Origin of the sequence: Mariniflexile gromovii (assembly GCF_017814435.1) — a bacterium.
Classification (GTDB): Bacteria; Bacteroidota; Bacteroidia; order Flavobacteriales; family Flavobacteriaceae; genus Mariniflexile; species Mariniflexile gromovii.
The window spans coordinates 1-57,671 of sequence record NZ_JAGJCB010000014.1; the positions used below are offsets into that span (position 1 = coordinate 1).

Consider the following 57,671-nt stretch of genomic DNA (forward strand, 5'->3'; position numbering starts at 1 on the left):
CATAAGGCCAAATCGCTCTTTTGAACGAGATTCAGGAAAATACAGAACTAGAATCAAACCTAAAATAACTAAAAACCAAAAAGATAGCATATGACATTCTCTTAACTTAATGACATTGACCGCGAGCGTCCCGCTCGTGGCGTCAAATATTCTTTTTTAAGAAATGCTTAAGCAAGTTAAACAACAGCTTTCAAAATTCTTCATAATTTTTTCCTCAAAAAACCAATTTTATGAGAAACAGAGCCCCATTCCGTAAGCTTAATAATTTTAAATAGAATGCGCTCCAAAGTTCCTTTGCATAATATTTGTTCAGATAAAATGGCTATTTTATCATCCCGTAGCGCAGTGCATTGTGCTTCGTTAAAGTTTTCTTTTTCCAAAACCAATTCGTTTGCAAATTTCCATGCACCGTCCCTAGCTATACCCATGCTAAAATTTATCAAAAAATTATCTATCTTTTTTACACGTTTTAGTATCCAGACCAAAGGTCTCCAAATCATGGACAAATCATTTTTAACATCATCCACCAAAGAAGCCAGTAAATCATTAATTTTATAAAAGTCGGCTTGCAGATGTTGTATACTTGATGCATCAGACACCTCCGTTGCCGCGATGCCTAAATCTAAATTTATATGTGCATTCATACCAAGTATTAAATGCTGAAGCACTATCAAATCGTTATTTTTTGAAAGTTCAAAAGCAACTTCCCAAGATTTAGTGTTTTTTTTACCCAGTTTGTAATTATAATATGCTACAATGTAACGATTTGCGAATATGATATCCAATTGCTCCATACGCGCATCGTCATCAAAATAATTGGTGTTTAGTTTTTCCTTAACAGCTATGGTTACCTTTTGATACAAGGCAGCAAAATAACCAATTGTACTTTCCTCATCACAGGATGTTTGGATGATGTCTTCCAACAACACTATAACTTCGTCTATTGTTTTTGCTTCCATAGGTTTAAAATTAAAAATTTGTTTTGGTTATCAGATTCCTGCTTTCGCAGGAATTTTAGCCCAACCACCCTTCTCTATCCAAACTTCTGTATTGAATGGCCTCACTAATATGCGAACCATTTACTTCTTCAACACCTTCTAAATCTGCGATGGTTCTGGAAACTTTCAAAATTCTGTCGTAAGCACGTGCCGATAAATTCAAACGTTCCATAGCGGTTTTTAAGAGTTGTTTTGAAACCTCATCCAACACGCAATATTTTCTAATTTGTTTGGTGCTCATTTGGGCATTGTAATGCACCGTATCACTTTCTTTAAAACGTGCGGTTTGAATTTCCCTAGCTTTCGTTACCCGTTTTCTAATATCTACCGAGGTTTCGCCTTTTCTATCTTCCGAAAGCTTTTCAAAAGGCACTGGTGTTACTTCTATATGGATATCAATCCTATCCAATAATGGTCCAGAAATTTTACTTAAATACCGTTGCATTTCTGCAGGACTTGAGGTTACGGGCGCATTGGGATCGTTAAAATAGCCACCCGGACTTGGGTTCATACTCGCTACCAACATAAAACTACTTGGATAGGTAACGGTAAACTTTGCTCGCGAAATAGTGACTTCTCTATCTTCCAACGGTTGCCGCAAAACCTCCAATACATCGCGCTTAAATTCAGGCAATTCATCTAAAAACAAGACACCGTTATGTGATAAGGAAATCTCTCCCGGTTGCGGAAAACTACCTCCACCAACAAGCGCCACATTTGATATCGTATGGTGTGGGCTTCTAAAAGGCCGTTGCGCCATTAACCCTGTATCTTTTACACGTCCTACTACGGAGTGTATTTTGGTAGTTTCCAAAGCTTCATGAAGCGTCATGGGTGGTAAAATGCTTGGTAAACGTTTGGCTAACATGGTTTTTCCTGCTCCGGGTGGGCCAATTAAAATAATGTTATGCCCACCTGCTGCTGCAATTTCCATACAACGCTTGATACCTTCTTGCCCTTTGACATCGGAGAAATCGTGTTCGGGAAAATCTAGGTTTTTCTCGAATTCTTCACGGGTATTTACAATGGTTTGTTCTAAAGGTTCACCTTTATCAAAATAATCAATAACCTGCTTGATATTATCAATACCGTAAACTTCCAAATCGTTAACAATGGCGGCTTCTTTAGCTTTACTAAATGTATAGGCGACCTTTTTCGTAGTGTTTATAAGGGATTAAAGCAAATGTTAAAGTTTAAAGAAAATTATTATTAAGGTTGCAATACCTAAAACAATTGGAAAAATTATGTCTAAAATGAAAACAGAAACTTTAGAAACATTTGCTTTTAATTTAATCTTATCATTAAAATCTTGTAAAAGTCTATTTCTAGCTAATTGCACTTCTGTATTAAAACCAACTTCATATGGTGAAATTCTTTCATTTGAAATTATCTTAATTGTTTTTTCATATTCCTTTTTAAATGTATCATTACTATATCTAATAATTAAAGCAATAATGAAAAATATAATCAAATAACCAATATAATTTGGTAAAAAAGTAGCATCACCAATAGGTAATGAAAAACCCAAAAAATCAATAGTAGTATCTTCTTTTGAATACTTTACCAATTTGGCTAAAAATATACCAACTACTGATGCAACCAATAATGATTTTCTTAGTTTCTTAACATCATCAAACTCTAATTCTAAACTCATAATTAATTATATATTTTTAATTCACTTGATAAGGCATTATTAATATGAAAACTAAAAGGTGAATCACAATAAACTAATTTGAATTTCATTGTTATTGGATTTACTTCAAACTTTGCATTTATTTGATGAAAACCATTAATATTATAAGTTAAATAATCTTTTAACTTATCTTCAAAAGTGGCAATTACTTTATCAATATAATCTTGGTGTTCATCACTAAATTCTTGATGATGTTCAAGAACATTTTCAACTATTGTTTCTATTCTAACTAATACCCCCATTATTTTAATAACTTTTCATATATAATAAGAACAATAACTGATATTATAAAAATCCACAAAAATAGTTTACCAATCCCTGAATTGAATAAAGCAAACCTAGTATCATATTTTAATTTATTACTAGTGTAATTACTAGTGTAATCATTATTATAATTATATTCCTTTTTCTTCTTTTCGTACATAAAATAAAAATATAAAAAAACCCATCATTTTCAGATAGGTTTAATTATTAGTTATTAACGAATTTTTAGAAAATAGAATTGTTTTCAATTACACTAACTCTATTATTCACACTTGTTATTTCTTCAACTGATACAATTGGTGCTGGTAGGTTTGATACTGCCAATGCAATTTGATTGTAATCTATTAGGTTTGAAGCTGGTGATTTAATTGAACCAGCAATACCCCCATTTGCCATTAATGGAACACCACCACCTGCTTGATTCATTTGTGATAATAATGGTAAAAACATTGCTGTACTTCTTCTATTAATGATTGCTTCACCATCTTCTGCTTCAATAGGAATACCACCTTGTGAATGTCTTGCACCTCTTAATAAAGTACCCCTTTCTGCTTTAGGTGTCTTAACACCAGCAATTTTTTTAACCGATGCTAAACCACTTCCTAAAGTTACGGCTGTTCCGGCAACCTTAGTTGCTGTATTAAATGGTTCAGGTAATATACTTGGTGCTTTCCAAACTTCAGTAACACCTTGGTATGTATTTATGGTTGCTTGTGCAATACCAGCAGCTTTACCAGCAGCAGTATTTTCACCCAATAGTTGTGATACTTGACCAAGGGTATCACTAACTGTTGCAAGTCTTGCAGCTTCCAATTGTTCTTGAATAAGTTTTTGTTGTTGTGCATACTTTTCATTTATTAATGTAACATTTGCACCTGTTTTTTCAGCTTCTTCAACATCTCTTAATCTTTGTTGCTCTAATCTTTCACTTTCTAATTCAAATGCATTAGCAAAATTTTCTTCTTCAATTGCTAACCTATTTTCTAAATCAATTGCATCAGCTTCTTTTTGTGCTTCTTTTCTAGCTTTTACATTTTCTTCTTTAGCCTTATAGTTTTCATCATCGATTACTGCAATAGCTTCATCATATTGTTGTTTAGATATAACACCTTCATCAAGTTGGGTTTTGGCAAAGTCTTTTTGTTTTTGTGCTAAATCATCTAATCTTTTTTGTTCAATCTTTAATGATTCATCTGAAAAGAATTTATCGTTATCAAGTTTTGAATAATTATTTCTTATGTATTCGTTTAATTCAAACTGTGCTGCTTCAATTTTTTCTTCACTTAATTTTTTTAATCTTAAAGATTCTTTTTCAGCATTTTCTTTTTGTAAGGCTTCGGTTTTTGCAATGGCTGCATTTCTTGCTGAAGCAATTTCACCTAGAAATGAAAGTTCCCTTGAATTGGCTTCTTCTTGTGATTTATCCCTTGATGCAATTAATTCGTTTAAAGCTTTTTCATCTTCTCTTGAAGTATCATTTAAGGAATTTTCAATTTCTTTTCTTTTGATTTTCTTATCGATGATTGCTAATTCATCGGCACTTAATTTATTTGATATTTCAATTGCTTTTTGTGCTGCCTTATTTCTTTCAGCTATTGATTTACTTGCATCCTTTGCTGTTAATTCTTGTTCTTTGATTTGCTTTAATGCTTTGGCTCTAGTAAGTATTAAATCATTTTCTGATTTTTCAATACTCTTTGTTAAATCATCAATTTCTTTACCTTTTGCAGCAGCTTCTTTAAAGAACTTAGAAGTTTCTTTTCCGGCATTTTTTATTTTACCGGTTAAATCCACAACACCAGTACCAGCTTGCAAGAACCCCTCACCTACTTTTTTAAAATCCAAATTGATTATACCATCTAGGATTATACCAAATGCTTTTAAACGATTCATTAGGTTATTTTTAATACCATCTACTAAATCAGTTAAAGCTTGTTTGGGATTACTAAAGGCATTGAATAACTTTTCACCTACTGTTTGAAGAACACCTATTAATGATTGAAATATTGCTTGTAATGGTCTAGTAACAGATGTTACTTTATCAATTCCCGCTTGTGTTGTAGATAAATAAGATATTAATGAACCAAGTACAACCACGATTGCACCAATACCAGTTGATACTAAAGCTAGTTTAAATACCCTTAAAGCTTTTGAAGCACCACCGGTTGCAGTTTCCGAAGCTTTCATTGCAGCATTTTTTGCAATTAAACCATCCCTAACTGCTGTAAGGGTTGTACTCATTTGTGATAAAATTGGATTGGTTGCCACTAATCCTTTTCCATAATCACCTATTTGTTGTTTTTGTTTTTCAAGTACTGAACTATTGGTATTGATTACCTTATTATTTTCATCAATTTTTTTATTGATTGCGGTAATTTGTTTAGCACCTTCATCAGTAGTTGCATTAACTTGATTACGTATTTTGATTAAGGCTGCATTATTTGCTTTAGCTTCATCAACACCTTTGATTTCCTTATCAAGTTCAGAATTAAGATTCTTATTTGCACTAGTAACACTTTGTAAAACCTTTACTTGTGCATTATATTCTTGTTTTAATGATTTTAAACTAGCTTCATTCTGAATGAATGATTGTGATGTAGTATCATTATTATCTTTTAATGTTTTTTGTGTAGCAGATAATTCTTCAATACTTTTTTTTGTTGCTTGTAGTGATGATAATAATTGTTTATTATCAATTTTAAGTTCCGCAATGGCAATTTGTTTTGGCATTAGTCATAATAGTATTTGGGTATTGTGGTTAATCTTGTTAACCGTTATTAAAATGGTATTTCTACCAGTTCGGCTTCAGTAATTGGTGAAGCAACATTATATTTTAGTTTGTTTACGTAATAATATTTACCTGTTTGTTTTAGGTAAATCAATTTGTAAAAATCGAATAGGTGTATATCCAATAAGTTCAGATTGAAATTAACGGTAATAGCTTTATACCTGCCTAGTAAATTAATGAAACTTGAATAGTAGTTATCTAACATTTCACTAAATTCTAAAGGTCTTTGTGGATAAATGAAGTATTCATTAATTTCATTATCAACTAAAACTGGTGGGTTTTTGAAACCTAAATCATAATCTATTTTAAAATCAGATTTAAATAATCTACATAACATTAAAGCATTTTCATTAGCTTCATAATATGGTATATCTGCAATATTATCAACACCATCATCTATATATTCAATAGTTAATAATGGATAAGTAATGTGATAATTATAATCTATACCAAAATTATCTATAATGGTAGTAGATTTATTAAAGGTTTCAAATAGTGATGTATAAAAAGATACTTCTGATGTTGCTATTTTATTTGATAGGTTAAAATAATCATCAGCAAAACCACTATAATCAGTTTCTTCATTTGTTTTTAGATATTTCCATTCTAAAGTATTTCTTTGACCATAATTAATTGTAAAAGTTTCTTCTTTTACATTGATTAGTTTAGTTGAATAATCAATTGCAGTAGTTTTACTATTCAATAGATTATTAATGTTTTTAACCACAATCTTATTTTCATTTGGGTTTTTATTAATCAATAATCCATATCTATTTGCTACATCTTTTATAAAATCAAGTTGCTTTGTTTTACCAAGCTTTATTAGATTCCCATCAATTAAACTATCTAGATTTGTGTATGCTTCAAAATCACAATCAAAACCATAAGTGTATTCAATCTTTTCATTTAAACCACTTGTTTCACTTTCAGCATATATTGAAAATGATATTGTATCACCTGATGAAACATTTATTCTTTTTTTGAATGCACTTGTACCTGTATCAGTATCACCTAAAATAACCCTAAGCAAATATTCTACACCGTTTTGTGTATAGTTTATTTTTTTATTTTCTGCATATGAGAAATTAAAATCAGGTGAAATTGTCATTTCAAGTATTCCGGTAAAATGACAAGTAAAACCAGTATCGTTAAATGTTAATTCTGTATTACCACTACCAATTAAACCATCAATAACATCTTCCCTTGAAAATACAAAATTTTCTGTTTGATTAACTGATAAAACATCACTTGATTTACTGATAGTTGTGCTTGTATCACCAGTTGGTGTAATAATTATTTGACCAGTTGTAATTGGTGAGTATTCAGTTTTGAAATTATCATATAATAATGTATCATCAAATAAATCACCTTCAACAATATAACCAGCTTCTTCAAATATTTTATTGAAAATAAATTCGTGTTTCACCAATGGTTGCAACTCATTTAGATAGTAAACATCTGTAAACCCAGTTCCACCAAATGGTTCATAATTTTTATCATCAGGATTTCTATTAACCATATCCATTGGTATTGAATAGGTAAATGGTGATGAATCATCATTAATTACTTCTTGATACTTGTTTACAGTTAATGAATGTGATAATTCTGTAAAGTCTAAATCATTTAATAATTTATCTTTTAATATTTCAGCAAGTTCAATTACCCCATTATAAATTGTAATTTCAAAAGCATCCTGTGTAACCTTATCAATGATTGCATAACCATTTAAAAACACTGGTATTGAATTATATAAATAAGAACATACTAAACGTTCATAAGGTTTATTTGAAGTATTTCCATTGATACTTAAACCATCAAATATTTTTATATTATTTGCAGTCTTTGGTAATTTGATTGTATTACTATAACTTGATTGTTTTGCAGTAATACTACCTAATGAATTTAGGGTTAAGGTTCTTTGTATTTTACCTTCTCCATCTATATCAACCCTTTGGTTTTCAATTAATAATTCTTCTTGTATCATTCATTAATATGTCATAGTATATTGAATTGGTAATTCAATATTTATTATAACTTCATTGATGTTCTTCTTAGTTTTTTCATCAATTGTACCTTCAACATTTACAGTTATCCATTGACCAGTAACAAACGGTGTTTGACTAGTATATAATTGTATTGATGGTGATGCAAGCATATCTTTTATATAAAATATTTCATCATTACTTACATTTGCTTTTAGTCTTAAATCTTTGGTAACTTCTTTACCTATTGAATATGAAAATGAATTTGGTGTTTCATTTACATTCTTAAACTCATTTCTAGTTACTTCACCAATACTTTTAGATTTTATTGTTTCTTTATAATATTCATCGAATAAATAAAAATTATAGCCACCATCATTATTAAACCATTTAAGATATACACCACATTTTGATGGTACTTTCTTTAAAATTAAATTGGTTTTAAATGCTCCATTATTATAAATAGTTAATTTATTTACTGTATCAGTTAATGGTAATAAGTTTGATGATGTTGTATTCTCATTTGTTTTATCAATCCATATTCTTGAAGTACCACTTGTTGAAGCTGTAAATGAAACATCATCACCAGTTGATTTATTTTTAATATTAATTACTTCATCAGCATCAACTTTTTGTATTTCAAAAAAGAATGGAAAACCTTCAAAATGTGTTAAACTATAATCTATACCATTATTAGATTTAGAAAGTATTTGTGTATCATTTGAAAATAATGGTTCACCTACTTGTTTTACCGATTTTATAAATTCATAATTCTTTGAAATCGATTCTGATTCTGTTGAAGATGATACAGTTATATTTATTGGTAGTTGAATTATTCTATCATTTAAAATTTGAAAATATCCTATTGGAATTTCATTAGTATCTTCAAACCCGTTTTGATTAATATTAACCTTTGCCAATTCTTTTAAATTGAATTGATAATTACCATCCAAATCTGGAAATATTTTAAATGGAAATGAAAATGGTTCAACCTCTATTTCAGCACTAATTGTATTTGATAAACTTGATGTGAAATTGATATATGAATCATTAAAAGCTGGATATATACCATTTATTTCTTTTGAAAATGTTATTGCCATTTGTTACTTGTTTTTTGCTAGTATTTCTAATGAAGCTTCTATTTCATTTACAAATTGATTTGCATTGAAAACAGATACTTTATTTATTATTTCATTTATTCTTTCAGGTGTAATTACTTCTTCATATATCTTTAAATGATTTTCCTTATTTGTACCGCTTTTAGCTATCTTTTTTGCTATTGCCCACGCTAAACCGGAAACACTCATTTTATCACTTAATGGTTTGATTCCTTTTTGTTCAATCCATTTCTTTATGGCTTCTACTGGTGGTTGTTTTCCAGCTTGTCTACCATCTAAATAAACATAACCTAAAAGTGTTGCTTTATTATCCCCATAAACAGCTTCTAAACCATTTTCAAACTCACCTAAAGTTCTTTTGCCACTATCATTATAAACCTTTATTATATCGCTTATAATAGCTTCAATTTCAGTTTTAATTACATCATTATATGTTTGATTATTTTTAGTCATTAGATGATATAGAATAATTAACAATAACACCTGAAAAATTATAATCAAGTACATTTATTACTTCAATTGTTGACCAAGAATCAATACTGAAATCTGTATCACATTTAATATAATCTGCAATAATATCGGTTGAAGTATTTATGATTGGTTTGATATAGTTTTGATAATGTGTATTATAATCTTCATCAATATCTGATGATTTCACTAACATAAAAGAACCTGAATAATCTGTACTTTCTTTTGAACCATATTCATCAAAATTGGTTACTATTTTAATTGGGTCAACCATTAAATGAATTTTTGTCAATTCATCTGAATCATAAAGATTTTGGAAATCGTGTCTTGAATAATCAAATTCCCAATCATTAATTGTTGCAATATTTTTAAATGTTTCATACATAGTTTTTATTAGTTATTAATCGGCTTCATTTTATTTATTTCGTGTTGTATGTCTGCAATTGTTGTATCGAGATACATTTTCACAAATACTTCATTATATGGTAAATCTAGTATTGAATTAAATTTTAATATATCACCATTTGCAAGTGAATTAACAGCATTATACACACCAAATTTTTCTAATCTTTTTGAACCATCAATCATTTCAAATCTTGCATCTGAATGCTTTGGTGATAAATGATTTATTTCTTTATTCACTAGTGATTCTAATTGAATTTGAACATCTTTTATTAATGGAAAAAATGTAATTATATCCAGTTCTAATACCTCTTCAATTGTGATACCTTGAACAATTGAAATAATATTGATTAATTCATTTTCATCATTGATTGTTTTCTTTATTGTTTCAACTTGTCTAAGTGTTAAATCGGTTAATCTTACATTAGTAGATATTGGTTTAAGGTGTTGCAATAGATTTACATAATCTTCTATCAATTGTAAATCTTGATTGAAAAAATCTTTTAATTTATAATTGGTTATTGTTTCCATTTATGAAACCCATTTTAAAGTATTGTAATTATTATTTTTTGTTGATAATCTATCCATTGCAAAGTACCTAACAGCATCTAACAAGTGATTATGTTTATCAATAGGTGTATTTAACTTTTCACCATTATTATCTTTTTCCCACGTATAATTATTTAATTCAAAAATTAAATTCTCACTTCTTTTGGTTACATAAAGATTAAATTCTTGAAGAATTGAAATACCATCTAAAATTGAACCAGCACCTTTTTTAACCGCTTTTGCCGGAATAGTTTTATTACGTAATTCAGCTATAATTTCAGGTCTTGCAGAATCACAAACAATAATGTTTTGCTTTAGTTCATCATCTGATTTAATATGATTTACAATTTGATTGTTTAACAATCCACTTTTATAAAGTGATTCATCAATAATTAAATCTTTTAAACCTTTTTGGTAAACTTTCACTAATGCGTTTGGGTCATTAAACCCAAAATCTAAACCAGCACCTATATATTTACAATCATCAGGTATATCTTCAATTAAATTATATGAATAAATTGTACCATCAACTTGACCTTCTTCACCATAAACATAAACAGCTACAAAGTTTTTCCAATAACTTGAACCACTTTCAGCTTTTATTATAGCATCTTTATATTCTTGAATTACATTCTTTGATAAATATTCATTATCTAAATATGTAAGCTTAACAAAGTTTGATTTATCTTCTTTTATATACTCCCTAATCCAAGATAAATGTGATGGATTATAATCAAGAAAAATGAACTGTTTAGTTCTGATTGATAATTGTGTAAAAGCTTCACGATTAATATTATTTGCTTCATTAACAAATAAAATATCCCTTCTTGCACCTCTTAATTTACCACCATCTTCAACACCAAACCATTCAATTGTACAACCATTTAGTTTATAACTATTATTGGTTTTATTATGGCTTTTTTCATCGTATAAATCATTTTCAATAAGTATATCTATCAAATCTTTTGCTGCACCCCTTCTTAGATGTGGAAATGATTCACTTACAATTGATATTGTTAATGGTTTCTTTGATTTAGTACATAGAATTATAAGATATTGAAGTATTGAATAAGTTTTACTTGAACCACCAGCACCTTGTATAATTCTTGTTCTAGCCTTTATTTTAGCTATTTTATTAAATGCTGCTGTTAGTTTCACTTATATCATCATCTTTACCTTTTTTCGTTATTAATAGTTTTTCTTCTTGTACTTCTTCATAATCAATATCAACTAAATCAATAATGTTTTTATCAGAACCTTCAATTTGAAGTGTGATATTTCCATTACCAATTGACAAATGATTTTGTTTTAATTGAAGATGTGAATTTTTACGCTCTAATGCCCATAAATATGGGTATGCATTCTTTTTATCATCATCGAATGCCTTTGCTGTTAAGTTCATTTTCTGCTTAACACGTCCAACATTGAGAGTATTTATAAAATCTTCTTTTTCTTCATCGGTCAAATATTGAAGATTTGAAATTGACCTTTTATTATCTTGATTTGGTGATTTTAAGAATTCAAAATAACTCATTGATATTCTAAAGTTTTTACCAACCAAATCATTAACTAAATAGAATATATCTTTATCACTTAAAAGTGTAGTATTTTCATCTTGAAGTACTTCTTTCATCTTCAACATCCATACCCTTACTTTTTCATTTTTACTAAATTTTAGTTCCTTTTCTTCACTCATTAATTTATTAGTTAAACATTCCGTTATTCAATCGGTAAAACATATAAATACGCTTCTTCATTTCTTCTTTTGATTAATCCTTTTAATACTACTTTCTTACCTTTAACCGTTCCCTTATTCCATCTTTTAAATTCATATTCAATAGCTTCAAAATCATTTTGATTATTATTAACTTTCTTTAAAAGGGTGCTAATTTTAAAATTATCTATACCTACGTTATAAGTAAATGAAACAAGTGCTGAAAATTGATTTTGATTAATATCACTTGTAACATATTTTTTCACTTCATTTTCAGTCTTTCTTAGAATGTAATTAAATAATTCATCACCTCTTTTTCTTGTTATTGGTGGGTCTTGCATTGTTACTTTTGAACCATCTTCATAATATGTATTACCCCAGCCTATTGTAGGTTTTCCAGCCGGGCATATATAAGGGTGGTTTCTGAACTGTTCATATTTATGGATTAATGAAATACCGTTATCTGAAGTCTTCATTTTACATTTTTGTTAACTCTTTCATTGTGTACCATCAATTAGTACCTAATTATTTTTTGATATAATCTTTTAATTAAAGTTTAATCATTTTATTACTATAACTCAACTCTGGATTTTTAGCATTTTTATCAAAAGCTTCAGCAACGTGTATATTACCCGTTGGTGTTAAATGACTTAAATCATTTGGTTCTTGGTCAGTGTACCCAACCCAATTTCTTGCAACATCAACAAATTTTAAACTGTCTTTATATTCCGAAAAACAACCAACTGCTTCTTTTGTACCTAACCACATTTTATAAATTGTTTCTGAATTTCTTGAATAATTATTACCACAAACAGAACCAATTAGTAAAGTTTTGTTTTTTAGATTAATACTATCTTTTTCAACAAATCCAAAAGCAAGAAACCTAACAACTTTAGTTCCTGTACTAATTTGATTAACCCTTATTATTGCATTTGGAGGTAAATTTTCAACCCAAATAACAAAAGGATAATAATCATCACTATAACCATTCGCACCAGTGAATTGTGATGTGTAAGTTCCGTAAACAGTACCGTTAACAAGTACTTCAAATTCACCACCATTAATTGATGTTTCAAAAAATAAACCACAAGCCCTTTTATTACTTAAAGTGAATTGACAAAAGTTCCCATCATTTAATTTGGTGTAATACCTTGCGCTTAAACTAGACACATCAGTATATCTAAAAGGGACGAATTCTGAAGTTAATGTTGCTATTGCACTATCTTCATTACCGTTTGCACCGTTTGTTGACCAAGAGTGAGCACCTGTTTCTGAAACCGAATTCCACCCAACAAAAGCTACACCACCGTAGTCGTCAATTAAAAGTCTAGCTATACAAGCCATTTGTGCACTTTTCATAACTTCAAAAAAAGCAGCCTTTTCTGTTTCATCAGTGTATGTATGACCTATATTATTCCACCCCAACATTGTCACCACTATGCCCGACCAATTTGGTAATAAATTACCCATTTTATTAAAGTGGGATTGTTCTTCGTGTGAAAGCCTTGACGGATTGTTACCAGCCCACGAAATTCTACTACCACCAACTGCCCTGTTTAAATAAGATAGATTTTTATTGTAACTGTTTGCAAACAAATAAATCCACTTGTATTCTTCGAGCAAATAACTACCCGATGTGTATGCGTTTCCAGAAAAATTAAAACCTTCTGTTTGCGAATCACCATAAGCAATCATTGAACCTTTTTTGTAAAATAAATTAGGTTTTAAATCACCTTCTTCTGAAACTGTTTTTAAAATCACATCTTTTGTGGTTCTAAATTGCACCGAACCTTCGTCTTTTTTGTAGAAAAATGCAGAAACGGTTTTAATTGTTGTGTCAGAATCAAATATACCACCATCAGTAATTAATTGATAAAAAGCTGAATAAGTGTAATCTAACACATCAACAACCCTTTCAAAAAGAAAGCTAATTCTATTACTAGACAATTTCACAACTTTGGTAGCTGCAATCGTTACAAAAGTTGTATCTTCTTTTATCGCTCTTAAACCACTCGTGAAGTTGGTGAGATTAATTTCGTTGTTTGATTCAATTACAAATTCCAATACAACTGTTTCACCTTCACTTAAAATATTTGGTTGAAATTCGTTAATACTAAAACAATAGGCTGGATTTCCAGCTGAACCTGATAAAACTTTTATTGCAGTACCTTCAGAATAAGGGTTGTTTGAAATTTCCTCAGTACCTCCCAAAATGTTCGCTAAAGGAAAATAATTTTCAAGAATATTTTCTTTTAACGGAATGTTATTATTTTTTAAAAGTTCTTTTTCGGTGTAATTTGCAACAGCTGAACCAGTAACACCTTTTGATATTGAATCAGATAAAACTTCATTTTCGTATAAATCGGAATTTTTTATCCAACCTGATTCAGTAAAACCGTAATAACCATTATTGGTAGCTGTTGAATCATTTGCAACTATCGCTGAATCATTAACAGTAGCACCAATTGATGATGTTAAACCTGTTAAAGTTTGATATGTTTTAACACCTTCAAAATTTATTGAATCAATACTATTTTTTAAATCTTGTGCTGTTCCATTATAACTTCCTTTATTTAGTTTTAAAGAATTTATATTATCAATATTTGATTCAATTTCTGAAAATTGTGTTGATACTGATGATGGAATAACAAAATCAAATATTACATTTAATAATGCTTCAATTGTATCTTCTTGTGTATCATAGGTAGCACCATCAATAATAAATTCATCATAAGCTGTACCACTTAATAATTGTTGTTTGGTGTCATTTATATTATATATACCAATAGCAGTATTACCTTGTTTTAAAGGTTGGTATATTCTAGCATATTGAATGCTGTTTAATGTAAAATATTTGTCATTTACTGTATTTATTGTAATCATTTAAGTTCATACTCTTTTTACTTTACTATTATTACACCAATTCACCGTATTTATCAACGTATTTTTGAATTGTCTTTTTTTGCTTTTCTATTAATGTATTAAGCTGATTGTTAACCTCTTTTAAATTGTTTAATTCCGATTGCAACCTTCCAAAACTTTCATCAAATTCAGCTTGTAAACGTTCTATTCTAGTTTTATATCTAGCATCCAAATCATCAACCAATTCTTGATACAAGTCCATATTTTGTTGAAGATTATTCAATGAAGTTTTTTCTACCTCGTTTTCTTCTTTCTTTATTCCAAGTTTGGCTAAAATCAAATCTTTGTACCATATTGTTATTGCAGCTATACAATAGCCTATATATTTTATTATCTCATAAATTTCAGATACATTATCTGTTATTTTTTCAATCATTTTTTAATAAGTGTGTTAGTGGTTATTGTTATTTGATTACTGTGAATCTTTGACTGCCAGTATTAATGTTTTCATTATTTCCGGTTGAATATCTTGGAAATCTTGAACTATTATTTTTAAGATATTTATCAATCATTTGAAACTTGATTGAAGCATCAATTTGAGTTTGTTTGCTGATGTCTTTTAATAGATTCCTATCAATAGGTTGTGAATCATTTGAAAGCTTTGTAACAGCCCCAAATGGGGTTAAATTGGTATTAACTGAATACATATATCTGTTATATGTATAATCAGCTAATAAGCTATTTAAACCAGCTTGAATATATGATTGACCCTTAACTGTAAATGTTGAACCACTTAATAAATCAGCATATTCTTCATTATCTATATTTTCAATTAAATCAAAATAAAAATCATTCAAAACATCATATAAATCAATCGTTTGTGCTTGCTTAATGCATTCATCAATTTTATTGGTATCTAATTTTTTACCTACATCTCTATAAGTTGCAAATTCTTGTGCTGTGATTATATTACTCATTTAAAATAGGTTTAGATTCAGTTGTTATTTGTTCAAATGGTGATATTATCTTTAAATCACTATCTATTGGTTTATGGAATTTCTTCATCAAGTTTTGAAAAACTTCTTCTAATTGGTCACGTTCTTCTTCCCTAGATTCCCATAGTTGAAGTTTACCTTGTTTTATTAATTCACCTGAATTACCAAACAAACCATTATCACTAGAATTGACTAACATTAAAGGCACTCCAAAAGCCTTACAAATGTTCTTTTCAGACTGTGCTTCACTATATTCAAATAATGTATCATTGAATTCACTTGTCAAATCATCCAATTTAATTTGACTACCTAAATCATCAGTCATATTTGATGATTCTAACAGTAAAATATTACCACTATTTTCAGCACCTTCTAAGTCCTTTAATTTGTTTAAGAACCCTCTTCTATCATCATCATTCGCAAAAGGCTGTACAACTATTAATTTTGTGTTTTGAAACCCCTTTTCACCACCATTAACACGAAATAATTGATAATTATTTTCTGATAATGCTTCATTAAGTACTGTGTTCAAATCAGTAAGTGAATAAACAGAATTTGAATACTTTGAAAGATGTAGAATTTGTCCTTTATAATTTCTAATATCACCAGCGTTTTCAATCTGTGATTGAATTACTGATTCAATAGGATTATATCTATTATAAATTTTAAATGAATCTGCTTTTGGTTTGTTTTCCCAATCTGCAATAATGTATTTACCACTATAACCTAAATCATCTTGCTTACCTATTCTTACTTGTGTAAAAGGAATTACTTTAATTGAAGTAATTTCAAATAATAAATTATAACCAACGTGGATAAATAAATTATTATGCTTTGCATATTCCCTTGAAGCAATTCTTAAAACTTCATTAAGTGTTTGACCATCTTTATTAACAATAGTTTTACCAATTTTACCAAAAGATTTACCATATATACTTTTAGCTACTTTATCAACACATATTTTTGAAGTAACTGAAATATTAATTAAAGTTTCAACAAGATTTGGAAATAAATTATCTATTCCGGCAGTATAAACATCATTTCTTTTATCAACTTTTACAGATAATATATTATGTTTAATTTCATTATATAGTTTCATTTAAGGTTCTTACTTTTTGGTAGAACCTCTTTTTTTGTAGGTTCTTTTTGGTGTAGCATTTTTTGCTTCACTTATTTTTTTGTCCTTACAAGTAGCACAAGGTTTTTTAGAAGTTTCTTTAACAACTTCATTAACTTTTTCATCAACATTATCTTCATTGTTATCTTCACCAAGTAATTCAATCCAGTTTTCCGGATATTTTGAAAACAAATCAATTCTTTCATTTTTAATCTTTAAGAATCTTAAAGCTAATTCATCAGTCATTTTATCATTTGATATTGTTTCTGAACCACCCTTTTCTAACTTGTAGATAACGTGAGGTTTTCTTAATTGAAAATTTGTCATTTTATATTTTTTTTTAAGTCGATTAATCATAAATTGTATATCACTAGGACAATTCAAACAAACAGTACCTTTTAATTTTTCTTTATAATCTTTTGCCAATATTTTTATATTAGCCTTTAAAATTTTTGAATCATTTGATGAAAGAACTTCTTGTATTGTCATTTTTAATATTAGAATCAAATAAAGGCTGAATTGGTGTTACCCTATCAGCCAATTATTATTGTTTTTAAATTATGTGTTAATCTTATTTTATGCTTCTGCAAATAAAGCATCATAACTAGCTTTACTTGTTGCATAATCAGTTTCAAGAAATGTATAGTATGGATATTGCTCAACCGCACCTTCTTCAGTACTTAAAGTGAATGCAAAACCAGCACTATTTTCATTTGTGTTATGTGTCATTTCTGAAAGTCTTAAACCGTTTTCAAAACCATAGATTTTAAATTCGTCTAAACCATCATTACCAACATATTTGGTTCTTACAACCATCACGAATAAACCGTTTTTAATCTCGTTTGCACGCTCTGAATTTTCAGTTGAATTGGTTGTTAATCTTGAGGCAAATGATGCTGTAAAACCATCTATATCTTCACTATTTGGTGCATAAACAGCACCTGCGTTACCAAGTTCTTTGAACCACTCTAATTTGTAACCAGTTTTTCCTGATTGAAGTGTTAAAGATGATACAGTTGCACCTGATGAAGTAGTTGATGTAAAATCAATATCATCATAGTTTATGATTACAGCACTAGAACCTTTTAAACCTTTTCTAGGTAAATCATCACAACTTTGAAGTATATCATCTGTTAATTTATTATTACAAGCCATTTTAATTTTTATATTTTCTTTTATATGGGGGTGAATTGCTTCACCCCATATATTTATTATTTGTTATCAGTTAATAGTTATTAAGCTGATAATGTAAATTCTACTATTTCGTCTGCATTTTGGATTTGAACACCAGCTTTACCTTTAGTTCTCAACATTACTTTATCTAATGTTTTATCATAGAAAACTTCAATAGTTTCAGTTTCAGAAATTACATCTGAACCTACTATAAAGTTTGAACCTACTGATGCAAACATTCTATCAGTACCGTTTAATCCATAAACTCTAATTAATTTACCGTGACCACCACCGATTTCGTAAACACCGTTATCGTGTTCAGGTTTGTAATGATATAAATTATCTGCTTTTTCTTTTGATATGTACATATCAAATACATCATCACCTACTAAGGTTACGTACTCTTTACTTCTTTTTACTTTTGCTGGTGCAGCAGTTCTCATATCTTCTATAAGTTCTTTTACAATAGTTTTAGTAATTGCAGTTGCACTTGAAGTATTACCATCTATTACATTTGATTCTGCATCAATTTTTTTGATGAAACCATCAAATAATTGGTAAGTTGCACCACTTGCAGTATCACCTTGCCAGTAAGTTAATTCTAATGTTTCAGCAATTGAAGCTACTTTAGTCTTAACTATTTCTTCTTCAAATGGTAAAATATCACCATTATTTGAACCCGGTGCTAATACAGTATTAGGTAATTTTGTTTGTAAATCATCTGAACAAAATGATTCAAAAACCGTGAATGGTTTCACAGTTAATACAACTTCATCAATAACAGCATCACCTGAAGGTGAAGCACAGTTACCAGCTTGAAGTGTTGCTGCACCGCTAACGTGTGGTACAGAAGTTGAACCTTTTACATTCGCCATATGTAAAGCGAATTTTCCAGTGTCACCACCAGTAAATAAGGTCTTTGTTAATGCTTTATTTTCTCTTGAAATAAAGTCTGAAAAGTTTGATACATCGTATGCCATTTTAAATTAATATTTAACTCTTTTTTTAGCCTCTTAAATAATTTGAAGCTTTATTATTATTTGTATTATTACTATTATGTAATTGTGCTATAACAGTAGCTTCTTCACTACCTACCAATTTTTTTAATGCTTTGATTTCACTTTTTAAAGCATCATTTTCTTTTGTGAATTTTGCAGTAATTGAAGTTTCTAACATTTTTAATAATGCTTCAAAATCAATTTCTTCTTCAACCTCTTCAGTTGCTTCAGCACTTGCTTCAACTTCTTCTTCAATGGTTTCTTCAACCTCTTCTTCAACTGGTTTTATTTCTACTAATTCACCAGCTTCAAAAACCCACGTTGAACCATCGGTTTGAACTCTTTCACCTTCTATTGGTTTATTATCTGCATCAACCGCTTTACTTCCAGCTTCTTCTTCAGTCCTTACTTTTGGTTGTTCATCTTCAGATAATTCTGTAAAATTGATTTCTTCACCATTTGCATCTTGTATTACTAATGCTACAATTGTATTTTCTTCACCATTTACATCTGAATCAATACCAAAAATTGCTTCCATCGCATTGATAAATTTTTGTGTTTTTGTCATTTCGTTTTTATTTTCTTCTTCATTATTATGATAATATGCAACTGCCTTTATTGAAGATTTTTTTGCTGTTGCAAAACCCATTTCAACCGCTTCATCAGCACTTAAAAATGTTTCGTTTTTTAAAAGTTGTGCAATTGAATTTTCATCAATTGATGTATATGAAGAATAGAATTTTATAAAATCGTTTTCGATTTGTTTTAACTCCTTTGCAACCATTACTAAATCATCTGAACCACCCTGAACACTTGCCCAAGGGAAATGTATCATTACTCTATCAGCACCTTCTTCAACTAATCTTATATCACCAGCCATAAAAATTGATGCTGCAATTGAATAAGCCTGTTTAGCTACTGTTGTAATTTGTATGTTTAAATTTCTTAGATAATTGAAAATAGATTGACCAGCTTCAACTGAACCACCCACAGAATCAATAATAACTTCAAGTTCAGTTAATCCTTTGTAACCTTTTACTTGTCTTATTACGTCTGTAAATGAATCATTTTCAATTACCCCATTGATGTAGATTGTTCCCTTCATATAATGTTATATGTGAACAAATGGGGGTAAATCGGTAAAATGCAACGTCAGAATGTTGTAAACAAGAAAACCACCCTTTTGAGGTGGTTTAAAATCAATTATGTCACTAATTAATCAGGTAAATATGTTAGTTTATAGCTTGGTTTGGATTTAAATAAAATACCGGTTTAAATTCATATAAATTATTACCATTACTTGCTGTATGTTTTGGACAATTTTCAAATTTAATATTATCCATTTTGGTGTTATTTAAATCAAAAAGTAAATCTTTATCGGTATATCTCACTAAATAATATGCTCTTATATCTTTATTTATATTTTCTTCTTTGTTCTTGCATTTAGCAACGGTATTAATTAAGGCCTGGAACTTGTCCAATTGAATCAAAACACCACCAGCGTAATAATCTGAAGAAACATTTCGTGTTTTAACCTCACATATACCATTTATTTTAAATGGTGAATTGGTGTTACCGGAAATAAAAGTAAAATCAAATTTTGAATAACCTTCATTATATATTTTCTCAATTTCTATTTCTTCATTAGTTTGGCAAAATCCCGTAATTGTTTCTGTTTCTAAATTGATGTAATCATTAAAATTCATTTGTAAATTGGTTAATACTATTCTTTATATATTTATAAATAGTATGTAAAATGAAAAAAGACCAAAAAAGGTCTTTTATTTTTTAAATTTCTTCAACAAATGTTTTTTCAAGATATTTTTTGATTTGAATTATGTTTGATGTATCAAAACCTTTATCAAAAATTATAAGCATTTCAATTTGAATCATTGCACAATCATAAAAAGTCCTTTTATCTTTATAATCTTCAATTTCAATATTAACTATCACATCATCCAAATCATCATAATAACTAGTTAAATCACCTATAATTTGATTTTCAATATTATTTGATGTTACATCATTCTTAAACAATTTAACACCTTTTAAAGTACCTGAAATGGCTATCATTCTATTCTGTAATTCTGTTATTTTCATCTTGCATTTTTATTAAGCCTTGTTATTATTCTTTGAATTGAATTAGGATGTAGATTATTTTCAATTCCTAAAATTTTATAACGTTGTGTTTTCGTTCCATCCAGTTGATAAAATCTATCATATATTGCAATGTGCTGTATAATGGTTGAATCAACAATTACTTTATTTCGTATTAATTTTATTATTGTTGTTAAGTTGTTTGGATTGTTTACTAGTTGATATAATGTCATTTACTTCTTTACTTCTTCAATATTTTTCTAATCGTTTTTTCACTTTTTATCAAATGAAAAGGTTGATAAACCTTTATTATATTTTTAACAGAAACCCCAGATTGATAATATTTTTGTTGAATGAATTTTTCAATTTGTGTTAACTGCTTGGAATGCTTTTGTATGTAATCTTTAGTTTCAATTGAAGATTCTAAATTAACAGTTGATTCAAGTAAATCAACCTTTCTTGTTTCTTCATTATCTTCATCATATGCAAGTTCATCAAGTGATGAATGGTTTAGATTATTTAATTTGATATAATGCTTACAATGGTAGTATAAATGCTTAAAAGCATAACTTTCAAAAGTACCTTTGGTTGGTATGTATTTCTTTTTGATTTCAAATAATTTGATGTAAGATTCGTTGAATAATTCTTTTCTATATTGTTTATCAAATCGATTGATGATTAGGTGTATAAGTGGTTGATAATCATCTATATTTATTTCGTTCACTATTCATATATATTTTCTTTGTGGTGATGGTTACATCACCTTATTTATAATAAATAGTACGAAATATTGAAAAGTTCAATATTTATTAAAATTAATTTGAAATATTTTTATTTGAAGATACTTTTAGTTGATAATTTGAAGTGTGTATTTCTATGAATAACGGATTTCGTATTTCTATAAGTTATGTTAGGCATATTGCATAAGTTATGTTAGGCATATTGCATAAGTTATGTTAGGCATATTGCATAAGTTATGTTAGGCATATTGCCTATTCTCAATATATAAGACTATTAATAAGAATATAAATAAGATTATTTATAAGAATAGTATATTACGTTAGTATTAATATATACTACGTAGTATAGGAAATTTTGAATTTCAATTGAAGATTTTTAAAAATATAGATGTTAACCCTGTTAACATTTTAAAAACCTTTCTTCTATTAATATATATTATAAATTAATAATAAATATAATAATAAATATAATATATAACTACGTTAGTAGTAATATATACTACGTATGTATACCAAATTTTTGAAAACTAATTGAAATAAAAACATACTTCAAATTAATTCTAAACGAATATCAAATTTTATTTAAGAAATTATTTGAAAATATAAATCTTCAACTGGTACAGTTTAAGTTAATTCTAAACGAATAATAAAATTTATTTAAGAAATATTCTTTTCATACCTCAACCCTAAACAAGTTAAAACACTTCAAACGTACCTTCTTAGTTCCCACGGATTTCGCTACACTCCCAAAGGGTATTTTTAACAACAATATCTCTAAAATATCAAATATTCATTTTAAAGCGTTTTAAGACACTTTTACAAACGTAGTTAATATAATATACCAAAATTGTATTTAAATTAATTCAACATAGCTTAAAATAGCTTAAAATGATATTTAGAGTACTTTTATTTGGTTCAAATGTAATTAAATTAAAAAATTTGCAATGTTACAACTATTTTTTTAATCTACCAAATTTTTATTTAAAAAAACTTGCAACTATGATTTTTTCTTACTATTATTGCTTTAAATTGGTTTACCTGTAAAATGAAGTTAATAATGTGTTAAATTGTTGTTAATTTTTTAAAATAAATTAAAAATAATTGGTCGTTTGGTAAATTCAATACTATTTATATATATGTAACCAAGTGTTACAAGGGCTGGGGGTGAATCATAACACCCCCTTCTACACCCTTGAAAAGTAGAAAAGAACAAAAAATTGAAATAAAAATTGTAGAAAAAAAATAAATTATGAAAAAAGAAAACACTTCAAAAAAAGAATGTTCACTAGAAACATTTCTAAAAACTTCTAAGAAAATACAAAGAAGAAGAGATATTAACGCTGTCCAAAAAGACATAATATCTTATATAATTGGTTATCAAATAAACAAAAAATTCTGTTACGAAAGTCAAGGTGATTTTGCATTTGAATTGGGTATAGACAAAAGTACATTAACAAGAAATATTGATGATTTAGTTAAAAAAGGAATACTTCAAAAAGGACAATTCAAAGATTTTGGTATTACCATATCTGATAGAAATACACGTAAAGTTTATTTATATGTTGAAGAATTAGATGTTGTTAGTTTGGTTAAAGAAATTCAAGGTTTCGTAAATATGAAATCAATTAAAGAAACCCAAGTTAAAAAACAAGTTGCCGAGGTGGTCAAAAATGAACCGATTGAAGAACCTAAAAAAGAAATAAATTTTGAATCTAAATCTTCAAATGTTGTTGATATATCAATTCTTGATTTACCATTGAATCATAATAACTTAGATAAAATTAAATATGAATTGGGTAAACTTGGTTTGATTGAACCCCAAAAAGAATACTCAACAAATGAATTATATTTTTTAATAATTGAAGGGAAAAATAAATTAAAAATTGCATAAGATGAAGATAGAAAACAACACACCAAAATTTGAATATGAAGAATTCACAATTGATATAACTAATATTGGTATTAATTTATGGGATTATACAGGTGAAGCTAAAGAAGTTAAACACTATTTGAACCAACCATATATTAACTATTGCGCTCGAATTGATGAATACAAAAGTGTAAAAGATGTTAAACGTACTTTTTGGAATCCTGAATTAGATATTGAAGCTGAAATGATGATTCTAACTGATGAAATTTATGACCAATGGCAAGCTGGTGATATTATTCAATTAAAACTTAGTGTAAAAGAATCTAACAGATACTTCCAAAACAAAGAACGCTTCATTTATATCCAATCCATTGATGATAATGGTTTCCATTGTTACAGTTCAAACACCTATTTAAGAGCATTAAAACTATCTAAAGTATTTCCAGTACAAAATGATTTAAAAGTTGATGTATTGGAAAAATACGGAATATCAGATTTAAAAAATAATGATGTAAATAAATCTGAATTAGAAAAGTTAAATGAACTTAAAACAAAACTAACTGAAGCCGTAGAAAATGAAGATTATGAAAAAGCTGCAACCCTAAGAGATAAAATAAAACTGTTGGAAATAATTGTTAAGTAAAAATGATATTTAAAAAAATACAAGACGTAAAAAGTGTAGAGGTAATATGTGATGAAGTTATATATAATGGAACTGATGAAAACAATAATGATATAACAATAAAATTTGATACAGATACTTTCACCTATTGGTTAGATGAAATTAAAGAAGGGATAGAGATAGAAGAAAAATTCAGTAATGACTGGGTGTTTGATAGAGATGGAAATATACACCCCAAAGAGAATGAACACCTATTATAAATTGTTAAATAATTAACAAAATATATTTAAAAAAAATACCGGAAAATGGTCTTTTACTTTTTTACAGACTATTTATTATAAATAAACACAAAGAAATTATGAAAACATTAGTAAAAACTGTAACACCTCAAGAAGTTAAACAATTAATTAAATCAATTTCAAATATCGGTACAATATCAAATGATGATTACGGTATAATACCGTTAACTGATAACACTATTGAAGTAAATGTAAATTTTAATACCATCGGGAAATTAGAAAAATTCTATTTAAAAGCTAAATCAAAAAGTTTTAAAACAAATTTTGGTGGTAATCCTTATGAACAAAATAGTTATATGGTAATTGATGCTGACGATTATGAAATAATCGTTAATGCTCCATTAAAAAGTAATGGTGATAAAAATTGGACTGCTTACAGATGGAATAATATAAATGATAATGATAAGTTCAAAACGTATGCACCAATTTCAATAAAACTTAAAGCGTAAACATTATGAAAAAACTATTATTATTAATAACAACAATTACCCTATTATCTGCGTGCAGTGAACCATCTATAATTGATAGTAATTGTGATTGTGAATTATATGTAACTGTAAAAGATATATCAACCGATGAAGTTATTATACCTGAATTTCTTTATTCCGAATATCAAGATGAACATTGTACAACAAATGGTTTATTAATTAATATCAATAACCTTAACCAAGAAACAAAAAATATTAGATACCCTGATATTTATGATAAAGAAGCTAATATAACTTTTAGATATATATGCGATTAAACAAACCCATAACTATGAATATAACCTATGAACAAATTGATGAAGCATTAGCAAAACTTGAAGCTTCATTTCAAATTACTGAATCAATATTGAACAGTAAATAATAACGAAAACTAACCTACTTATGAATTGGCTAAACTTACTAAACAACAATACAAACTTCATAACGAAGCTGAAGAACTATTACAACAAGCAACACTAACCTATGACGAAAAACTTTTCGTTTATAATAATTGGAATGAATCAGCTACTTCTATTAATTCACAAGCTGGTGCATTCTTTACACCACAAGGATTAGCACAAGATTTTTCATTAGAACTTATTGAAGATAGAAACATAATAGATTTATGTGCCGGAATCGGTATGTTATCATTCTTTGCTTATCATTGGAAGGATTGTAATGTAACTTGTGTTGAACTCAATCCAACCTATGTTGAAGTGGGTAAAAAATTATTACCTGAAGCTAACTGGATTAATGCAAGCATTTTTGATTATAAAACATTCGGTCATTATGACCAAGTAATAAGTAATCCCCCATTCGGTAAAGTTAAAACTGGTATTGATGCTGAACTTAAAAAAGAACTTAAATACAAAGGTTCAGAATTTGAGTTTATAACAATTGAAATTGGTGAATATGTTGCTGATTATGGTACATTCTTGATACCACAAGGTTCAACACCTTTTAAATATTCAGGCTCACAAGATGGATTTATTGATTTAAGAATGAAATCAAAGGGTTATAATCCTTATGACCAAGAACCATCAAGAAAAGTGCAAAAGTTTTTAAAAGAAACCGAATACAACCCAATCTTTAATGCCGGAATTGATACAAGTATTTATAAAAATGAATGGAAAGGTGTATCACCAACTTGTGAAGTAATCAACTTTGATTGGAAAAACCTATACTGGTAAATGAATAACGATGAAAATAAAGAAATATGAATAGTGAACCTAAAAAAATATGTAAATGATAACTATATTAAATTATCAACTGATGAAGTAAGATTACTATTTGAAAATATTGAAGCAAATAAAGAATTAATAGTAAAAACTCAATTACCATTGGTATTAAACTTGGTAATGAGATTTACCAAATCTAAAAATATTAATTCTGAAGAATTATTTTCAGTTGCACTTGAAGCTTTAACAAATTCAATTGAAAAATATAACAATTCAAATGAAGCTACATTTACCACCTTCTGTTATCATAATATTTATTTCAGCTTATTAGATTATCAAGATAACATAATCAGGATTCCAGCCAATGCCAAAAAGTTTACAGATAACCCTAAAGCATATTCATTTTCAAATTGGAATAATGAAGATAATAATTTCAAGTTTGAAGATAGATTTGAAAGTTATGATTCAATCAAAACTTGTAATGAATCTGAACTTATTGAAATAATAAAAGAACACCTTATAAGCCATAAAAAAAATGTTAATGGTGATATGCAAGCAGATATAGTAATTAAGTATTTAGGGCTTAATATGGATAAATCTATAAACCTACCTAAACAAGCTGAATCACTTAATTTGACACCTCAAAGAGTGCAACAATTATATCACACAGCAATGAATAGGTTGAAAGAAAATAAAGCCTTTAAAATGGCTCTAAAAAGATTAACAGAATAATTAAAAATGAATGATAAAGTAAAAGAAATGATTATTGATTACATTAAAATTAATATATGTTTTGATTATGATAAAATATCAAAGATGTTCGGTACTTCAAAAAATGAAGTTTATAATATTATAATTAATTTATTATATAATTGTCAAAGTTATTATCCCCCATCATTAAAATTAGTATATGAAGAAATTTCAGATAATACTTATAAACATAAAATTCTTAAAAATGATATTGAATTAAACATATCAGATACTTTAGTACAAAAAATATGGGATAATAAAAATATTTTTATAACTGATTTTGATTCACCTGAACAACAATTAGAATACTTCAAATTATTAAACATAAAAATATGAATGAAAAAGTAAAAGAAATGATTATTGATTATCATAAAAGGAATCCAAAATATTCAATTAATCAATTATCTAAAGTATTTGGTTTGCCATTTGAAAATGTATGGAATGTGATAATACCTAATTTAAATATTGGTAGAAATAATAAGTTGTTAATTTAGAAATAAATGATTAAACCCCCTTAGAACTAATCTAAAGGGGTTTATTCATTATATTATGTATACTTACTTATTATTCAACAAACTTATTGATTAGAAGCATATATATTTAAACGTTCCATAATAGTTAATTTTTTATTGAAATATTTATTAATAACCTTTTGAATCTTTGGTAATTGTTTTTTCTCAAATACCTTATTCCATTTTCTATTGTTACACCAAGTATCTAATTCTTCAAATTTAACTTCACCAATTTCATCAAACATTAATATATTATTCTTCTTTTTAAAGTCTTTGAATGATTTATATAAACCACTTGAATCGATATAATAACCTTCACATACTAACATTAAATGTGAAGTTTCAATTTCATCTAAATCTTTTATATCACCACTTTTAACATAATCATTAAAATATTCTTTTAATACGGATAAATGGTCATTACTTCCATAATATTGACAATAGATAACTTTTATATCATCTGTTAATTCTTTTAAGTGTGGATATAAAAACTTAGCAAAGTGAGCGCAACCACCAGCATTAATATTTTCAAATGTTTTATCTATGGTCTTTAATAGTGTTTCTAATCTATCTTTAAATTCCTTTGTAAATATAGTTACTGTATTCGTACTCATAATTGTTATTAATTTGGGGTTATTATAGATTCATATAGGTATATTCAGTAACTAAATTATTAAATGGTTTATATTCCAATAGTTCACCATATTGTTTAGCACCATAAGTATTAAATAATACGTCCATTAATTTTGATACCTTTTCAGAATCAAAATCATTATTTAGTTTATTAATTGTTTCTACCAACACATCAGTTAAAACTAATTTATTTTCAGGATTGATATTATAAACTTCATCATATGGTGTAAAGTATTTTAATAATGATTCTTCATTAATAGTTGAATCATTAAAATCAAACCATTCACCACTAATTCTATATTCATCATAAATATTATGTAATTGCTTTTCTTTAGTAGATGATATTCCAACTAAATCAATATGTATATTAGCAGTTCGTAATGTATAGAATCTTCTTAGTGGGTCATTTGATTTACCTATTTTATATAAACCAGTATTCTTTTCTTTAATTAAGTAAGTATTGTATTTCATAATTCCTTTTATGGCAATCATATATAAAAAAAGTTATAAGTGCAAGTTGAAATGATTTTATTTCAATAATCTTGATACTTGTATTGGATTAAATTCATTACCTCTAGCAGTTTTAAACCCATTAGAATTAAGTTCATCTGCAATACGTTGTAATGTATATCCATTTGTTTTAAACGTCTTAGCTATCATCTTTGCACGTTTATTATTAGGGTTTAAATCTGCTTTAACTTTCATTGCTTTAGCACCTTTTAACCTACCTTCATTTGTTAGATTATTTGGATTACCTAATTTAACACCCTTAGCTTTTAATACCTTCAATGCTGATTTAGTTCTTTCACTTATTTTTTCACGTTCATCTTTAGCAATAGCCAATTTAATATTCTTTAATAATTCATTATCATTTGGTGAATCTGATTCAATGTATTTAACACCTAATTCTTCTAACTTAACAGCTATTTTAAACCCACTTCTTGATAGTCTATCTAGTTTCTTAACAACTAATATAGCTGAATGTTTTAAAGCTTCTAAAATGGCTTTATTTAAGTTTATCCTATTATCTTTTTTACCACTTGCTATATCGGTAAATTCATTAATTAATTCACCGTTGGTATTGGTAATATATTTTCTAACTGATTCCTTTTGAGATTCCAGACCTAAACCTGATTTACCTTGTTCATTTGTTGATACACGATAATATGCTATATACTTCATAATTCTTATTATTTATTGTTTGACTTTACAATAATAGTAATAATTTAACAAACCTGCAACGTCCGTTTATGTTTTGTTAATAATTTATAATGATGCTGGTAATGGTTCTAATGGTTGAAAGTATGAATGAAAAAGATGGGGTGCTGGGGGTGTGTAATGTGCGTGTTGGATATATTATTAACTATATTGTGTATTATTTATTTATACCTTTTTAAAAACCCTACATAATTACTAGGAATTAGAATAATGTTAATAAGTAGGTTTAATAATACAACAATAATAATTTAACTTTGTATTTTAAATATATTGAAATGCGTGATTTTTTTAACAACCCATATTTCTTACTTATAGTAGCTTGGTTATTGGGTTTATTAGGTGATAAATATGTATTACCATTACTACCTGAAGTTAAAACCATTGGTAATTGGTTTATTAGTTTTAAGAAGATAATGGTAAATTTCATAGTATGGTTTTTTCATATATTGAATCTATATTTATTACCTTTTAGTTTTATAATTATTGGCATCACAAGGTTATTTGGTTATGATATTATATATCAATTAGGTATTAATTCTGTTGATAAAGGTGAATATACAATATTAAATATATTAGGTAATGTTATAGGTATTATAATTGGTTTTTTAACTTTTATATATTTCTATACCAAGTATAAACAATTAAAAGAAAATGTTGAAGTATAATTTTAAATTCTTGATATGATAGAGTTAATAAAAAAGAATGTTTTGTTAGTTACCATTATTGGTAATGTAGTTGGTGGAATGATTATGTTTTATGTTTTACCCTTATTACCTGATATTTCAACTATAAGTAAATACTTTTGGCAAGCTTATATGATTGTATTTGGTTTTATAATACCTATTCTACATATTAGATTATTAATGACTAATAAAGATATAATTGTTGATAAGCCATTTGTATTGAATATTGTTATATCTGTTAGTTTTATTTTATTTTGGGTTTTATTTTCTATGATTGATAAACTTACTGATGTTGTTTTTTTATTATTTAATAATGTAAATCAGGTATTATAATTATATTTTTTTATGATTCCCCCGGCAAAGTGTTTTATGGAATGATTATTTTGATTTAGAAGGTTATGTACCCCCTGTTTAGGATTTGTATTATAATTGATTTCCCCGGATTTTGTATAAAAAAAAGGGATAACAATTAAGTTACCCCTATTCACTTTTTGTCGTCAAACAATAAATAACATTATGTTATTCAAAAGTGAATGACAAATATATTAATATTATTAATTTCTTTCTTGAATAATATTTTTCATTTTCTCTTTAAACTTTCTTGAAGTATTTCTACCCATTTCATTTATTTCATTTTGACTATAATCATTGAATTTTTCAGAAATTGGTATTAGAGTTTCTTCAAATGGTTCTAGTGCATAATTATAACCGTTATCTATTAAATATACTTCCGGTTCAATATTAGGAATGTTAAAATAAACTTCTATTGTTCTGAACTTATATTTTCTATTTTCATCAGTAACTACGATTTGTTTAATATACTTGTTCAAAATGTAATGTTTATCATTGAAAGATGTTTTGTTTTTATATTCCAACAATTCATTTGATATATCTTTTGAAGAAGATAGTTTATTTTCATAAGTTTTTATCTGTTCCTTTAGGTTTAGAATTTGCGTTTCAATATCATTTTGTTCAGTTCTTATTCTTTTTAGTTCCCTTTCAGATTCTTCATCTGTTATAAATCCCTTTATTGTTAATGTTATTGTTTTTTTTCTTTCCCCGGCAATTGATGAAATAAGGTGATTAAGTTCATTAAGCTTATTGTTCAATTTATCTATCATTTCTTTTTCATCCGTATTTTTAAAGTGCTTTAAAACAAGATTTGAAAGGTGTTTATCTACAAAGAACCTATTCCAAATGAAATGATAGATTGAAGGTCTATTAATTGACCTTGTTTTACAAATGTTAGTTGTTGTTTTTGTTTTGGCTCTTTTGCTTGAACATCTATAAACATTTTCTCTTTTGACCTCGTAATAATGACCATACATATTACATCCGCATTCACATTTTAACAATCCTTTCAATAACCATTTATGGGTATATTTTCCAGAATATGTTTTATTTGCTGTAAGGTTATCATTTACCTTTTGCCAATACTTTTTATCTAATATCGGTGGTACATCATAATATTCACCTTGATATAATCTTTTACCATAATACCAAGTTGATTTGATTATTTGCCTAACAGTATTTTGTTGCCATTTAACGTCTTTCTTTTGTTTTTTGGTGGTTATGCCTGTTAATTTATTATGTGTTGTTAAAGAACCTTTAGCTGTCTTAGCATAGCGAGTTGGAACACCATCATCATTAAGTGCTTCAGCTATTTTATTTGTACCAATTCCTTTTAATGATAGTTTGAACATTAGTTTTACAATTTCAGCTTCTTCTTCATCAATTGCTATAAAACCATTATCATCTTTTTTATAACCATATTTTAAAACCGGATTGGTGGCTTTACCTTCTTTAACTGCTCGTTTAAGAGATAGTTTTAATTTTATTTTGGTTTCCGTTACTTGTCGTTTATGGATAACGGCTTTTATTTCACTAATAAATTCGGTATCGGGATTTGAATAATCTAAAATACCATCAATATGAGAATGAGTGATAATGTTATAATCTTTGAATAAATCGATTATAATATATTTGGTTTTGGGATTTCTTGAAAGCCTTGATTCATCTATAACAAAAACGGCTGTTATCTGTTTTGAAATAATATCTTCAAGAAGTTGAGATAATGCTGGTCTATCTTCAATGGTATCACCAGCACCGCTAATACCTTCATCTGTGTAATGTTTGAATTGAAGGTTTAATTCTTTGGCTTTGGTTTCACCTAGTTCTTTTTGGTCATTTATAGAACGGTCTTTACCTTCTTCTTTTAATTGAGAAATACGAGAATAAACTGCTAACATAATTTGAATTATTTATTGTTTGACAATTCAAATATAGTTAATTTTAATTTGCCTATACAACTAGTAACACAGCTTCCTTAGCGTTTTCTCTAGGAAGAATAAAACCTTTAAAACCTTCCTGTCTAGCCTTTACAGCAATGGGCAATGCGCCTTTTATGGGTTGTAAAGTGCCATCAAGCGAAAGTTCACCCATAATGATATAGCGCTCTAAATCTTCAGCTTTTATTTGATTGGAAGAAGCTAAAATACCTATGGCCAACGTCAAATCGTACGCTGAGCCTTCTTTACGTAAATCGGCTGGCGACATATTGATGATTATCTTTTTACCAGGAATTCTGTAACCGTTGTTTTGAAGCGCCGCCGCAATACGGTAGTTGCTTTCCTTTATGGCATTATCGGGCAAACCTACTAAATGGTAACCAATACCTGTATCGGTATTCACTTCTACTGTAACCGTGGTCGCTTCTACCCCAAAAACAGCACTTCCAAAAACTTTTTTAAGCATATGAATTGTTTACTGCCTAAATGTAAGAAATGTATCTTTTAGTAAGAAGATTAGTTTTGAAATAATTCCATAAAAAAACAGCAACATTTAAACTGAAATGCTTAAAGTTGCTGTTTCTATGCAGTGAATTTAGATTTTATTTCTCTCCATTCACTTTTTTTCTTTTGAAATTATAAATAGTTTCATCAATGGTAAACCAGCAGAAATAGAAAATACCAATTGAGAATATCACATCGCCAATCATACGCATCCATTTTAAAGTTTGAACCGTTGGTGAATATAATAATTCAGATTCTCTTGCAAAAGAATAGCCTTGAGTGATGGAGGTATAGGCTTGAATAATTCCAATAGGCAGCAAACTGAACAACACCATGGCAACCAAACCAATATTCAAATACCAAAAGGCGCGTTTTAGTTTTTTGCTTTCCCAGACTCTGTTGGAATAAAAACGTAAACATATTAAAATAAAGCCCATTCCCAGCATACCGTAAACGCCAAATAATGCGGTGTGGGCATGTACCGCTGTGGTGTTTAACCCTTGAATATAATACAAGGCAATTGGCGGATTGATTAAGAACCCAAATACTCCGGCGCCAACAAAATTCCAAAAAGCAACAGCGATAAAGAAGAAAATGGGCCATTTGTATTTTTGCATCCATTGTCTGCTTTTTAATAGGTTCCAATTTTCTCTTATTTCGAAGCCCATAAGTGTAAGCGGCACTACTTCCAAAGCACTAAAAGTAGCTCCCAAAGCGATGGCTTGCACGGGAGTTCCCGAATAATATAAATGATGAAGTGTGCCTATAATACCCCCTGCTAAAAATATAGAAGCAGATGCAATGGAAACACGACCAGCCGTTTTAGCTGATATAATTTTCATTTGAGAAAATATATAAGCAATTACAACGGTGGCAAAAACTTCAAAGAAACCTTCAACCCAAAGGTGCACCAACCACCATCTCCAATAGTTGATAACGGGTAAACTGCTGTTTTCGCCATACATCAATCCAGAGAAAAAGAACATTCCAATAGCCATTACCGATACCAAAAGTATTATCAATAAATGTTTTGATGCATCGTTTTTTCGAATGGCATATAGAATATGACGACTTACCATAACTACCCAAAGCACCAGACCAATACCTAGGAATATTTGCCAAAAACGACCTAAATCCATGTATTCATAACCTTGGTGACCAAAAAAGAAATTGGTAGTTAAATCTAAAAATTGATGAACACCCAACCATTCGCCAAACATGGAACCTAAAACGATAACCAATAAAGCGAAGAACAAAAAGTTGATGCCAAAGCGTTGGTATTTCATTTCCTTGCCAGAAATCATCGGCGCTAAAAACAAACCAGTGGCTAACCAGGTGGCGGCTATCCAAAACACCGCCAATTGTGTATGCCATGTTCTGGTTATTGAATAAGGCAAATATCTAGATAAATCGAAACCAAAAAACGCTTGTCCTTCTACAGTGTAATGAACGGTAGCTGCACCTAAAATAACCTGTAAGGCGATTAATAATGAAATAACAATGAAGTATTTTAAGATGGCTTTTTGACTTGGGAACAACTTCAAGTTTGTTAATGGGTCTGCATCTGGTTTTTCAAGCAACTCCCCTTTTTCATGATTAATTAAATAGTAGTAAGTAAGAATACCAATAAATAGTAAAAGCAACACAATAGATAAACCAGACCAGATGATAGAATCTGTTGTAATGGTGTTATCAATCAATGGTTCGTGTGGCCAATTGGAAGTATAGGTATATTCTTTTCCTGGGCGGTTTGTACTGGCTGCCCAAGAGGTCCAGAAAAGGAATGCATTTAGTTGTTCCAACTTTGCTTCATCAACAAGTGCCCCTTTTGGGATGGCGTATTCTTCTTTTCCTTCAGAAAAAATAGACTTGTAATGTTTAATGTTTTCTTTAATGGCAGCTAATCTGCTTTCAGAAATCGTAATCGATTTGTCCGATTCATTAAAGGTATTTGTTTTAATATCTTTAATTAAACGCGCTTTCAAAGCTGCTTTTTGTTCAACATTTAATGATTCATAATTAGATTTATAATCATTTTGTGCCCAAGTTTCGAGCATAAAAGTAGCTTCTTTGTGAATCCAATCGGCAGTCCAATCGGGTGCCACATAACTGCCGTGTCCCCAAATAGAACCTACTTCCATACCGCCTATGGATTCCCAAACGTTTTGCCCCGTTTGAATATCATCTTTAGTATATAAAACTTCTTTGGTTTCTTTAATAATAACCGTTTCCGGTATGGGAGGTTGTGTTTGATAAACCTCTGTCCCTATCCAAATTAGCGTAATAAACGATAGCGTTACAACACTAATAAATGCAATCCATGTTTTTTTCATTTTTATAATTTTATTGAATTTTAAATTTTTACTTGTTCTTTTAGAATAATTTAGATTTTGGTTTTCTTGGTCATTTTATAGTTATTTTATTTAGGTTATTTTTAGTTATTATGTTCACTCAATAGCAGATGTTTTATAAAGGACATTTTTGTCTTATTTTAAAACGTATTGCTTTAAAATTTTTCACAAAAATAAACCTAAATTAAATAACGGACAAATTTATCCTAATTAAAATTTCAATAATTTTTTTGAAGTATGAAATAAGAACAACAACTACCCTCCTATAGTAATCATACTTCTATTATTGTTATGCAATTTGGGCTCTTGAAGTTTTTTAAGTGTATCCATACCACCACGCACCTTAAACTTGGCCTGTACTGCTTTTTGAATGATGGGTTCTATGGATTTGCCTTCGCGAAGTGTGGTGAGTAAATCGGATTCTGTTGAAGAGAATAAACAATTTTTTAATTGACCGTTAGCTGTTAGTCGCAATCTGTTACATGAATCACAAAACGGATTGGTAACCGAACTAATCACAGCAAAACTACCTTTGTAACCTGATATTTTATAATTTTTGGAAGTATCGTTTGGTGCATCTTGTAAACGTTGAATGTTTTCTTTTGAGAATGAGGCGTTTACATAAGCCATCACTTCTGCATATGAAACCATTTTGCCCAGATCCCATTTATTACCATCAAAGGGCATAAACTCAATAAAACGAACCGAGATAGGCATGTTTTTGGTTAAGTTGATAAAATCGATGATTTCATTTTCATTAAAACCTTTCATCAATACCACATTCACTTTTACGTTAAAACCTTCTTTCACTAAAAGAAAGAGGTTTTTATACACGATGTCAAATTGATCGCGACGCGTTATGTGTTTGAATTTTTCTCTATCTAAGGAATCTAAACTAAGATTGATTTTATTGACTCCATGCGCTTTTAAAACATCAATAAACTTATCGATAATAACAGCATTTGAAGTGATTGATAATTCCACAGGAAGTGTAGCCAGTTTTTCTAAAATAACAGGAATATCTTTTCTGATTAAAGGCTCACCACCAGTCAATCTTATTTTTGTTACCCCATGTTTCACAAAGGTTTTAGCGATGTCGTAAATTTCCTCATAAGTCATTAAATGACTTTTAGGTGATAGCTGTACACCTTCTTCGGGCATGCAATACGAACAACGTAAATTACAGCGTTCAATTAACGAAATACGCAGATACGCATGGTTTCTGCCGTGTAAATCTTGTAATATGTTTTTGTTTTCGCTCATTTCTTTGCTTTCTTCTGTTTGATTGTTGAATCGTTGAACTGCGTAATTGTGTAATTGTTTAAACGACTTAACGATTCCACGAATAAACACTTTAGTCGTGTCTCGCTCCTCTTAATATACCAAAAATGTGTAAAACCGATGGGAATATGGCATCCATAGATTCACCTGCTCCGTTAGTTGAACCCGGTAACGCCAACACCAACGTATTTTTTATGGTACCCGCCACACTTCTGGACAACATGGAGTAAGGCGTTCTATCTTGCCCATAACTACGAATGGCCTCTTCAATACCCGGGATACGTCTATCCAAAAGCGGTCCCAATGCTTCTGGAGTAACATCGCGTGCCGAAAGCCCCGTACCTCCTGTGTAGATTATTAAATCCACTCCTTGTTCTTGATACTGCTTTGCTTTGTTTTGAATCACTTCCAATACATCCGGAATTATTTCATATGCTTCCGTTTGAACACCACATATTTTTAGCTTTTCAATAATAGCTTTTCCTGCTTTATCTTCTTTATGTCCACCCGAAATAGTATCAGAACACACAATAACCGCAGCGGTAATATCTGTTCTAAATCGGTTTTTAAAATCGGACTTCCCTCCTTTTTTGTTCAGCAGTTTTATATGATGGATCTCAATACCTTTATCAATGGGTTTTAGCATATCGTACATATTTAGCGCCACAACACTGGCACCATGCATTGCTTCCACCTCTACCCCTGTTTTATAAATGGTTTTAACCGTGAATAGAACAGTGATTTCCAAACCGTTTATTTCGTAGGCTACACCCGTATATTCTATAGGCAACGGGTGGCAATCGGGTAAAATATCGGGTGTTCGTTTTACGCCTAATAAACCTGCCGCTTTACTCATAGCAAATACATTTCCTTTAGGAACAGTATCGTTTTGAATTGCTTCAATGGTTTCGGGTTTACTCACTTTTACAATGGCTTGGGCTACTGCGGTGCGCAATGTGGTGTTTTTATGTGTGATATCGACCATTTTTTTGATTTATTATTGTTTAATTATTATTGATTATTAGAAATCGCGGTTTTTCTTGATGCTATGAAAACAGAAGTTAATTCGCGTGATTCTTTTAACAAACAATCTATTTCTTCTTTAGAAATTAAGTTTTCATCTAAAGCAAATTCTATCCAAAAATTAGACTCGTCTACTTCTTCTATAACAATACTAATTTTTGCAATAAAACTTGGTTTAGATTGCGCAATACATGTTGCTCTGTAATTTGCTGCTACTGAAGTTGAACACCTAATCAATTGTCCTTTAATATGATTAGCCAAATATGTATTTGGAAAGGATTGCGTTAATTTAACACAGTTGTGGGCAAACACTTTAGTCCTTATTTTTAATTGCTCTTTCATGGTAGGTTTTAATAATAAATAATCAATAAAAAATATTCAATTGTTAACTTTCCATTGATGTGTATCGTCTTCAAAAATCTCCTTCCCAAAAACGGGCACATGCGCTTTTATTTCTTCTACAATATATTCTAGAGCTTCAAAAACCACCTTTCTTCTAGGTGAAGACACAAACACGAAAAGACAAATTTCGCCTGCTTTCACCATACCTAAACTGTGGTAAATGTGCATGCAAGTGAGATTAAACTTTTCAAAAGCTGCTTCACGAATCTCGTGGAATTTTTGGTTTGCCATATCTTCATAGGCAGTATATTCAATAGCTGAAACGGTTTTTCCATCAATAACATCGGCTCTTACCTGGCCTAAAAATATATTATGGGCACCAATGCTGGTTTTAGTTTGGTGTTTTGCGATGGACTCCCCTATAAATTCTGAAGAAATCGCTCCTTGTTTAAATACGCTTTTTACCTTTTTATCTGTCATGATTTATATTCTTTTGAGACCTACAAGGTTTTTGAAACCTTGCAGGTCAAGTTCATTTATGCTGTTAATTCTGCGAGGTTTTCAAAACCTCGTAGGCATCAATTATTTGTTCAACGCCTTCTTTCAAACTATAACAGTTTTTAATGTTTGCTTTATTTAAAATAGAAACGGCTTGCTTGCTTCGAATACCCGATTGACAAAAAACCACTTTTTGCTTTTCAGTATCTATTTTATTTATTGAATTTTCAAGTTCACTTAAAGGAATTGAGGTGATATGGATGCTTTCAATTTTTGGAAGTTCATGCAATTCCCGAACATCTATAAACTGCATGTTTTCAAACGTTGAAATGTCTTTGATAGAAATTTCAGAAGTTATAAAATCACAATTTTCTATTAATTGTTTTTTATGAAAATCACTTTGTTCCTTTAAAACTTTAGCTATTTCTGTTTCAGACTTATTGATTCTTAAAATAAACGTTTGGGAATTTAATGCGTTATAGCAAAGCAATTTTCCGCTTAAAACATTACCAATACCTAAGATGATTTTCAGCACTTCGTTGGCTTGCATACTCCCAACAATTCCCGGTAAAACACCTAAAACGCCCATTTCGGAGCAATTAGGAACTGCATCTTTTTTTGGCGAATTTGGAAACAAGCACCTGTAACTCGGTCCGTTTTCATAATTAAACACAGATACTTGACCTTCAAACTTATAAATAGCCGCAAACACCAAAGGCTTGTTGGTTATGATGCAGGCATCGTTCACCAAATAACGCGTTTCAAAATTATCAGAACCATCCACGATGATATCAAATTGCTTGAATAAATCGATAGCGTTTTGATAGGTTAATTTTTCTGGATAGGCTATAATGGATATCTCATCATTCAAATCTTCCAATCGTTTTTTTGCTGCTTCTGCTTTATTTTGCCCTAAACAAGAAGTTCCGAATAATACCTGACGCTGTAAGTTAGATGTTTCAACCACATCAAAATCTATAATGCCCAAAGTACCAATACCTGCTGCCGCTAAATATTGCAGCACAGGACACCCAAGTCCGCCAGCACCAACCACTAAAACTTTAGCGTTCAATAGCTTCTCTTGACCTGTTTGACCAATTTCTGAAAGGATGATATGTCTGTTGTATCTGTTCATTTTAGTTGATTTGTTTATTCGTTGAATCGTTTAAACAATTAAACGACTCACCTTTAAACATAAATTACCCCCCCGCAAAAGGAGGCAATAATGCGATTTCACCTCCTGTAACTCCAGTTTCCAAGGATACCAATTCTTGGTTTTGAGCAACCTGAAACCCCTTATTTTTTAATTCAGGGTATTTGGAGTGTAATATTTTTAAAAAATCAGAAATAAAATTTCCTGAAAAATCAATGATTTCCTCTTCACATTGTGTTGTTTCTGCTATCATTCCGAAATATTTTACAGTAATTTTCATTTTAAAATATCGTTTAATTGTTCTGGGGTATTGATATTTTTTGTGAAGCATGCCTCTTCATGATCCAATACCACATTTTTTACTTTACATTGATTGACTGCATTTTGCAATCTTCGTTCACCAGCATTTAAAAGTTGTAAAAAAACATATGCACATGACTTTTTATAAAGGGCTATGAGAGGCATGTTTCTATGTTGGCTTTCAATTTGAATAACCTCAGCTTCATCATCAATGGCGTCAATCAGTTTTTTTAAAATATCCGTTTTAATCAAAGGAATGTCACAACTCAACACTAAATTATAAGCTGTTGAAGACTGCTTCAATCCCGAATAAATTCCAGCCAATGGACCTGCATTTTCAACAATATCTTCAATACGTTCTTGCCCAAAAACATCATACTCTTCATTATTGGAAACAATCATTATTCTTGAAACTAAGGGCTTCAATGCTTCTATACTATGTTGAACGAACGGTTTTCCATCATACAACAAAAAACCCTTATCTTTCCCCATACGCGAACTATTTCCACCAGAAAGAATAATACCTGTTATGTGTTTTTTGTCCATCATTTTATGTGAAAAATAATTTTACGCACGCAATTAAAAGCACAAAAGCTAAGATGTATCGCAAACTTTGATTGTTTATCTTTTTACTTCCAAAATAGCCTCCTAAAACACCTCCAATTAAGGCAATAGCTATTAATAAAAAAGATTCCTTTTCTATAGATATACCAATACTTAATTGACCTATTAATCCTGAAGCCGAATTCACCCAAATAAATAGTGCTGAGACAGCAGCAGCTTCTTTCATCTTTCCCCAATGAAATAATAAAATGAGAGGTGTTAATATAATACCTCCACCAATTCCTATGAGACCAGAGAAAAAACCAATGATACCGCCTATGGTAAGTCCTTGCCATAGTTTAATTTGTCTAATATTTTCACTCTCTTTACCAAATATATTTAACATTTTTAGTATTGCGAAAACCAGAAGGATTGCTAGTATTTTTTTATATAAAGATGCATCTAAATTAAAGCGACCACCTAATAACGATAGAGGTATCGAAGTAAGAGCAAACGATAAAAACAACTTTTTGTTAAAATATCCTTCTTTGTAATAAAAGTAAAATGAAATACCTGCAACAAATAAATTAAGCACTAAAGCTGTGGGTTTCATGGTTTCGGGCGCAAATGAAAACAAAGCCATTAATGCCAGATAACCACTGGCGCCACCATGACCAACGCTTGCGTAAAGAAACGCTACAATGGGGAGCAGTATTAAAAAAAGGGCTATACTTTGGGTTTCAAGCATTTTAATATTGATTATTTTTTAATGATTATGGCTACCAGCTACAAATCTTCAATTTTCCCTAATTGCTGATCTAAAAACTCCCAACAATTTTGATTAATTTCATCAAAAACCAGAATTAAGGCTTTGCCATATTCGGTTAATTCTGCGCCTCCGCCTCCTTTACCTCCCGTTGAATTTATAGTCACCGGTTTTTTTGCCGATTTGTTTACAGAGTCTATTAAATTCCAAGCTTTTTTATAAGATAGATTTAAGGTTTTAGCTGCTTTAGACAACGAACCTGTTTCGTCTATGGCTTTCAATAATTGTACGCGTCCTTCACCTAAAAGCACGTGTTCGTTACATTCAATCCATATTCTGCTTTTAATTTTATAACTCATAACTTTCTATTTAAACGGGCAGCAAAATAACTTCTACCGAATCTCCCTTTTCAATGGTTTCAATAGCTTCAGCCACAAACACCAATGCGTTTGATATAGCAAATGTTTGTTGCATGGCAGAACTTTGTCCTTCTAAAATTTCAACTTGATCATCGCTATAAATGGCTTTTAAAAATTGTGGTCTGTCACCATTCTTTTTAAAATTTGAAATTGATTTAGCTTGTACACGTGGCAACCCAACAACCTCATTATCCATCATTTTTTGCAATGCCACATATACATACACATAAAAACAAGTTAAAGCAGCAGCAGGATTTCCGGGTAACGCAAATATGGATGTGTTATTTTTTGTTCCGAAGAATAAAGGCTTACCTGGTTTTTGTTTCACTTTATAAAAATGTTCGGTCACCCCCAGTTCGTTCAGTGCTTTTCCAACAAAATCGTAATCGCCCACCGAAATACCACCGGTAATTATCACTAAATCGGTTTCATCAATAACGGTCTTCAGTTTTGAAAGAGTTTCACTATAATCATCTTCCACTTTATGTATGGTAACATCGTAAAACTTCAAACTATAAAGCGCACTTAAAAGCATTTTTGAATTGCTCTCGTATATTTTTCCGAAAGTCAAATCGCTACCAGCATCCACCAACTCATTACCCGTAGTAATTAAAGCAATAGTTGGCTTTTTAAAAACATTGACTTTTGAAATACCCAACGAACTTAAATATCCAATTGCCGCTGGCGTTAACTTAGTATTTTTGGACAAAGCCAATGCGCCCTTTTTTACTTGCTCGCCTAAAGGACGAATGTTTGTATCAACTGCAATCTGGTGTTGCACCGTGATAAAACTTCCATCTACAGCTACTTTTTCCTGCATCATAACCGCATTGGCCGTATCAGGAACGGGAGCACCTGTAAAAATACGTACCGCTTCTCCATTCTTCAATACAGGCTGGTGGGCATCTCCTGCCTTTACTTCACCTATTAAATTATAAGTTAAACCTTCATGCAAGCATAACGCATAACCATCCATAGCCGATTGCCTAAAGGGCGGCATGTTAATATCTGAAAAAACATCCTCAAAAAGCTTGTAACCTCCTGCTTTTTCAACGGATTTAAAGATGCTTTTTAAAAGTGGTTTACTTTGTTTTTCAACAAGTTGAATGGCTTCATTAACAGAAATCATCATAGAATATCGTTATATCTTTACAAATATAACGATTTGATTTTTACTCCAATTCTATTCTATCTAGAATTATAAATAAATACGTAGAATACAAAATATCGAATATATTATTAAACACTCCACAACATACCCTTAAATATTTTATAGATGTTACAAAAATACGTATTTACTATTTAAAATTAAGTATTAATACGTATATTTGGAGCAAATCAAATTTTACACCGATTTAAAACAACTTATTTTGCAAACTAGAACCATACATACTCCTACCACCATCATAAGAAAACGCGTTATAGATAACACATCCTGTTTTTCTTGTGAAAATAGCAGTTGCCTAATTAAGAAAAACCTATTAGCGTTTGACGGTTCTAAACTAATTACCGAAAAAAACAATCTTAGATGTAAAAAAGGGCAACAATTCATCATGGAAGGTGCACCTGTGAACGGGCTGTTTTTTGTTTTAAAAGGAAAAGTAAAAGTTTTTAGAACAGGTATAAATGGCAGGGAACAAATTGTTAGGTTTGCTAAAGAAGGTGAAATTATCGGGCATCGTGGTTTTGGTACCGAAGAACACTACTCCATTGGCGCCATTGCTTTAGAAGACACCCGATTGTGCTATTTTTCTAAACAAAATTTACAAGAGGCTTTATTGAGCAATCCGAGATTTGCATACGATTTCATGCTCTTTTATGCCAACGAACTTAACAGAAGTGAATCAAAAGTAAAAACCATTTCCCAAATGACCGTTAGAGAACGGGTTATTGACACCTTATTGTATATACACAGAAAATTTGGTGATATTAAAGGTTTTTTGAACCTACCTTTAAGCCGAAAAGAATATGCCGATTATGCCGGCACAACCGAAGAACAGGTAATACGTATTTTTTCAACTTTAAAAAGAGAAAAACTTATTACAGCCAATGGCCGAAGAATTGCTATTGTAGATGTTCAAGTTCTTAAAAACGAAATTAGCGAGCATCATTTTTATCTAGACAGCTAATTTTTCTTTCATTTTCATACCCTTCTACAATTAAATCCTTGTGTTTTACGTACTAATACGTATTACTTACCAGGATATTTCACGACACTAAACTACTTATTTCCAATAAATTATATTAAAAACCTGTTATTTAGCAGGTTTTTACATGTTTAAAAAAGAGGTCTTCACATGTTGTTTATCATAAAATAGAAAGATTACTACTTATATATTTGCCTTGTAATTAAGTATTAATACTTATTAAATAAAATCAAGCAATATGAAATCACTATTAACAAAATCAACATGGATCTTATCACTAGGGCTATTACTAAGTGCCTGTGGTGGAAAAACAAAAAAAGCATCAACTGAAGACCTTACAACCGAAACTTCAAAAACAAAAACCTTGGATATTGAAAAACCACAATTAACTTTTGGTTTTATCAAATTAACCGATATGGCACCTTTAGCCATCGCCAAAGAAAAAGGCTTTTTTGAAGATGAAGGTTTATTTGTTTCGGTGGAAGCACAATCAAACTGGAAAAATGTTTTAGACCGTGTTATTGATGGCCAATTAGATGGCTCCCATATGCTTGCAGGACAACCAATAGCTGCAGGTGCTGGTTTTGGTAGACAGGCGGAATTAGTAACCGCTTATTCTATGGATTTGAATGGAAATGGTATTACCGTTTCTAACGATGTTTGGGCAAAAATGAAACCAAATGTACCAAAAGATGCCGATGGTAAACCCGTTCACCCTATAAAAGCAGATGCTTTAAAACCTGTAATTACAGAATACAAAAACAAAGGTAACGCCTTTAAAATGGGTATGGTTTTCCCTGTTTCAACTCACAATTATGAAATTAGATATTGGTTAGCTGCTGCTGGAATAAACCCTGGGATGTACACAGCCGATAATGTACAAGGACAAATTGGTGCTGATGTATTACTATCTGTAACACCACCACCACAAATGCCAGCAACTCTTGAAGCAGGTACTATTTATGGATACTGCGTGGGCGAACCATGGAACCAACAAGCGGTGTTTAAAGGGATTGGTGTACCGGTTGTAACAAACTATGACATTTGGAAAAACAACCCTGAAAAAGTGTTTGTAATGACCAAAAAGTTTGTTGAAGAAAACCCAAACACAGCCATTGCCGTTACCAAAGCCTTAATCCGTGCAGGTAAATGGTTAGACGAACCAAGCAACAGAGCCGAAGCTGTAAAAATATTATCAATGCCTCAATATGTAGGTGCCGATGAAGTGGTATTAGCAAATTCCATGACAGGTACTTTTGAATTCGAAAAAGGCGATAAACGTGAGATGCCAGACTTTAATGTATTCTACAAATACAATGCTACCTATCCTTTTTACTCTGATGGTATTTGGTTCTTAACACAAATGCGTAGATGGGGACAAATTCCCGCTCCAAAACCTGAAGGTTGGTATGCTGAAACCATTAAAAAGATTTACAGACCAGACATCTGGAAAAAAGCAGCCGATTTATTGGTGGCCGAAGGACACATTCCTGCTAGCGATGTACCAAATACAGATGGGTACAAGCCTGCAACAACCGATTTTATTGATGGCACCAAATACGACGCTAAAGACCCCATTGGCTACATCAATAGTTTCTCTATAGGAAATAAGGATAAAAAATAAAAAAATACAAAAAAGTTAGTAATCATGAAGCAAAGCATCACATTAGATAAGATAACCAAGTTTATGGGATTCGAGTTTTTAAGAACCTTAAAATTGATATTCACAGGGAAGATTGAAAAAGAAGATTTTAGAAACTTCTTACGAAAAGTAGTAGTGCCTCTTGCTTCCATGCTTTTATTTATAGGGCTATGGCACATGGGATCTCAAGCTCTATACAATACGGAAGCCACATACAAAATTGAAAAAGCATTAACCGAACAAGGGCAGGAAGCAGCCGATGCCATGGAAGCATGTATAGCATCGGGGGCCGTAAAATGCCAACCAAACACATTACCATCTCCTGCTCAAGTTTGGGCTTCGTTTAACACTTTGCTAGACGATCACTTTGCTATTAGAGCAGACAAACAGGCTTTTGCTGAAAAAACAGCTGCTTTAAATGCAAAACGAATAGCGGAAGGAAAAGACGCCATTACCTATACCGGAAGACCATCGTTTGTAGACCAAATTTTAACCAGTATTAAAACGGTTTTTGCAGGTTTTCTTTTAGCATTGCTTATTGCAGTTCCCATAGGAATTGTAATAGGGCTAAGCAAAACCTTAAGGAGCTCGGTTAACTGGTTAATTCAAATTTTCAAACCCGTATCGCCCGTAGTTTGGTTGTTATTGGTTTTTATGATTGTAAAAACATTAACCAAAGATTCAAATTCTGATAGTGCTTTCATCATCTCGTTTATTAGTGTTGGTTTATGTTCTATGTGGGCTACGTTGGTAAACACTGCCATGGGGGTATCATCGGTTGATAAAGATTATATAAACGTAGCGAAAGTATTGAAGTTAGGCACCTTTCAAAAAGTGTTTAAAGTAATATTACCATCTGCTTTACCTTTAATTTTTACCGGATTAAGAATTACACTTTCAGTGTCTTGGATGGTACTTATTGCTATTGAATTATTGGCTCAAAGTCCTGGTTTAGGATCGTTTGTTTGGGAAGAATTCCAAAATGGTGCGATAGATTCTAACTCAAAAATAATTGTTGCCATGTTTATTATTGGTGGTATTGGATTTTTGTTGGACAGAATCATGCTAACCGTTCAAAACATGATTTCTTTTAATAAGAATGATGGAATTTAAGTAAATGTTTAACTGTTTAATTGTTTAGTTGTGTAATCGACATTAACAATTCAACAAATAACCAAATCAACAAATAAACATAAAGAAATGGCATACTTAGAATTAAATAATATTTATAAAACCTACGGAAAAGGTGAACATGCTACCGAGGTACTTTCAAACATTAATTTGTCTATTGAAGAAGGTGAGTTTGTTGCTATTGTTGGATTTACTGGTAGCGGAAAAACAACCTTGGTAAACTTAATAAACGGATTGTTGCAACCCACCAGTGGCGAAGTGTTGTTTAAAAGCGAACCTGTTGTTGGAACAAGCCATGAACGTGGAGTTATTTTTCAAAATTACTCGTTATTGCCTTGGTTAACGGTTGGCCAGAACATTTACATGGCCGTGAAAGAGGCATTTCCTAAAAAAAGTAAGTCTGAAATAAACGACATTGTTGCTGAATATGTGGAAATGGTAAGCTTATCGCATGCTATCAACAAACGTCCGAAAGAATTATCGGGTGGTATGCGCCAACGTGTTGCGGTGGCGCGCGCTTTAGCCATGAAACCTGAAATGATTATTATGGACGAACCACTTGGTGCATTAGATGCTTTAACACGTGGCAATTTACAAGATGAAATTTTAAACATTTGGGGAAAAGACAAACGTACCGCCCTATTGATTACCAACGATGTAGATGAAGGTATTTACATGGCAGATCGTATTATTCCACTGCGTCCAGGACCAAATGCCACTTTAGGACCTGAGTTTAAAATTGATATTGACCGCCCACGAGATAAAACAGAAATGAACGATAACCCAAATTTCAAGAAAACAAGAAACGCCATTATTGAGTATTTAATGGATATTGGAAATGAACGAAAATCGGTATCTAAAACAGAGTATGTACTTCCTGAGTTAACCCCAAAAGATTTTGTAAACCGATTTTAATAAGAAAAACCATGAGTATAATAACAGCAAATAGAACAACTCTAGATGATAATGGGCTTTTCCCTTCAAATGAGGTGATGTTGGATTTAAAGAGCCTTAAGAAAGTATATCCAACTCCAAAAGGTGATTATGTAGTTCTGGAAGATTTAAATCTTCAAATAAGAAAGGAAGAGTTCGTTACCATCATTGGTCATTCAGGTTGTGGTAAAACAACCATGCTTTCCATGATTGCAGGACTTAATGACATTTCTGGAGGTAATATTTCAGTATTGGGTAAACACATAAAAGGCCCAGGCCCCGATAGAGGTGTTATTTTCCAATCACCCAGTTTAATGCCTTGGATGACGGCGCTTCAAAATGTATTACTAGGCGTTAACCAAGTATTTCCAGATGCCACGAAAGCACAACGTAACGATATTGCCAAATACTATTTGCAAAAAGTAGGTTTGGAAGATGCCTTTAACAAACGTGCATCTGAGCTATCCCAAGGGATGCAACAACGTGTTGGAATTGCCAGGGCATTTGCCATAAAACCCAAAGTATTATTGCTTGACGAACCTTTTGGGATGCTGGATTCTTTAACCAGAGGTGAACTTCAGGATATCTTAATTGAAATTTGGAACAAAGAAAAAATTACCGCAGTAATGATAACCCACGATGTAGATGAAGCCATCTTTTTAGCAGACCGTGTGGTAATGATGACCAGCGGCCCCAAAGCCAAAATAGGCGATATTTTAAACATAGATTTTGAACGCCCCAGAACCCGAAAATCTGTATTGGAACACGACGATTATTACAAATACAGAAAGCATCTTATAGATTTTTTAGAGCATTAAAAATTACATGAGATATATCATATAACAAAAAAACAACTGCTTATATATTTGAACAACAAAATATAAGCAACACAAAAACATAATAAATAAAGATCAACCATAACTTAAAAATCAAAAAAAATGAAAAAACAATATGTAATTCTAGGACTTTTATTAGGCTGCTTACAATTTGTACAAGCACAATTTACATTAGATGGCGAATTTCGTCCAAGAACTGAATATAGAAATGGCTTTGGAAGTATCATCCCTGATGCTGCCGACCCAGGTTTCGGAATTTCAACAAGAACCAGATTAAATGCAGGTTATAACACCGAATCTTACAAATTTTATTTAAGTCTTCAAGATGTCATGGTTTGGGGCGAAAACAGACAATTGCTGCCTTACGATCAAAACAATTCCTTTTCTATTTTCGAGGCTTGGGCAGATATTAATTTAGGTGAAGGATTCTCAACTAAATTAGGCCGTCAAGTTATTTCTTATGATGACCAACGTATTTTTGGAGGCTTGGATTGGGCACAACAAGGGCGTAACCACGATGCTGCCTTAATTAAATACAACAAAGGGAAATTCATGCTCGATTTAGGTTTGGCCTTTAGTCAAGACTATTCAAACCCAACGGGTTTTGTAAATACAGGAACAGCCTATAACACTACAGGATTCTTTTCATATAAAACCATGCAATACCTATATTTAAAACAAGCTGGTGAAAGTTTTTCTGGAAGTTTATTATTGCTTAACAACGGTTTTCAAAAATTTGAAGCTGACAATGTAACACCTGATGGCGTAAACAGTTTACAGACACTAGGAACACATTTAGACTATAAAAAAGGGAGTTTTGGTGTAGCTGCGAATGCTTTTTTACAAACTGGCGATCAAGTTAATAGCGCATACCTTTTAGGATTGGATTTCAGCTATAAAGCATCTCCAAAAGTTACTTTGGGTGCTGGCCTTGAAATTATTAGTGGTAATGACACCTCAACTACTAAAAGCGAAGCCTTCTTCCCATTATATGGTACCAATCATAAATTTAACGGATTTATGGATTATTTCTACGTAGGGAACCATGCAAATTCTATTGGTTTAGTTGATATCCATATAGGAGCAGATTTCAAATTAAGCGAAACATCTAACCTATCTGTAAACGTATTAAATTTTAGTGGCGAGCAAGAATTAGCTAGCGGTGAAAAATCATTAGGAACGGAATTAGATTTAGTTTTCGCCAAGAAATTCAAAGGTTACAGTTTAGTATTAGGATATTCTCAAATGTTTGCTAACGATGGCATGTATGAGCTAAAAGGCGTAACGAAAGCGAATGCAGCAGATATGCAAAACTGGGCTTGGGCCATGATAGTTATCAAACCTAAACTAATAAACTAAAAAACTTTAATTTAGATAATTTGATTAATTTCTAAATCTCTGAAAGAATCCCATAGTAATTATGGGGTTCTTTTTTTTTGAGACATTTCAAAAAATCAATTTAAATAACAAGCTTCAAAGAGTATTGTAAATAATATTATATTTACTTATTAATTAAATTCAATACCAAATATTACAACCCTATTTGAACATCCATATTTTAAATACTGAAATACAGGAATTTATATCTAAAAATTTAAATGCTGATATTGCTTCTTTATTATTAAAAGGAACTAACTTCCCCAATGTTGATACCAAAGCAATTATTGAGCAAATTGAAGCGAAAAAACGTAGCAAAAAGAAACTACCAACTTGGTTTGAAGGCAAAAACATCTATTATCCTAATAAATTAAATATTGAACAGACCTCATCTGAAACTACTGCTCAATACAAAGCAAGCTTAATTACTGGCGAATCCATCATCGATTTAACAGGTGGCTTTGGAGTAGATTGTTACCACTTTTCAAAAGTTTTTAAAACGGTGGAACACTGCGAAATTAACCAAGAACTTTCTAAAATAGTTGCACACAATTACAAGCAATTACATGTTCAAAATATAAAAACACATGCGGTTGATGGTATGGTGTTTTTAAAAGGCAGCACAAAATCATTCGATTGGATATATATAGACCCTTCAAGAAGGCACGATAGCAAAGGTAAAGTGTTCTTTTTAAACGATTGTTTACCAAACGTTCCGGAACATTTGGATTTGCTTTTAAAACGTTCAAAAAACATCTTAATTAAAACATCGCCATTGCTAGATTTTACGGTGGGTATTAATGAATTAAAACACGTAAAAACAATACATGTGGTGGCAGTAAACAATGAAGTAAAAGAATTGCTTTGGGTTTTGGAAGATGGGTTTAAAGGAGAAATCTCCATTAAAACCATCAATTTCAAAAAAGATAACCATGAAGTTTTTAATTTTTCTTTGGGAAATGAAAAAACAGCTACGGCAAAATACAGTGAGCCACTTACCTATTTATACGAACCCAACAGTGCTATTTTAAAAGCAGGTGGGTTTGATTCCATTTCTACTCAACTAAATGTTTTTAAGCTTCACAAACACTCACATTTATATACGAGTGCTGTTTTAATAGATTTCCCCGGAAGGTGTTTTAAAATTGAAAATTGCCTGCTTTACAACAAAAAAGCTTTAAAAAAACTGGGTATAAGCAAAGCCAATATTACGACACGCAACTTTACTGAAACAGTGGAACAACTGCGTAAAAAGTTCAATATTAAAGATGGTGGCGATAGCTATTTATTTTTTACTACTGATATGGAGGATAATAATTTGGTGTTACTAACTAAAAAAGCAAATTAATTATCTATACAATCCAATTTATCTATAAAAATAGTCTTGTAGTCAATAGTTGTGATTGTAGCAGACCCTTTCGTTCCTTTTAAAAATATTGATTTTATTGGTGCTTTTTTCAAACTATTGATGTGAGATTTATTCAGAACACCTTTGAAACCAAAGTCTCCACAATCTATATCCCAAGTATGGTAAAAAGTGATGGTTTGATTGTTATCAAGTGTTACTTTCACATAGGACCTATTACTTGGCAGGTAACTTGAACAACCCAAATCTTCCTTTAAATTAAAAAAAATGTTAACACTTTTTCCTCTTTTAAACAACTCAACGGTTAACTTGTCATTAATATGATAAGGATCTGTTCTAACAATTTTAATTCTTTCAAAGTCATCATATTCATTCATTGCATAATGACATGTGTTTCTTTCAATAAGTTCTAATTCCTTAGCTTCATTGTTTTCATCTGTATTTTGCTCAACAACAACTTCTTTAATTGCTGATTTTTCCTTGACGTCTTCAGCCTGAGCTAGAGCTTGCTGCTTTAATATTTCAATACGTTCAGATTCCATTTTTCTTGCAGCTACTTCTTGGGCTTCTAATTTTATCTTTTCAATACGTTCAGCTGTTAACTTTCTTTCAGCTGCTTCTAGGGCTTCTTGCATACGTTTTTCTTCTTCTAACTTAACTTTGGCAATAGCTTCCTGTTTCTCTTTTTCAATACGTTCTGCTTCCAACTTTCTTGCGGCAGCTTCTTGGACTTCTTGGATACGCTTCTCCTCTTCTCTTACTTTTATAATTGAATCCTGTTTTGCTTTTTCCATACGCTCAGTCTCCAATTTCCTTGCTGCGGCTTCTTGGGCTTCTTGGATGCGCTTTTCTTCTTCTCTTACTTTCGAAATAGAATCCTGTTTTGCCTTTTCGATACGTTCAGCTTCTAACATTTTAACAGCTGCTTCATGAGCTTCCTGCTTTATCTTTTCAATACGTTCTGCTGCCAACTTTCTTGCTTCAGCTTCTTGAGCTTCCTGTTTTGCCCTTTCGATACGTTCAGCCTCCAACTTTCTTGCGGCAGCTTCTTGAGCTTCTTGGATGCGTTTCTCCTCCTCAGCTTTGGCTTTGGCAATAGCTTCCTGTTTCTCTTTTTCTATACGTACTGCTTCCAATTTTCTTGTGGCAGCTTCTTGAGCTTCCTGTATCCGCTTTTCTTCCTCTGCTTTAGCTTTGGCAATAGCTTCCTGTTTCTCTTTTTCGATACGTTCTGCTTCCAACCTTCTTGCGGCAGCTTCTTGGGCTTCTTGGATGCGTTTCTCTTCCTCTGCTTTAGCTTTGGCAATAGCTTCTTGTTTCTCTTTTTCTATACGTTCTGCTTCCAACCTTCTTGCGGCAGCTTCTTGGGCTTCTTGGATGCGTTTCTCTTCCTCAGCCTTAGCTTTGGCAATAGCTTCCTGTTTCTCTTTTTCTATACGCTCTGCTTCCAACTTTCTTGCAGCGGCTTCTTGGGCTTCTTTTATGCGCTTCTCTTCCTCTGCTTTAGCTTTGGCAATAGCTTCCTGTTTCTCCTTTTCAATACGTTCAGCCTCTAATTTCCTTGCAGCTTCTTCTTTAGCTTCTTGGATGCGTTTTTCTTCTTCTCTTACTTTCGAAATAGAATCCTGTTTTGCCTTTTCGATACGTTCAGCCTCTAATTTCCTTACGGCGGCTTCTTGGGCTTCTTGGATGCGTTTCTCTTCCTCAGCCTTAGCTTTGGCAATAGCTTCCTGTTTCTCTTTTTCTATACGCTCTGCTTCCAATTTCCTTGCGGCGGCTTCTTGGGCTTCACGTATACGTTTTTCTTCCTCAGCTTTAGCTTTCGCAATAGCTTCCTGTTTCTCTTCTTCGATACGTTCTGCTTCCAATTTTCTTGCTTCAGCTTCTTGGGCAATTTTTTGTACCTCTGCTTTTCGTTTTGTTTCTTCTGCTATAATCCGAAGTCTTTCGCTATCCTGAAAATTGTAATATAAATCCATGATGGCTTCACTCAAATTCAAATATTGAGAATCTACAAAACCAACAAAACCATTATACTTCACTTTATATATTTCTTTGCCAAAATAACCAAGCACCGTACAAGCATCGCCTTCTTTAAAATCTGTTAAAGCGCCTGATGTCTTATCTAAATTTTTATGCAGTGTTCCGTTTAGTGAAAAATCACTCGCTATGTTTACTTCTGGTGCTTCTGTTACCTGTTTTATTTCTTCTGCCTTTGCTTTTTCAATAGCTTCCTGATTTGCATTTTCAATACGCTCTGCCTCCAACTTTCTTGTTACTGCCTCTTGAGCTTCTTGTATGCGCTTATCTTCCTCCGCTTTAGCTTTGGCAATGGCTTCCTGTTTTTCCTTTTCAATCCGCTCTGTTTCCAATTTTCTTGCAGCAGCTTCTTGGGATTCTTGGAGGCGTTTTTCTTCTTCTCTTACTTTTAAAATGGAATCCTGTTTTACTTTCTCTATGGCTGCTTTTTGAGTATTCACAATAGAATCCAACCTATTTTTCTCAATAAGTTCTAAAGCTTTTTGTTTTTCGAATTCCAGTAATTTTAATTGTTCTTTGTCCGCTTCAACTTCTTGAACAATTTCCTGTACCGCTGCTTTTCGTTTTGTTTCTTCAGCAATAATCCGAAGTCTTTCGCTTTCTTGAAAATCGTAATATAAATCCATGATGGCTTCATTCAAATTCAAATATTGAGAATCTACAAAACCAACAAAACCATTATACTTCACTTTATAAATTTCTTTGCCACAATAACCAAGCACCTTGCAAGCATCACCCTCTTTAAAATCTGTTAAAGCGTCTGATGTTTTATCTAAATTTTTGCGTAGTGTTCCGTCTTGTGAAAAGTCACTAGCTATGTTTGCTTCTTGAGAAGAAACCGTAATTGATAAACTTAAAAAAATTAAGATTATATACTTGACCATAATTATCCTATTAAAGAATGTTTTGTTAAGGAAAGTAAGTTATACGAATCCGAAGATATGAAAACTAAAATCTATTTATAGATTAATCACTGGTTTTATAATCACATTAAAAAAATAACTACATATTTAAGTAATTATAACTTATATTTGTAGCAACATGGAAAATATAGCAAAAAACATCAAGCATTTAAGAAACCTTAAAAACGTCTCACAAGAGGCTCTAGCCGTTGAATTAAAAGCGACACGCTCCAGAATTGGATCTTATGAAGAAGGGCGCTCTTCCCCTACTATTGAGTTTCTAATAAATCTATCCGATTATTTCAAAATACCTATTGATATTTTACTTCGAAAAGATTTAACTAAGGCCAAAGATTTCTCATTCATTGAGTTAAACAATCAACGTGTTTTATTTCCTATTATGGTTGATAGTGATAATGATAATTTAATTGAAGTAGTACCCGTAAAGGCATCGGCGGGTTATTTGGCAGGTTATGATGACCCTGAATATATAGAACAATTGCAAAAAATAAAATTGCCATTTTTAACAACTGGAAAACACAGGGCTTTCCCCATTAAAGGCGATTCTATGTTACCCATGAAAGATGGCTCGTTTGTAATTGGGCGTTTTGTTGAAGATAGAAGTGACATAAAAAGTGGAAGAACTTATGTATTAGTGACCTTAAATGATGGTATGGTTTATAAAAGAGTTATGAATAATATTGATTTTAACAACTCCTTGTTGTTAATGTCCGATAACAAAAAATATAATGATTACAGCATTTCCATTGATGAAGTTTTGGAGCTTTGGGAATTTACCTGTAGCATCAACACCCAAGAATATAGCGAGCAAGAACTGAAGCTAAGTAGCATTATAAATATGTTTAACGAGCTGGGTATAGAATTAAAATCTTTAGAAAAATTAATGTGATGGTTTATATAGTCATTGATGTTGAAACCACGGGAACAGGAAATAAGATAACTGAAATATCAATTTTTAGGTATGAAAACGATGCTTTAGTTGATGAATTTACATCGCTTGTAAATCCAAAAACCCCTATACCCGATTACATAACCGCCTTAACGGGTATTGACGATTACATGGTAGCCAAAGCGCCTACATTTTCTGAAATTTCTGAAAGCATTTTAGCCATTACCCAAGGTGCTGTTTTTATTGCCCATAGTGTTAATTTTGATTACAATGTAATACGAAATGAGTTTAAAGCCATTGGCATCAACTTTAACAGAAAGAAACTTTGCACGGTTAGGCTATCGCGAAAATTACTGCCCGGTTATAAATCGTATAGTTTAGGGAAATTATGCGATCAATTGGATATTCCTATAAATGGAAGACACCGTGCCAGAGGGGATGCTGAGGCAACCGTTACCTTATTTAAAATAATATTAAACCAACCCAATGCCCAAGAAGTTATTCAGTCTTTTTTCAAGAAAGAATCTAAAGAGGCGACACTGCCATCGCATTTAAACCAAGATACTTTCAACCAACTTCCAAATGCTACAGGTATTTATTATTTTAAAAATAAAAAAGGAACAATTATTTATGTTGGAAAAGCAAAAGACATAAAAAAACGTGTGTTGAGCCATTTCTATAGCAAAACCGAAAAGGAGTTAAATTTATCGAGAGAAACTGCCGATGTTGATTTTGAACTCTCTGGTAGTGAAACCATTGCTTTACTTATGGAAGATGCCGCCATTAAGCATCATTTTCCAAAATACAATCAAGCCGCCAAACGCATCCCTAAAGCTTATGCCCTTTTTAGCTATAAAGATAGAAAAGGTGTTTTACATATAGCATACAATGTACTAAAAGCAACCCCACAGCCTATACAAGTATTTTATAGCATTCAAGAATGTAGGCATTACTTAGAAATTCTTTGTAAACAATTTAATTTATGTCCAAAATACTGCCATTTACAAAAAGGTGTTACGCAATGCTCGCATTATGAGATTAAAACATGCCAGGGTATTTGTAAAGAAACTGAATCTATTGCATTATATAACATGCGTGTTAATCAAGCCATTGCGTATTTTAAAAACAAGTCGAAAGACGTTATTTTAAAACAACAAGGCAGGAATGCAAATGAAGAAGCTTTTATTATGATTGAAAACAGCTGCTATCGTGGTTATGGCTTTATTGATAGAGAAGAACAAATTACCACAAAGGAAGATTTGGAACGGTATTTAATTCCGCAAAAGGATAATGTAGATATTCAACGGGTCTTACAAAAAGTATTGTTGATGTAAATCCGTTAGAATTCTGCTTCAATTAAATTCAATTTTTTTGATTATTCATTTTTGGATAGTAACAATATCCATTTTTTCTACAATTAGAACAATAATCCCTAAAAAACAAAAAAGCTCCACTATAAACATAGTGAAGCTTTTTGTGAGCCCTTCAGGATTCGAACCTGAGACCGCCTCCTTAGAAGGGAGGTGCTCTATCCAGCTGAGCTAAGAGCCCTCAACACGTTAAACAAAAACATTTTTGTTTTCCAGTGTGCAAATATAAAATTAACTATAAATCTAACAAAGATAAAATTGATATTTTTATTAGCTAATTCATTTTATTTTATCATACGGTTAATATTCACATACATACCCACTTTAAAGATACTAAATTCTGCTTTAATTTAATTTTAAGTCAATACCTTTATGGTCCAAAATCATACATAAAATGATTAACGAATTAAAAGAAAACTACGGTTACCTGTTTGAAGATAGCCTTTTGATGGAAATTAACAGTGTTGGAACTTTTAAGGAAATACCCGAAGGGTTTCAACTAATAGATATAGGCAATTACATAAAATCGATGCCATTATTGGTTAGTGGGGCGGTGAAAATTTTGCGTGAAGATGATAAAGGCGACGAACTGCTGCTTTATTTTATTGAACGTGGCGATACCTGCGCCATGACCCTATCCTGCTGTATGGGGCAGAAAAAAAGTGAAATTAGAGCGGTTGCTGAAACCCCCACCAAACTCATTATGATTCCTATTGAAAAAATGGGCGAATGGATGGGAAAATACAAAAGTTGGCAAAATTTCATTCTTCAAAGCTACCATGATAGAATGACCGAACTTTTAGAAGCCATTGACACTATTGCTTTTTTAAAAATGGACGAGCGTCTTTTTAAATACCTAAAAGACAAAGCCATGGTAAACCACAACGATGTTATTCAGGTAACACACCAAGAAATAGCTTTCGATTTACATACCTCCAGAGTTGTAATTTCACGCTTACTAAAAACTTTAGAAAATGAGGGAAAAATCAAGCTCCATAGAAACAGTATCAAAATTTTAGACATTTAGCAGAGTGTAACCTTTGTTACTGAACGAACCTTTTTAGTAGTCTAGTTTTGCATTGTAAAACATAACTATGGCTATTATAGATTTTTTAGGTTTTTTAGGCGCATTCTTAATTGGGGTTGTTTTAGGTCTTATTGGTGGTGGAGGCTCTATACTAACAGTACCTTTATTGGTATATCTTTTAGGTTATAATCCGGTGGTTGCTACGGCTTATTCGCTTTTTGTAGTAGGCACATCTTCCATTATTGGAGTCTTTAAAAAACATCAAAAAAAATTGGTGGATTTTAAAACAGGCTTAGCATTTTCGTTTCCATCTTTTTTAGCCGTTTACATTA

The 57,671-nt window shown here is 30.8% G+C and carries 62 protein-coding genes, 1 tRNA gene and 1 pseudogene (1 of these 64 running past the window's edge); 22 read left to right on the forward strand and 42 right to left on the reverse strand.

The window, feature by feature from the left end:
• Positions 1 to 200 precede the first annotated feature (200 nt).
• The 24 genes from J8H85_RS13415 to J8H85_RS13530 all read right to left on the reverse strand — a co-directional run bounded on the left by J8H85_RS13415 (position 201) and on the right by J8H85_RS13530 (position 21,942).
• On the reverse strand, positions 201 to 959 hold the full coding sequence (locus J8H85_RS13415; protein WP_209655727.1) for a DUF5995 family protein: 759 nt from the start codon (positions 957 to 959) through the stop codon (positions 201 to 203).
• A gap of 55 nt (positions 960 to 1,014) precedes the next feature.
• On the reverse strand, positions 1,015 to 2,166 hold the full coding sequence (locus J8H85_RS13420; protein ID WP_317195007.1) for a YifB family Mg chelatase-like AAA ATPase: 1,152 nt from the start codon (positions 2,164 to 2,166) through the stop codon (positions 1,015 to 1,017).
• A gap of 18 nt (positions 2,167 to 2,184) precedes the next feature.
• Positions 2,185 to 2,652 (reverse strand): hypothetical protein, encoded by a 468-nt coding sequence (locus tag J8H85_RS13425; protein WP_209655728.1) that lies wholly within the window; start codon positions 2,650 to 2,652, stop codon positions 2,185 to 2,187.
• 2 nt (positions 2,653 to 2,654) lie between these two features.
• Positions 2,655 to 2,933, reverse strand: coding sequence for a hypothetical protein (locus tag J8H85_RS13430; RefSeq protein ID WP_209655729.1), 279 nt, complete (start codon positions 2,931 to 2,933; stop codon positions 2,655 to 2,657).
• Between the two features lie 247 nt (positions 2,934 to 3,180).
• Positions 3,181 to 5,685 carry a hypothetical protein gene (locus J8H85_RS13435; RefSeq protein ID WP_209655730.1) on the reverse strand — a complete coding sequence of 835 codons (2,505 nt, stop codon included), beginning with the start codon at positions 5,683 to 5,685 and terminating at the stop codon, positions 3,181 to 3,183.
• A gap of 47 nt (positions 5,686 to 5,732) precedes the next feature.
• On the reverse strand, positions 5,733 to 7,727 hold the full coding sequence (locus J8H85_RS13440) for a hypothetical protein (protein ID WP_209655731.1): 1,995 nt from the start codon (positions 7,725 to 7,727) through the stop codon (positions 5,733 to 5,735).
• Positions 7,728 to 7,730: 3 nt separating this feature from the next.
• Positions 7,731 to 8,825, reverse strand: a complete 1,095-nt coding sequence (locus tag J8H85_RS13445; protein ID WP_209655732.1) for a hypothetical protein — start codon at positions 8,823 to 8,825, stop codon at positions 7,731 to 7,733.
• A 3-nt stretch (positions 8,826 to 8,828) separates the two neighbouring features.
• Entirely contained in the window at positions 8,829 to 9,296 is a 468-nt protein-coding gene (locus J8H85_RS13450) for a hypothetical protein (RefSeq protein WP_209655733.1), read from the reverse strand.
• Positions 9,289 to 9,585, reverse strand: coding sequence for a hypothetical protein (locus tag J8H85_RS13455; protein ID WP_209655734.1), 297 nt, complete (start codon positions 9,583 to 9,585; stop codon positions 9,289 to 9,291). Before J8H85_RS13455 ends, J8H85_RS13450 begins: the two co-directional genes overlap by 8 nt.
• 119 nt (positions 9,586 to 9,704) lie before the next feature.
• Complete coding sequence (locus J8H85_RS13460; protein ID WP_209655735.1) at positions 9,705 to 10,244, reverse strand: hypothetical protein; 540 nt, start codon at positions 10,242 to 10,244, stop codon at positions 9,705 to 9,707.
• The gene (locus J8H85_RS13465; RefSeq protein ID WP_209655736.1) at positions 10,245 to 11,420 is read right to left on the reverse strand and encodes a PBSX family phage terminase large subunit; all 1,176 of its coding nucleotides are present in this window, start codon (positions 11,418 to 11,420) and stop codon (positions 10,245 to 10,247) included. It lies immediately after the preceding gene.
• Positions 11,398 to 11,958, reverse strand: coding sequence for a hypothetical protein (locus J8H85_RS13470; RefSeq protein WP_209655737.1), 561 nt, complete (start codon positions 11,956 to 11,958; stop codon positions 11,398 to 11,400). The genes J8H85_RS13465 and J8H85_RS13470 overlap by 23 nt, the downstream gene beginning before the upstream one ends.
• Positions 11,959 to 11,981: 23 nt before the next feature.
• The gene (locus J8H85_RS13475) at positions 11,982 to 12,452 is read right to left on the reverse strand and encodes a lysozyme (protein WP_209655738.1); all 471 of its coding nucleotides are present in this window, start codon (positions 12,450 to 12,452) and stop codon (positions 11,982 to 11,984) included.
• Positions 12,453 to 12,525: 73 nt separating this feature from the next.
• Entirely contained in the window at positions 12,526 to 14,859 is a 2,334-nt protein-coding gene (locus J8H85_RS13480) for a hypothetical protein (RefSeq protein ID WP_209655739.1), read from the reverse strand.
• A gap of 31 nt (positions 14,860 to 14,890) precedes the next feature.
• Positions 14,891 to 15,274, reverse strand: coding sequence for a hypothetical protein (locus J8H85_RS13485; RefSeq protein WP_209655740.1), 384 nt, complete (start codon positions 15,272 to 15,274; stop codon positions 14,891 to 14,893).
• Between the two features lie 28 nt (positions 15,275 to 15,302).
• Entirely contained in the window at positions 15,303 to 15,815 is a 513-nt protein-coding gene (locus J8H85_RS13490) for a DUF6712 family protein (protein WP_209655741.1), read from the reverse strand.
• The gene (locus J8H85_RS13495; protein ID WP_209655742.1) at positions 15,808 to 16,932 is read right to left on the reverse strand and encodes a phage portal family protein; all 1,125 of its coding nucleotides are present in this window, start codon (positions 16,930 to 16,932) and stop codon (positions 15,808 to 15,810) included. The genes J8H85_RS13490 and J8H85_RS13495 overlap by 8 nt, the downstream gene beginning before the upstream one ends.
• 9 nt (positions 16,933 to 16,941) lie before the next feature.
• Complete coding sequence (locus J8H85_RS13500) at positions 16,942 to 17,439, reverse strand: hypothetical protein (protein ID WP_209655743.1); 498 nt, start codon at positions 17,437 to 17,439, stop codon at positions 16,942 to 16,944.
• Between the two features lie 87 nt (positions 17,440 to 17,526).
• Positions 17,527 to 18,105 (reverse strand): hypothetical protein, encoded by a 579-nt coding sequence (locus J8H85_RS13505; protein ID WP_209655744.1) that lies wholly within the window; start codon positions 18,103 to 18,105, stop codon positions 17,527 to 17,529.
• Between the two features lie 80 nt (positions 18,106 to 18,185).
• Entirely contained in the window at positions 18,186 to 19,103 is a 918-nt protein-coding gene (locus J8H85_RS13510) for a hypothetical protein (RefSeq protein WP_209655745.1), read from the reverse strand.
• 25 nt (positions 19,104 to 19,128) lie between these two features.
• The gene (locus J8H85_RS13515; RefSeq protein WP_209655746.1) at positions 19,129 to 20,226 is read right to left on the reverse strand and encodes a Clp protease ClpP; all 1,098 of its coding nucleotides are present in this window, start codon (positions 20,224 to 20,226) and stop codon (positions 19,129 to 19,131) included.
• Between the two features lie 127 nt (positions 20,227 to 20,353).
• On the reverse strand, positions 20,354 to 20,827 hold the full coding sequence (locus J8H85_RS13520; protein ID WP_209655747.1) for a hypothetical protein: 474 nt from the start codon (positions 20,825 to 20,827) through the stop codon (positions 20,354 to 20,356).
• An 82-nt stretch (positions 20,828 to 20,909) separates the two neighbouring features.
• Positions 20,910 to 21,221 carry a hypothetical protein gene (locus tag J8H85_RS13525; protein WP_209655748.1) on the reverse strand — a complete coding sequence of 104 codons (312 nt, stop codon included), beginning with the start codon at positions 21,219 to 21,221 and terminating at the stop codon, positions 20,910 to 20,912.
• Positions 21,222 to 21,459: 238 nt separating this feature from the next.
• Positions 21,460 to 21,942, reverse strand: a complete 483-nt coding sequence (locus J8H85_RS13530) for a sigma-70 family RNA polymerase sigma factor (protein WP_209655749.1) — start codon at positions 21,940 to 21,942, stop codon at positions 21,460 to 21,462.
• 1,265 nt (positions 21,943 to 23,207) lie between these two features.
• Here J8H85_RS13530 and J8H85_RS13535 point away from each other — a divergent pair.
• The 9 genes from J8H85_RS13535 to J8H85_RS13575 all read left to right on the forward strand — a co-directional run bounded on the left by J8H85_RS13535 (position 23,208) and on the right by J8H85_RS13575 (position 27,638).
• The gene (locus tag J8H85_RS13535) at positions 23,208 to 23,849 is read left to right on the forward strand and encodes a MarR family transcriptional regulator (RefSeq protein ID WP_209655750.1); all 642 of its coding nucleotides are present in this window, start codon (positions 23,208 to 23,210) and stop codon (positions 23,847 to 23,849) included.
• Between the two features lies 1 nt (position 23,850).
• Positions 23,851 to 24,471 carry a UvrB/UvrC motif-containing protein gene (locus tag J8H85_RS13540; RefSeq protein WP_209655751.1) on the forward strand — a complete coding sequence of 207 codons (621 nt, stop codon included), beginning with the start codon at positions 23,851 to 23,853 and terminating at the stop codon, positions 24,469 to 24,471.
• Between the two features lie 2 nt (positions 24,472 to 24,473).
• Positions 24,474 to 24,710: a hypothetical protein gene (locus J8H85_RS13545; protein ID WP_209655752.1), complete on the forward strand. Its 237-nt coding sequence runs from the start codon at positions 24,474 to 24,476 to the stop codon at positions 24,708 to 24,710.
• Between the two features lie 98 nt (positions 24,711 to 24,808).
• A complete protein-coding gene (locus J8H85_RS13550) occupies positions 24,809 to 25,198 on the forward strand; it encodes a hypothetical protein (protein WP_209655753.1) in 390 nt (129 codons plus the stop codon).
• Positions 25,199 to 25,203: 5 nt separating this feature from the next.
• On the forward strand, positions 25,204 to 25,494 hold the full coding sequence (locus J8H85_RS13555) for a hypothetical protein (protein WP_209655754.1): 291 nt from the start codon (positions 25,204 to 25,206) through the stop codon (positions 25,492 to 25,494).
• Positions 25,495 to 25,623: 129 nt separating this feature from the next.
• Positions 25,624 to 26,406, forward strand: a complete 783-nt coding sequence (locus J8H85_RS13560) for a methyltransferase (protein ID WP_209655755.1) — start codon at positions 25,624 to 25,626, stop codon at positions 26,404 to 26,406.
• Positions 26,407 to 26,439: 33 nt separating this feature from the next.
• Positions 26,440 to 27,126, forward strand: coding sequence for a sigma-70 family RNA polymerase sigma factor (locus J8H85_RS13565; RefSeq protein ID WP_209655756.1), 687 nt, complete (start codon positions 26,440 to 26,442; stop codon positions 27,124 to 27,126).
• Between the two features lie 6 nt (positions 27,127 to 27,132).
• Complete coding sequence (locus tag J8H85_RS13570; protein WP_209655757.1) at positions 27,133 to 27,480, forward strand: hypothetical protein; 348 nt, start codon at positions 27,133 to 27,135, stop codon at positions 27,478 to 27,480.
• Positions 27,477 to 27,638 carry a hypothetical protein gene (locus tag J8H85_RS13575; protein ID WP_209655758.1) on the forward strand — a complete coding sequence of 54 codons (162 nt, stop codon included), beginning with the start codon at positions 27,477 to 27,479 and terminating at the stop codon, positions 27,636 to 27,638. The genes J8H85_RS13570 and J8H85_RS13575 overlap by 4 nt, the downstream gene beginning before the upstream one ends.
• A gap of 83 nt (positions 27,639 to 27,721) precedes the next feature.
• Here the strand turns inward: J8H85_RS13575 and J8H85_RS13580 are convergent, their stop codons facing one another.
• Genes J8H85_RS13580 through J8H85_RS13590 form a run of 3 tightly spaced genes read right to left on the reverse strand, consistent with a single transcriptional unit; the run spans position 27,722 to position 29,471 of the window.
• Complete coding sequence (locus J8H85_RS13580) at positions 27,722 to 28,270, reverse strand: hypothetical protein (protein ID WP_209655759.1); 549 nt, start codon at positions 28,268 to 28,270, stop codon at positions 27,722 to 27,724.
• A gap of 22 nt (positions 28,271 to 28,292) precedes the next feature.
• A complete protein-coding gene (locus J8H85_RS13585; protein WP_209655760.1) occupies positions 28,293 to 28,781 on the reverse strand; it encodes a GIY-YIG nuclease family protein in 489 nt (162 codons plus the stop codon).
• 36 nt (positions 28,782 to 28,817) lie between these two features.
• A complete protein-coding gene (locus tag J8H85_RS13590) occupies positions 28,818 to 29,471 on the reverse strand; it encodes a recombinase family protein (RefSeq protein ID WP_209655761.1) in 654 nt (217 codons plus the stop codon).
• A gap of 311 nt (positions 29,472 to 29,782) precedes the next feature.
• On the opposite strand from J8H85_RS13590, the gene J8H85_RS13595 reads away from it, so the two are divergent.
• Positions 29,783 to 30,172, forward strand: coding sequence for a hypothetical protein (locus tag J8H85_RS13595; protein WP_209655762.1), 390 nt, complete (start codon positions 29,783 to 29,785; stop codon positions 30,170 to 30,172).
• Between the two features lie 15 nt (positions 30,173 to 30,187).
• The gene (locus tag J8H85_RS13600; protein ID WP_209655763.1) at positions 30,188 to 30,523 is read left to right on the forward strand and encodes a hypothetical protein; all 336 of its coding nucleotides are present in this window, start codon (positions 30,188 to 30,190) and stop codon (positions 30,521 to 30,523) included.
• A gap of 221 nt (positions 30,524 to 30,744) precedes the next feature.
• Here J8H85_RS13600 and J8H85_RS13605 read toward each other — a convergent pair whose 3' ends face one another.
• The 13 genes and pseudogenes from J8H85_RS13605 to J8H85_RS13665 form a co-directional block, all read right to left on the reverse strand.
• Positions 30,745 to 32,439, reverse strand: coding sequence for a recombinase family protein (locus tag J8H85_RS13605; protein WP_209655764.1), 1,695 nt, complete (start codon positions 32,437 to 32,439; stop codon positions 30,745 to 30,747).
• A 61-nt stretch (positions 32,440 to 32,500) separates the two neighbouring features.
• Positions 32,501 to 32,944, reverse strand: a pseudogene (locus J8H85_RS13610) (magnesium chelatase domain-containing protein); the annotation flags it as partial.
• A 136-nt stretch (positions 32,945 to 33,080) separates the two neighbouring features.
• Positions 33,081 to 35,315: a nitric-oxide reductase large subunit gene (locus J8H85_RS13615; RefSeq protein ID WP_209655765.1), complete on the reverse strand. Its 2,235-nt coding sequence runs from the start codon at positions 35,313 to 35,315 to the stop codon at positions 33,081 to 33,083.
• Positions 35,316 to 35,588: 273 nt separating this feature from the next.
• Complete coding sequence (moaA, locus tag J8H85_RS13620; RefSeq protein ID WP_209655766.1) at positions 35,589 to 36,596, reverse strand: GTP 3',8-cyclase MoaA; 1,008 nt, start codon at positions 36,594 to 36,596, stop codon at positions 35,589 to 35,591.
• Positions 36,597 to 36,687: 91 nt separating this feature from the next.
• A complete protein-coding gene (gene moaCB / locus J8H85_RS13625) occupies positions 36,688 to 37,599 on the reverse strand; it encodes a bifunctional molybdenum cofactor biosynthesis protein MoaC/MoaB (protein ID WP_209655767.1) in 912 nt (303 codons plus the stop codon).
• Positions 37,600 to 37,625: 26 nt separating this feature from the next.
• Positions 37,626 to 37,979, reverse strand: coding sequence for a four helix bundle protein (locus tag J8H85_RS13630; protein ID WP_209655768.1), 354 nt, complete (start codon positions 37,977 to 37,979; stop codon positions 37,626 to 37,628).
• 36 nt (positions 37,980 to 38,015) lie between these two features.
• Positions 38,016 to 38,459 carry a molybdenum cofactor biosynthesis protein MoaE gene (locus J8H85_RS13635; RefSeq protein ID WP_209655769.1) on the reverse strand — a complete coding sequence of 148 codons (444 nt, stop codon included), beginning with the start codon at positions 38,457 to 38,459 and terminating at the stop codon, positions 38,016 to 38,018.
• A 64-nt stretch (positions 38,460 to 38,523) separates the two neighbouring features.
• Positions 38,524 to 39,612 carry a HesA/MoeB/ThiF family protein gene (moeB, locus tag J8H85_RS13640; protein WP_209655770.1) on the reverse strand — a complete coding sequence of 363 codons (1,089 nt, stop codon included), beginning with the start codon at positions 39,610 to 39,612 and terminating at the stop codon, positions 38,524 to 38,526.
• A gap of 64 nt (positions 39,613 to 39,676) precedes the next feature.
• Positions 39,677 to 39,910 carry a MoaD/ThiS family protein gene (locus J8H85_RS13645; protein WP_209655771.1) on the reverse strand — a complete coding sequence of 78 codons (234 nt, stop codon included), beginning with the start codon at positions 39,908 to 39,910 and terminating at the stop codon, positions 39,677 to 39,679.
• A complete protein-coding gene (gene mobA / locus J8H85_RS13650; protein ID WP_209655772.1) occupies positions 39,907 to 40,479 on the reverse strand; it encodes a molybdenum cofactor guanylyltransferase in 573 nt (190 codons plus the stop codon). Before mobA ends, J8H85_RS13645 begins: the two co-directional genes overlap by 4 nt.
• A 1-nt stretch (position 40,480) precedes the next feature.
• Positions 40,481 to 41,221: a sulfite exporter TauE/SafE family protein gene (locus J8H85_RS13655; protein WP_245243812.1), complete on the reverse strand. Its 741-nt coding sequence runs from the start codon at positions 41,219 to 41,221 to the stop codon at positions 40,481 to 40,483.
• 38 nt (positions 41,222 to 41,259) lie between these two features.
• Positions 41,260 to 41,598, reverse strand: a complete 339-nt coding sequence (locus J8H85_RS13660) for a winged helix-turn-helix domain-containing protein (RefSeq protein WP_209655773.1) — start codon at positions 41,596 to 41,598, stop codon at positions 41,260 to 41,262.
• A 10-nt stretch (positions 41,599 to 41,608) separates the two neighbouring features.
• On the reverse strand, positions 41,609 to 42,790 hold the full coding sequence (locus J8H85_RS13665) for a molybdopterin molybdotransferase MoeA (protein WP_245243813.1): 1,182 nt from the start codon (positions 42,788 to 42,790) through the stop codon (positions 41,609 to 41,611).
• A gap of 238 nt (positions 42,791 to 43,028) precedes the next feature.
• On the opposite strand from J8H85_RS13665, the gene J8H85_RS13670 reads away from it, so the two are divergent.
• From J8H85_RS13670 to J8H85_RS13700, 7 genes are all read left to right on the forward strand, one after another.
• Entirely contained in the window at positions 43,029 to 43,787 is a 759-nt protein-coding gene (locus tag J8H85_RS13670) for a Crp/Fnr family transcriptional regulator (RefSeq protein WP_245243814.1), read from the forward strand.
• 256 nt (positions 43,788 to 44,043) lie between these two features.
• A complete protein-coding gene (locus J8H85_RS13675; protein WP_209655774.1) occupies positions 44,044 to 45,429 on the forward strand; it encodes a CmpA/NrtA family ABC transporter substrate-binding protein in 1,386 nt (461 codons plus the stop codon).
• Positions 45,430 to 45,453: 24 nt separating this feature from the next.
• Complete coding sequence (locus J8H85_RS13680) at positions 45,454 to 46,560, forward strand: ABC transporter permease (protein WP_209655775.1); 1,107 nt, start codon at positions 45,454 to 45,456, stop codon at positions 46,558 to 46,560.
• A gap of 87 nt (positions 46,561 to 46,647) precedes the next feature.
• Positions 46,648 to 47,493: an ABC transporter ATP-binding protein gene (locus tag J8H85_RS13685; protein WP_209655776.1), complete on the forward strand. Its 846-nt coding sequence runs from the start codon at positions 46,648 to 46,650 to the stop codon at positions 47,491 to 47,493.
• Between the two features lie 11 nt (positions 47,494 to 47,504).
• Positions 47,505 to 48,329 (forward strand): ABC transporter ATP-binding protein, encoded by an 825-nt coding sequence (locus J8H85_RS13690; protein WP_209655777.1) that lies wholly within the window; start codon positions 47,505 to 47,507, stop codon positions 48,327 to 48,329.
• Positions 48,330 to 48,449: 120 nt separating this feature from the next.
• Positions 48,450 to 49,706, forward strand: a complete 1,257-nt coding sequence (locus J8H85_RS13695) for an alginate export family protein (protein ID WP_209655778.1) — start codon at positions 48,450 to 48,452, stop codon at positions 49,704 to 49,706.
• A 184-nt stretch (positions 49,707 to 49,890) separates the two neighbouring features.
• Positions 49,891 to 51,072: a THUMP-like domain-containing protein gene (locus J8H85_RS13700; protein ID WP_209655779.1), complete on the forward strand. Its 1,182-nt coding sequence runs from the start codon at positions 49,891 to 49,893 to the stop codon at positions 51,070 to 51,072.
• On the opposite strand, the gene J8H85_RS13705 is transcribed toward J8H85_RS13700, so the two are convergent.
• Positions 51,069 to 54,014 carry a hypothetical protein gene (locus J8H85_RS13705; RefSeq protein WP_209655780.1) on the reverse strand — a complete coding sequence of 982 codons (2,946 nt, stop codon included), beginning with the start codon at positions 54,012 to 54,014 and terminating at the stop codon, positions 51,069 to 51,071. The genes J8H85_RS13700 and J8H85_RS13705 overlap by 4 nt on opposite strands.
• 157 nt (positions 54,015 to 54,171) lie before the next feature.
• Between J8H85_RS13705 and J8H85_RS13710 the strand changes: the two genes are divergently transcribed.
• Together J8H85_RS13710 and J8H85_RS13715 are read left to right on the forward strand one after the other, a co-directional pair.
• Complete coding sequence (locus J8H85_RS13710) at positions 54,172 to 54,942, forward strand: XRE family transcriptional regulator (RefSeq protein ID WP_209655781.1); 771 nt, start codon at positions 54,172 to 54,174, stop codon at positions 54,940 to 54,942.
• Entirely contained in the window at positions 54,942 to 56,276 is a 1,335-nt protein-coding gene (locus J8H85_RS13715) for an exonuclease domain-containing protein (protein ID WP_209655782.1), read from the forward strand. Before J8H85_RS13710 ends, J8H85_RS13715 begins: the two co-directional genes overlap by 1 nt.
• A 143-nt stretch (positions 56,277 to 56,419) precedes the next feature.
• Here J8H85_RS13715 and J8H85_RS13720 read toward each other — a convergent pair.
• A tRNA-Arg gene (locus J8H85_RS13720) sits at positions 56,420 to 56,493 on the reverse strand.
• Positions 56,494 to 56,706: 213 nt separating this feature from the next.
• Here J8H85_RS13720 and J8H85_RS13725 point away from each other — a divergent pair.
• Together J8H85_RS13725 and J8H85_RS13730 are read left to right on the forward strand one after the other, a co-directional pair.
• Entirely contained in the window at positions 56,707 to 57,339 is a 633-nt protein-coding gene (locus tag J8H85_RS13725; protein WP_209655783.1) for a Crp/Fnr family transcriptional regulator, read from the forward strand.
• Between the two features lie 67 nt (positions 57,340 to 57,406).
• Positions 57,407 to 57,671, forward strand: the 5' end (the start) of a protein-coding gene (locus J8H85_RS13730; RefSeq protein ID WP_209655784.1) for a sulfite exporter TauE/SafE family protein. 527 nt of this gene lie beyond the right edge of the window; only the first 265 of its 792 coding nucleotides appear in the window; the start codon lies at positions 57,407 to 57,409; its stop codon lies off the right edge, out of view.

Bases quoted from the DNA above. Each gene is read 5' to 3' on its own strand.
- J8H85_RS13415 (WP_209655727.1), bottom strand. From the start codon at position 959: ATGGAAGCAAAAACAATAGACGAAGTTATAGTGTTGTTGGAAGACATC.
- J8H85_RS13425 (WP_209655728.1), bottom strand. From the start codon at position 2,652: ATGAGTTTAGAATTAGAGTTTGATGATGTTAAGAAACTAAGAAAATCA.
- J8H85_RS13430 (WP_209655729.1), bottom strand. From the start codon at position 2,933: ATGGGGGTATTAGTTAGAATAGAAACAATAGTTGAAAATGTTCTTGAA.
- J8H85_RS13435 (WP_209655730.1), bottom strand. From the start codon at position 5,685: ATGCCAAAACAAATTGCCATTGCGGAACTTAAAATTGATAATAAACAA.
- J8H85_RS13440 (WP_209655731.1), bottom strand. From the start codon at position 7,727: ATGATACAAGAAGAATTATTAATTGAAAACCAAAGGGTTGATATAGAT.
- J8H85_RS13445 (WP_209655732.1), bottom strand. From the start codon at position 8,825: ATGGCAATAACATTTTCAAAAGAAATAAATGGTATATATCCAGCTTTT.
- J8H85_RS13450 (WP_209655733.1), bottom strand. From the start codon at position 9,296: ATGACTAAAAATAATCAAACATATAATGATGTAATTAAAACTGAAATT.
- J8H85_RS13455 (WP_209655734.1), bottom strand. From the start codon at position 9,585: ATGGTTGACCCAATTAAAATAGTAACCAATTTTGATGAATATGGTTCA.
- J8H85_RS13460 (WP_209655735.1), bottom strand. From the start codon at position 10,244: ATGGAAACAATAACCAATTATAAATTAAAAGATTTTTTCAATCAAGAT.
- J8H85_RS13470 (WP_209655737.1), bottom strand. From the start codon at position 11,958: ATGAGTGAAGAAAAGGAACTAAAATTTAGTAAAAATGAAAAAGTAAGG.
- J8H85_RS13475 (WP_209655738.1), bottom strand. From the start codon at position 12,452: ATGAAGACTTCAGATAACGGTATTTCATTAATCCATAAATATGAACAG.
- J8H85_RS13480 (WP_209655739.1), bottom strand. From the start codon at position 14,859: ATGATTACAATAAATACAGTAAATGACAAATATTTTACATTAAACAGC.
- J8H85_RS13485 (WP_209655740.1), bottom strand. From the start codon at position 15,274: ATGATTGAAAAAATAACAGATAATGTATCTGAAATTTATGAGATAATA.
- J8H85_RS13490 (WP_209655741.1), bottom strand. From the start codon at position 15,815: ATGAGTAATATAATCACAGCACAAGAATTTGCAACTTATAGAGATGTA.
- J8H85_RS13495 (WP_209655742.1), bottom strand. From the start codon at position 16,932: ATGAAACTATATAATGAAATTAAACATAATATATTATCTGTAAAAGTT.
- J8H85_RS13500 (WP_209655743.1), bottom strand. From the start codon at position 17,439: ATGACAATACAAGAAGTTCTTTCATCAAATGATTCAAAAATTTTAAAG.
- J8H85_RS13505 (WP_209655744.1), bottom strand. From the start codon at position 18,105: ATGGCTTGTAATAATAAATTAACAGATGATATACTTCAAAGTTGTGAT.
- J8H85_RS13510 (WP_209655745.1), bottom strand. From the start codon at position 19,103: ATGGCATACGATGTATCAAACTTTTCAGACTTTATTTCAAGAGAAAAT.
- J8H85_RS13515 (WP_209655746.1), bottom strand. From the start codon at position 20,226: ATGAAGGGAACAATCTACATCAATGGGGTAATTGAAAATGATTCATTT.
- J8H85_RS13520 (WP_209655747.1), bottom strand. From the start codon at position 20,827: ATGAATTTTAATGATTACATCAATTTAGAAACAGAAACAATTACGGGA.
- J8H85_RS13525 (WP_209655748.1), bottom strand. From the start codon at position 21,221: ATGAAAATAACAGAATTACAGAATAGAATGATAGCCATTTCAGGTACT.
- J8H85_RS13535 (WP_209655750.1), top strand. From the start codon at position 23,208: ATGAAAAAAGAAAACACTTCAAAAAAAGAATGTTCACTAGAAACATTT.
- J8H85_RS13540 (WP_209655751.1), top strand. From the start codon at position 23,851: ATGAAGATAGAAAACAACACACCAAAATTTGAATATGAAGAATTCACA.
- J8H85_RS13545 (WP_209655752.1), top strand. From the start codon at position 24,474: ATGATATTTAAAAAAATACAAGACGTAAAAAGTGTAGAGGTAATATGT.
- J8H85_RS13550 (WP_209655753.1), top strand. From the start codon at position 24,809: ATGAAAACATTAGTAAAAACTGTAACACCTCAAGAAGTTAAACAATTA.
- J8H85_RS13555 (WP_209655754.1), top strand. From the start codon at position 25,204: ATGAAAAAACTATTATTATTAATAACAACAATTACCCTATTATCTGCG.
- J8H85_RS13570 (WP_209655757.1), top strand. From the start codon at position 27,133: ATGAATGATAAAGTAAAAGAAATGATTATTGATTACATTAAAATTAAT.
- J8H85_RS13575 (WP_209655758.1), top strand. From the start codon at position 27,477: ATGAATGAAAAAGTAAAAGAAATGATTATTGATTATCATAAAAGGAAT.
- J8H85_RS13580 (WP_209655759.1), bottom strand. From the start codon at position 28,270: ATGAGTACGAATACAGTAACTATATTTACAAAGGAATTTAAAGATAGA.
- J8H85_RS13585 (WP_209655760.1), bottom strand. From the start codon at position 28,781: ATGATTGCCATAAAAGGAATTATGAAATACAATACTTACTTAATTAAA.
- J8H85_RS13590 (WP_209655761.1), bottom strand. From the start codon at position 29,471: ATGAAGTATATAGCATATTATCGTGTATCAACAAATGAACAAGGTAAA.
- J8H85_RS13595 (WP_209655762.1), top strand. From the start codon at position 29,783: ATGCGTGATTTTTTTAACAACCCATATTTCTTACTTATAGTAGCTTGG.
- J8H85_RS13600 (WP_209655763.1), top strand. From the start codon at position 30,188: ATGATAGAGTTAATAAAAAAGAATGTTTTGTTAGTTACCATTATTGGT.
- J8H85_RS13605 (WP_209655764.1), bottom strand. From the start codon at position 32,439: ATGTTAGCAGTTTATTCTCGTATTTCTCAATTAAAAGAAGAAGGTAAA.
- J8H85_RS13615 (WP_209655765.1), bottom strand. From the start codon at position 35,315: ATGAAAAAAACATGGATTGCATTTATTAGTGTTGTAACGCTATCGTTT.
- moaA (WP_209655766.1), bottom strand. From the start codon at position 36,596: ATGAGCGAAAACAAAAACATATTACAAGATTTACACGGCAGAAACCAT.
- moaCB (WP_209655767.1), bottom strand. From the start codon at position 37,599: ATGGTCGATATCACACATAAAAACACCACATTGCGCACCGCAGTAGCC.
- J8H85_RS13630 (WP_209655768.1), bottom strand. From the start codon at position 37,979: ATGAAAGAGCAATTAAAAATAAGGACTAAAGTGTTTGCCCACAACTGT.
- J8H85_RS13635 (WP_209655769.1), bottom strand. From the start codon at position 38,459: ATGACAGATAAAAAGGTAAAAAGCGTATTTAAACAAGGAGCGATTTCT.
- moeB (WP_209655770.1), bottom strand. From the start codon at position 39,612: ATGAACAGATACAACAGACATATCATCCTTTCAGAAATTGGTCAAACA.
- J8H85_RS13645 (WP_209655771.1), bottom strand. From the start codon at position 39,910: ATGAAAATTACTGTAAAATATTTCGGAATGATAGCAGAAACAACACAA.
- mobA (WP_209655772.1), bottom strand. From the start codon at position 40,479: ATGATGGACAAAAAACACATAACAGGTATTATTCTTTCTGGTGGAAAT.
- J8H85_RS13655 (WP_245243812.1), bottom strand. From the start codon at position 41,221: ATGCTTGAAACCCAAAGTATAGCCCTTTTTTTAATACTGCTCCCCATT.
- J8H85_RS13660 (WP_209655773.1), bottom strand. From the start codon at position 41,598: ATGAGTTATAAAATTAAAAGCAGAATATGGATTGAATGTAACGAACAC.
- J8H85_RS13665 (WP_245243813.1), bottom strand. From the start codon at position 42,790: ATGATGATTTCTGTTAATGAAGCCATTCAACTTGTTGAAAAACAAAGT.
- J8H85_RS13675 (WP_209655774.1), top strand. From the start codon at position 44,044: ATGAAATCACTATTAACAAAATCAACATGGATCTTATCACTAGGGCTA.
- J8H85_RS13680 (WP_209655775.1), top strand. From the start codon at position 45,454: ATGAAGCAAAGCATCACATTAGATAAGATAACCAAGTTTATGGGATTC.
- J8H85_RS13685 (WP_209655776.1), top strand. From the start codon at position 46,648: ATGGCATACTTAGAATTAAATAATATTTATAAAACCTACGGAAAAGGT.
- J8H85_RS13690 (WP_209655777.1), top strand. From the start codon at position 47,505: ATGAGTATAATAACAGCAAATAGAACAACTCTAGATGATAATGGGCTT.
- J8H85_RS13695 (WP_209655778.1), top strand. From the start codon at position 48,450: ATGAAAAAACAATATGTAATTCTAGGACTTTTATTAGGCTGCTTACAA.
- J8H85_RS13705 (WP_209655780.1), bottom strand. From the start codon at position 54,014: ATGGTCAAGTATATAATCTTAATTTTTTTAAGTTTATCAATTACGGTT.
- J8H85_RS13710 (WP_209655781.1), top strand. From the start codon at position 54,172: ATGGAAAATATAGCAAAAAACATCAAGCATTTAAGAAACCTTAAAAAC.
- J8H85_RS13715 (WP_209655782.1), top strand. From the start codon at position 54,942: ATGGTTTATATAGTCATTGATGTTGAAACCACGGGAACAGGAAATAAG.
- J8H85_RS13725 (WP_209655783.1), top strand. From the start codon at position 56,707: ATGATTAACGAATTAAAAGAAAACTACGGTTACCTGTTTGAAGATAGC.